This window comes from Stenotrophomonas sp. FBCC-B152, from assembly GCF_059134105.1.
In genome coordinates, this window is sequence record NZ_CP101442.1 from 3293820 (window position 1) to 3350737 (window position 56918).

Below are 56918 nucleotides of genomic sequence, written 5' to 3' on the forward strand. Positions count from 1 at the left end.
CTGGCCACCCACCTCAACGCCGGCGGCGAAGTGCGCTTCGGCTGGAAGCTGCCGGACGATTTCGGCAGCACCCCGCTGCGCCCGGCCGGTGAAAACACCGCGCCTACCCGCGGCGGCAAGCCCACCGGGTGGTCGTTCCACCTGTTCGCCACCTCCGATGCGGCCTGGGTGATCCGGGACATCACCCTGGACGGCAACACCTTCCGCAACAGCCACAGCGTGGACAAGCGCAACTGGGTGGCCCAGGGCGGTTACGGCCTGGCGGTGATGTACAACCGCTGGAAGTTCGCCCTCGCCCGCTACCACAGCACCCGCGAGTTCGACCTGCAGGACCAGTCGCCGATCTATGGGTCCTTCACGATCAGCAGATCGCTATAGCGATCTGCGGGTAGGTGCCCACCGTTGGTGGGCACACCGAAAAGAAAAAAGACCGGCGCGAGCCGGTCTTTTTTTTGCATTTCCAGAACGAACCAGGAAACCGTTATTCCGATTCCCACCACATCCAGAAGCTGTCCCACAGGCGCTTGAAGAAGCCGGCTTCTTCCACGGCGGCCACGGCCACCAGCGGGGCCTGTGCCACCACCTTGCCATCCAGGGTCACCTTCAGCGTGCCGACCTGCTGGCCGGCCGTGAACGGCGCTTCCAGGGTCTTGGGCACGTCGATGCTCGGCTTGAGGTCGTTGTAGCGACCGCGCGGCACGCTCACCAGCAGCGGCTGGGCCACGCCCAGCTGCAGCGTGTCGGCCTTGCCCTTCCACACCTTGTGTTCGGCCACGGCCTTGCCCGGCTCGTACATGCGGTGCGTTTCGAAGAAGCGGAAGCCCCAGTTGAGCAGCGCCAGGCTGTCGTCGGCGCGCTGCTTCTCGGAGGCACCGCCCAGCACCACGGCGATCAGGCGCTGGTCGCCGCGCTGGGCCGAGCTCATCAGGCAGTAGCCCGCTTCGGAGGTGTGCCCGGTCTTGATGCCGTCCACGCTCTGGTCGCGCCACAGCAGCAGGTTGCGGTTGGGCTGGGTGATGTTGCCCACGGTGAATTCCTTCACCTTGTTGTAGGCGTAGGTTTCCGGGTAGTCGCGCACGAACGCGCGGCCCAGCAGCGCCAGGTCGTAGGCGGTGGTGCGGTGGCCTTCGGCGCTCAGGCCGTGGGCGTTGACGAAGTGCGAGTCCTTCATGCCGATCTTGGCGGCGTAGCTGTTCATCAGCGAGGCGAAGGCTTCTTCGCTGCCGGCCACGTGTTCGGCCAGCGCGATGGCGGCGTCGTTGCCCGACTGGATCGCCATGCCCTTTTCCATGTCTTCCAGGCGCGCGGTCTGGTTGACCGGGAAGCCGCTGTAGCTGCCGTCGGTGCCGGCGCCACCTTCGCGCCAGGCGCGCTCGCTCATCATCACCTGGTCGTCGGTACGGACCTTGCCGTTCTTCACTTCGGCGGCGACCACGTAGGAGGTCATCACCTTGGTGATGCTGGCCGGCGCCAGCTGTTCATTGATGTTCTCGCCGGCCAGCACCTGGCCGGTGGCGTAATCCATCAGCACCCAGGCCTTGGCCACGCTGGGCTTGGGCGCCGGCGGGGTGGCCACGGTAACGGGGGCGGCGGCGGAAGGAGCGGGTGCCGGGGCCGGGGTCGGCAGGGGGGTCTGGGCGGAGACCATGCCCACGAACAGGGTCGTGGCCATGGCAGCAGCGGCAAAGCGGAATTTCATCGGACAGCAAGCTCCAGGAGGGCGCCAAGGGGATTACAGGGGACGGCCATTGTAGGCCCATGGGGTGCCCGGACGCTGAAGCGCCCGGCGGGACGCATTCACTCTTTCACGATCTGCGGCGACCCGAATCCCAGACCGACAATGCGGCCGGCAAGTTCCGAGGCGCTGGCATGGTCGGCCGCCGGCACGCGCAGGCGCCACAGGGTACGACCACCGCTGACGATGTCGCTGATGCTGGCGCCGACGATGCCGGCCGAGGACAGCTGGCCCAAGGCCTTGGTGGCGTTCTCGCGGCTGGCGAAGCTGGCCACCTGCAGCAGCACGTTGCCGACCTGCTGCTGCAGCGAGGGGCTGGGCGCGGCGGCGACCGGGACCGGCGCAACGGCGGGGCGCGCAGCGGCGACCACCGGCGCGGCCGCAGGCAGCGCGCTCACCGTGACCGGACCGGCCTCCAGCGTTGCCGCCTGGGTCGCGGCAGGGGCCGGCAGCGCCCCGATCAGTTTGTCCATGTCGCTGGCGCGGCGTACCGCGGCCGGCGGCGTTGCGGCGGCCACGGTCGCAGCCGCCTCCGCCGCACGGCGCTCGCGGCGAGAGGGCTTATCGGCCAGCAGGTTGTCTTCGCCCGGGGTCAGCGCACGCACTTCCACGTTGCCCGTGCCGCGCTGGGTGATGCCCAGGCGCACGGCGGCGGCGTAGCTGAGGTCGATCACCCGGCCATCGTGGAACGGGCCGCGGTCGTTGACCCGCACGATCACCGATTCGCCGTTGTCCAGGTTGGTGACCCGCGCGAAGCTCGGCAGCGGCAGGGTCTTGTGCGCGGCGGTGAAGGCGTACATGTCATACACCTCGCGGTTGGAGGTGAGCCGGCCATGGAACTTGGCACCGTAGTAGGACGCCGTGCCCTTCTCGGCATAGCCCTTGGGCCGGTCCAGCACCTGGTAACTCTTGCCCAGCACCACGTAAGGCGATTTGTTGCCGATCGCCGAGCGCGGCAGGTCCACCACGTCCGGTTCGGGAATGCAGGCCACGTTGGGGATGTAAGTGGGGGTGCTGTCGTTGACACCCGGCTTGTACAGGCCGCCGGCGCGGTAATTGCCGCGCGTACTGGGATCTTCGGACGCGGCCTTGTACGGCGAACCTTCCGGGCAATGCGCCGGACGCCCGCCCTTGCCCTGCCCCTGCACCAGCGTGCCGGCGGGTTTGCCGGTGGTGCCACCGGCGCTGGCCGGCTTCCTGGGCGCACTGCTGCAGGCGGCCAGCGCCAGGATCAGCAGGCCGGGAACCGCCCATCTGCAGCGCGCGCGCATGTTCATGCCGGCGGCAGCTCCTGGCCGGCGATGGCCTGCGACAGCTGGTACACGGCCATCGCGTACATCTTGGACAGGTTGTAGCGGGTGATCGCGTAGTAGTTCTGGAAGCCCAGCCAGTACTGCTTGCCGGTGCTGCCTTCCAGCGTGATCGGAGTGGCGGTCAGCCCGGCCGGGACCGCTGCGCTGGGCTGGTAGCCGCGCTGGGCCAGGTCGGACAGGGTCCAGGTCGGGGTCCAGTCGGTGGGGTCGAACGGCGCGCGGCCGGCGGCCAGCGTGGCCGGCACCGCCACCGGGCCGCCGCGCACCCAGCCGCCCTTCTTGACGAAGTAATTGGCGATCGACGAGAACACATCATCGTAGCTGGTGAACAGATCGCGGCGACCATCGCCGTTGCCGTCCACGGCGAAATCCAGGTAGCTGGACGACATGAACTGGCCCATGCCCATTGCGCCGGCATAGCTGCCCTTGATGGCCAGGATGTCCAGCTTCTCGTCACGGCTCAGCGCGAACAGGCGCGCCAGCTCATCGCGGAAGAACAGTTCGCGGCGCACTTCGCGTTCCAGCTTGGCCGGGTCGCCGCTGCGCGGGTAATTGAAGGCCAGCGTGTACAGCGCATCGAGCACGCGGTAACTGCCGGTGTTGGCGCCGTAGCTGGTTTCCACGCCGATGATCGCCACGATCACCTCGGCCGGCACCCCGGTACGTTCCTGCACGCGCATCAGTTCATCGCGGTGCTGGGCCAGGAATTTCCTGCCGCCGTCGATCCGCGCCTGGCTGATGAACATCGGCCGGTACTCGTTCCACGGCTTGACCCGTTCGGCCGGGCGCGACATGGCGGCAATGATCGGATCACGCACCTGCGCCTGGGCCAGCGTGGCCTCGATCTGCGCGGCGGGAATGCCATAGCGGGCGGCGGTATCGCGCACGAAGTTGGCGCGTGCCACCTCGAACGGCACCGGGGTCAGGTCAACCGGCGGCGCGGTGGCCGCGGCCCCTTCCGGCGCGGCTTCGGCAGGCCCCTTGTGGGCAACCCCCGGCTTGTTGGGCGCACCCGACGCCTGTGGCGGCGGTGACGGGGAGTGCGGCTGGGTCGCGCAGGCAACCAAACCGAGCGTAAGCATGCAAGCCAAAGTGCGTCGAATCATCGCCGCAGGTTAGCAGGTCAAAGATGAAATAAAACCCCTAACACCATGAATCCCAACGCTTTGCCCGCCATTCGCGAGTTTCGTTAAGACCGCGTGTAAAGGTCGTCCGGTTGCGCCCCCATCCCCATGGGCGCAACCGGGCCACCGACCAGGTCGATACTGGCACGACGCGCTACTCCCCAGCGCAACGCCGCACCCCCTGTACCCGTTAGGTCAACTACGTCCCGCAGCGCCTTGCGCGTCGCTTGGCTCGATGCGCAGCTGCTTGCGGGCCGCCATTGTGCAGGCCGTTTACGACAAGTCCATTGATCCTGATCAAGCGCATTCATATTTGTGCGCTACATCTCACTTTACCGACGGGTTGTTGACGCCCTCTGCACCTACGCCGCCGATTTCAGCACATTCGTCACGCTCCAATAACGAATCTGCGCAAGATCCCGTCCCGACTTGCCGATCTTTTGACGGTCAGCTGTAGCCGCCGTGCACCGGGTTGTGGCTGCGTGCGGCCATGACCAGCCCGAACCCGGCCAGCAGCGATACCGCCGAGGTGCCGCCGTAGCTGATCAGCGGCATCGGCACGCCCACCACCGGCAGCAGGCCGGAGATCATGCCGCCGTTGACCAGCACGTAGACGAAGAAGGCCAGGCCGGTGGCGCCGGCCAACAGGCGCGAATAGGAGTCGCGCGACTGCGAGGCGATCCACAGGCAGCGCCCGATCACCACCAGGTACAGGAACAGCACCAGCGCCACGCCGATCCAGCCGAATTCCTCGCTGAGCACGGAGAAGGCAAAGTCGGTGGTCTGTTCGGGAATGAAGTTCAGGTGCGACTGCGAGCCCTGCCCCCAGCCCTTGCCGTCGAAACCGCCCGAACCAATGGCGATCTTGGACTGGATGATGTTCCAGCCGGCACCCAGCGCATCCATCTCCGGGTCCAGGAACATCATGATGCGGTCCTTCTGGTACGGCCGCAGCAGCCAGATCCAGGCCACCGGCGCGGCAGCCGCCACGCCGCCCACCGCCACGCCCACCCACCACCACGGCAGGCCGGCCAGCAGCAGCACGAACGCACCGCTGGCGGCGATCAGCACGCCGGTACCGAAGTCCGGCTGCAGCATCACCAGCCCGGTGGGCACGCCGATGATCACCGCACTGACCATCACCGTGGAGAAACGCGGCGGCAACGGCATGCGGTGCAGGTACCAGGCCACCATCATCGGCAGGCTGACCTTGAGCAGCTCGGCCGGCTGCAGGTAGAACAGTTTCAGGTCCAGCCACTGGCGGCCGTACTTGCCGGTGCCGAGCACGAACACGGCCAGCAGCGGAATCATCGACACCGCGTAGATCAGCGGGGTGGCCGAGCGGATGCGCAGGATCGGCATGCGCGAAATCGCCCACATCGCGCCCAGCCCGACCACGAAGCGCGCGCCCTGGGCGAACACCAGCGAATCGCCGCCGGCGCTCTTGAGCACGGCAAGGCCGATCAGCATCAGCGCGCCCAACGCCAGGCACAGCACCCAGTCCAGGGTGCTGCAGAAGCGCACCACCATGTCGCTGGCCCAGCGCAGGAAATCCTTCATCGGCTGCGCTCCGGCGGGGCGGGGGCTTGGGCGGCCGGCGCCAGCGGCGCGCCGGGTGCAGGTGCGGGCGCGGGAACCGGTTCGGGCAGGCCGACCAGCACCGGCAGCGATTCCAGCACGGCGGCAGCGGCATCGCCGGCCTCGCGTGCGGCGCTGTCGCCTTCGAATGCGGTGATGCCGATCGCGGTGGTGCCGCGCAGGCTGTCCAGCGGCTCCATCCCTTCAGGCATCTTGCCCAGCAGCCACGCGTCGAACAGCTTACGCGCGATCGGTGCGGCCGCCGAACCGCCGTAACCGCCGCCTTCGACGGCAATGGCCAGCACGATCACCGGGTTCTCGGCCGGGGCAAAGCCCACGAACAGCGAGCGGTGGCGCAGGTGCATCGGCAGGCTCTTGGGGTTCACCGCCGCGGTGCCGCGCCGGCTGATCACCTGCGCGGTGCCGGTCTTGCCGGCAATGGTGTACGGCGCGCCGGCGGCCGCGCGCGCGCCGCTGCCGCCCGGGCGCATGGTGCCCATCATGCCTTCGCGCACGGCCTGCAGGTTGCCCGGGCTGGGGCTGACCGGCTTGCTCGTGCCGGCCGGCGTGGCTACCCAGTCCGCGTCGAAGCTCGCGCGCTGCTGCATCACCAGGTGCGGGGTGCGCAGCTGGCCGTCGGCAATGCCGCCCACGCCGTGCACCAGCTGCAGCGGGGTGACCTTCCAGTCGCCCTGGCCGATGCTGACGTTGACGGTATCGCCGGGATACCAGCGTTCCTTGCGCGCCTTGTACTTGTTCTGCGGCGAGGGCAGGATGCCGCCGATCTCGCCGGTGAGGTCGATGCCGGTGGGTTCGCCGAAGCCGTAGTAACCCATGTAGTGGTCGAAGCGCTCGATGCCCAGGTCCAGCGCCAGCTTGTAGTAATAGGTGTTGACCGACTGGGTGATCGACTTGCGCAGGTCGGTCCAGCCATGGCCGCCACGGTTGGCGTCACCCCAGCCACGCGAGGTGCCCGGCAGGTAGAACATGCCGGTGGAGAGGATCTTGTCCTCGGGCTTTCGCACGCCGCTGTCCAGGCCGGCCAGGCCGATCAGCGGCTTGATCGTCGAACCCGGCGCCACGCCACCCAGCACCAGGCGGTTGAACTGCGGGCGCGAGGGGTTGTCATTGAGGGCCTTGAAGTCGGCATGCGAGATGCCGTTGACGAACAGATTCGGGTCGTACGACGGCAGGCTGACCATGGCCAGGATCTCGCCGGTGCGCGGATCCATCGCCACGGCGGCGCCGTCGAAATCGCCGAAGGCCGCCACCATGGCGCGCTGCAGGTCGGCATCGATGGACAGGCGCAGGTCGTTGCCGGACTGCGCGGGGACCCGGCCGATGGTGCGGATGGCCCGGCCCTGCACGTTGGTTTCAACCTGTTCGTAGCCGACCTTGCCGCGCAGCTGCTGCTCGTAATAGCGCTCCAGCCCGGACTTGCCGATATGGGTCAGCGCCGCATTGCCCTCGCCCAGCGTTTCCAGGTCCTTGTCATCGACCCGGCCAACGTAGCCGATGATGTGCGCGAACAGGTCGCCGTACGGGTAGCGGCGGGTCAGGTAGGGTTCCAGCTCCACGCCGGGATAGCGCCAGCGGTCCACCGCGAAACGCGCCATTTCCTCGTCGGTGACGCGCAGCTTGAGCGTCACCGGCAGGAAGCTGCGGCGCGCCTTGCGCGACTTGTTGAAGGTTTCCAGGTCTTCCGGGGTGATGCTCAGGATCTTCGCCAACCCGGCCAGGGTGGCATCCATGTCCTTGACCTTGTCCGGGGTGATGTCCAGCCGGAACGCGGGCACGTTCTCGGCCAGCAGCCGCCCGTTGCGGTCATAGATCATGCCGCGCCCGGGAACCACCGGCCGCGGCTTGATGCGGTTGGCTTCCGAGCGCGTGGCGTAGGTGTCGTGGTCCAGCACCTGCAGCTTGAAGTACCAGCCGCCCAGCCCGACCAGGCAGACCAGCACGCCGAGGAAGCCCAGCGCGGCGCGGCGCCGGAACTGTTCGGCTTCGGCGCGCGGATTCTTGGCCTGGCGGCGCACGTACATGTCAGCGCCCGCGACGTCCGAAGCGGACGGCGTCGAGCAGCACGAACACCAGCGGCCACAGCCCCATGCCCAGCAGCGGCGCCCACCAGTACGACCACGGCAGGGTCGGCTCGCCCACGGCGATGTGGACCACGGCGCTGACGATGCGGTCGTTGAACAGCAGCCCGCCGATGGCCAGCACCTGCTGGGACATCGGGAAGAAGCGGATGCGCGCACGGAAGCGCTGCAGGATGAAGGTGAGCATCACCAGCCGCAGCGCCTGTTCGCCCAGCACGCCGCCGTAGAGCAGGTCGGCGATCACGCCGCAGCTGAAGGCCACGCCCAGCCCGACCCGGTCCGGCGCTTCGATCACCCAGTACGCCAGCACCAGCGCCAGCCAGTACGGGCGCAGCGGCTGCAGCAGCGCCGGCAACGGCAGCAGGCCGAGCAGCAGTGCCAGCACGATGCTGACCGGGAGCACCCAGGGTTTGTCGCGCAGGCGGCTCATGGGGTGGGCCCCGTCGGGGATGGCTGGGGTGCGGGTTGGGTCGGTTGCGGTTGGGTCTGCGTGGGCCGACCAACGGTGGGCGCTACCTGTGCCGAATCAACCGGTGTCGCCGGCGCCGAAGGCGCGGGAGCCACCGCGGGTCCGCCGGCGGCTTCGGACAGTTGCAGGTTCGGCGGCACCCGGATTGCTGCGCCTGGGCGCAGCAACAGGACGTCGCGGCCGCGGTCGAGCTGGGCGGCGGGCTTGAGTTCGCCGACCAGGAAGGCATGGGTGTCGTCGGGGCGCAGGGCGGTGATCCTGCCTACCGGGAAGCCGGCCGGGAAACGGCCGCCCAGGCCGGAGGTGACGATCTCGTCGCCCACTTCCACCCCCGCGCTGAGCGGGATGTCGCGCAGTTCCAGGGTATCGCCGCGCCCGTAGACGATCAGGCGCACGCCGTTGCGGGCCACGGTGACCGGCACCGCGTGGTCCGGGTCGGTCAGCAGCAGTACGGTGGCATTGCTGCCGGTGGTGGCGATCACCTGCCCCATCAGGCCGCCGGCGTCGATCACCGCCTGCCCCATGTGCACGCCATCGCGGGTACCGGCGGCCAGCACCAGGCGCTGCCGGACCGGGTCCAGGTCGATGTCCAGGATCGGCGCCAGCTGCACGTCCAGCCCGCTGCGCTCGGCCACGTTGAGCAGTTCGCGCAGCTGCGCGTTGTCCAGCGCGGCGGTCTGCAGCCGGGTCAGGCGCGCGTTGGCGATCAGCAGCTGGTTGCGCAGCTCGCGGTTTTCATCGACCAGCTGGCCGTGGCTGGCCGCATTGTCCTTGACCTGGGTGCCGAGGCGGCCCGGCAGGCCGGCCAGCGCCCACACCGGCTGCACCAGCACGTTGGCCTGGGCGCGCGCGCGCGCCAGCCAGCCGGCCTGGTCGTCGAGCACGATCAGGGTGATGGCCAGGGCCAGGTAGGCGAGCAGCCGCAGTGGGCTGCTGGCATCACCCTGGCGGGAGGCTACGGGAGGACCGGCGTAGGGCGGCACGACTGGCTTCGACTGGACAAGATGGAAAGGGGGCGCGGTGCCGCCGGGTACGGCTTACTCCGGCGCAAAGAACTCGTTGCCGTGCATGTCCACCAGTTCCAGCGCACGACCGCCACCGCGGGCCACGCAGGTGAGCGGGTCGTCGGCCACCTGCACGTGCAGGCCGGTTTCCTCGGAGATCAGGCGGTCCAGGTCGCGCAGCAGGGCGCCGCCACCGGTGAGCACGATGCCGCGCTCGGCGACGTCGGCGCACAGTTCCGGGGGGGTCTGCTCCAGGGCCAGCTTGACCGCGCTGACGATGCCCGACAGCGGCTCATGCAGGGCTTCGAGCACTTCGTTGGAGTTGATCTTGATCATCTTCGGCACGCCCTCGGCGAGGTTCCTGCCGGAGATTTCCATCTCGATGACCTCGGCCTGCGGGTAGGCGCAGCCCAGCTCGACCTTGATCCGCTCGGCGGTGGCTTCACCGATCAGCATGCCGTGGTTGCGGCGCACGTAGTTGGTGATCGACTCGTCGAAGCGGTCGCCGCCGATGCGCACCGAGGCCGAATAGACGATGCCGTTCAGCGAGATCACGGCCACTTCGGTGGTGCCGCCGCCGATGTCGATGACCATCGAGCCACGGGCTTCGGTGACCGGCATGCCGGCGCCGATCGCGGCGGCCATCGGCTCTTCGATCAGGAACACGTCGCGGGCACCGGCTTCTTCGGCCGATTCCTTGATGGCGCGGCGCTCGACCTGGGTCGAACCGGCCGGCACGCAGACCAGCACGCGCGGGCTCGGGCGCAGGAAGCGCGACTTGTGCACCTTCTTGATGAAGTGCTTGAGCATCGCCTCGGTGTAGGTGAAGTCGGCGATGACGCCATCCTTCATCGGGCGGATGGTGGTGATGTGGCCCGGGGTACGGCCCAGCATCTGCTTGGCTTCGGCGCCGACGGCGGCCACCGAGCGGGTGCCACCGATGGCACGGTCCTGGCGTACGGCCACGACCGACGGTTCGTTCAGCACGATCCCCTGCCCGCGCACGTAGATGAGGGTATTGGCCGTGCCCAGGTCGATGGACAGGTCATTGGAGAACATGCCACGCAGTTTCTTGAACATCTGGGAGTTGATCCTGAGGGGTGTCGCGCCCAACGCGGGATGGCGAAAAATTGGGCAGAATTCGAGGTCGACAAGCCTAGCAATCCCCCTGTGCGCGAGCAAGGAGAAATGTCCGTCAAAGCCAGCCTTGGCGGCCATTCAGCCCAATCCGGACAGCCGGGGTTCTGGCCCTGCGGCGCCGCACCCGTTAACCTTTGCGCCATTGGGCGCCTCAGGGCGCCGTTTCGTTGCCCGCCTGCCGGGCCTCAGACCCCTTCCGCATAGGCCTTAATCGATGTCCGCTTTGATCTGTGGTTCTCTTGCCTTCGACACCATCATGGTGTTCCCGGACCAGTTCAAGAATCACATCCTGCCGGACAAGGTGCACATCCTGAACGTGTCGTTCCTGGTGCCGCGCATGCGCCGCGAGTTCGGCGGCTGCGCCGGCAACATCGCCTACAACCTGCACCTGCTGGGCGGCGAGCCGATCCCGATGGGCACGGTGGGCTCGGACTTCGGCCCGTACCGCGAGTATTTCCAGGGCCTGGGCATCGACCTGAGCCGGATCAAGGTGATCGACGAGCTGTTCACCCCGCAGGCGTTCATCACCACCGACCACGACAACAACCAGATCACCGCCTTCCACCCGGGCGCGATGATGCGGTCCTACGAGAACCATGTGAAGGACGTGCCGGGGGTGACCCTGGGCCTGGTCGGCCCGGACGGCCGCGAGGGCATGATCCAGAACTCGCAGGAGTTCTTCGAGGCCGGCGTGCCGTTCATCTTCGACCCGGGCCAGGCCATGCCGCTGTTCAACGGCCCGGAGCTGCGTACCTTCATCGAACAGGCCGACTACGTGGTGGTCAACGACTACGAGTCCAACCTGCTGCAGGAGCGCACCGGCTGGGACGAAAAGGAGATCGTGAGCCGGGTCAAGGCCTACATCACCACCCGCGGCCCCAAGGGCGCGGTCATCCACACCCCGGAAAAGACCTACGACATCCCGCCGGCGCACGAGCGCCGCGTGGTCGACCCGACCGGCTGTGGCGACGCCTTCCGCGCCGGCCTGATCTACGGCATCGAGAAGGGCTACGACTGGCTGACCATCGGCCGCATGGGCAACCTGATGGGCGCGCTGAAGGTGGAGCACCCGGGTACGCAGAACCAGCGCTTCACCTTCGACGAATTCAACGAGCAATTCAAACAGCAGTTCGGTTACGCACTTTCGGCGTAACCGAAGCTGCTGTTTCAATTGCTCGCCCACCATTCGCGATGCGAATGGTGGGCCCCGACGCATGTCTCCTATCCCCGCGCCTGTCGGCGCGCCCCCTTAACAGAAGGGGGCTGTTCCTCCAGAGGGATTGCGCCCGTTAGTTCCACCAGTTGGGCATGCGGCTGGCGTCTACGCCGCCGGTTTCGAATACTGCGGTGCGGGTGCCGCCGGCCTTGACCGGGAATTCGATGGTGATGGTCTTGGCCTTGCGGGCCAGTTTCCAGAGCGCCTTCTGGTCGGTGATGAACATGGCGATGGCCTCGTCGGTCTTCGGGCGCCAGGCCGCCATGGAGATCGGCTTGCCGTCGTCCACCGTCACCTTCACCGTGCACTGCGGGCAGCGGAAATCACCGGCCTGCAGCACCAGGTAGGCGTGGCGCTTCCACTCGGGGTGGTCGCGGAAGATCAGCTGCACCGGCTTGGGGCCGCTGCCGTCCACGTCCACCCGCTCCTTGCTGTAGATCGAGGCCGAGACCTGGTTGCCCTTGCTGCCCACCGGCACCTGGTTGTACTGCCATAGGCCCTGCATGCGGCGCAGTTCTCGCGCGGTTTCGGCCTTGGCCTTGACCTCGGCGTAGCCGGGCTCGATCCGCGCGGCCACGTCGGTGTCCTTGTACTGGTCCAGCAGCGAACCGCCATGGATGCGTGCACGCTCCCAATCCTGCGCGGCCACGGCCATGTCGTACTGCTTGGCCACGCCTTCGGCCTTTTCTTCCTGCTGCGCCTTGGCGGCAGCGGTCGCGGCTTCCTGCGCCTTGCGCTCTTCTTCCGGGTTGCTGCAGGCAGCCAGGGCGAGCGCACAGGTGGCGGCAAGGATCAGTCGTTTCATTACGGGCTCCAGGTGTCAGCGAGGACGCCAGCGGGCGTCACCTGCCTACTTTAACAATGAAAAACGGCGGGGTTTCCCCCGCCGTTCCTGATCAACGCAGTGCTGGCGATTACTTGCCGGCGCTTGCCTTGTCCAGCATGTCCTGCACCGATGCGGTGGTGATCGGGTGGTAGCTGGGCTTGGCCTTTTCGAAGGCCGCCTTGGCGAACGCCAGGCCTTCCGGGGTCTTCACCAGTTCGGCGTAGATCGGCAGGATCAGCTTGCGGCGGCCAACGCGTTCGATGAAGGCGCCGGCGGCCTCATTGGCCTCCAGGTAACCACTGCGGATCGCCAGCGGGTACCAGCGCATCGCGATTTCGCCATTGGCGGTGCCGGTGAACGTGTACGCCTGGTCCAGCGCGGCCAGCTTGTCCACGGGCAGGGTCTTGCCCATGCCGTCGATGAAGTGCACCCACTCCTGGGTGCCCCACTCGCTGGTGATCTGCGCGCTCGGCAGCTTGCCGCTGCCCTGCCACGCAATGCGTGCGGTATCGACGATGGAGAAGTTGCGCGAACGTGCCTTGGTGGCGAACGCCGGAATGCCCGGCTCGTCCAGCCATGCCTTCAGTTCGGCGTCGGTGACCGCGCCGGGCTTCTTGGACAGCAGGTTCTTCTTCAGGTACTCGACGAACTGGTCGGTGTTGGCGCTCTGGAACGCATGGTCATCGAACCAGCCACGCAGGAACGGATCGAACACCTCGCGGCCGAAGCGCTGTTCCAGGAACTGCAGGAACCACGAGCCCTTGACGTAGGCCACGTTGCTCAGCGCCTCGTCCGGGTCGCGCTCGGTCAGCGGCGGCAGGGCCAGGGCCTGGTCGGCCGGGCTCATGTCCTTGACCTCGGCCAGCAGGTCGTTCTGGTCGATCTCGCGCTCCATCTCGGCCATTTCCTGGCCATACAGCGCTTCGGTGATGCGGCCCTGCACGTAGGTGGTGAAGCCTTCGTTGAGCCAGATGTCCTTCCAGCTGGAGTTGGTCACCAGGTTCCCCGACCAGCTGTGCGCAAGCTCATGGGCCACCAGCGAGACCAGCGACTTGTCGCCCACGATCACGGTCGGGGTGGCGAAGGTCAGGCGCGGGTTTTCCATGCCGCCGAACGGGAACGACGGCGGCAGCACCAGCATGTCGTAGCGGCCCCAGCGGTATTCGCCATAGAGCTTCTCGGCCGCACCGATCATCTTCTCGGTGTCTTCGAACTCCTTGGCGGCCTTGCCGACCATGGTCGGTTCGGCCCAGACGCCGGAACGGCCGGAAATCGGCTCGAACACCAGGTCGCCGGCGGCGATGGCCAGCAGGTAGGACGGGATCGGCTGCGGCATCTTGAAGGTGTAATCACCGTCACGCGCGGCCTTGGGGTCGTTGTCGGCGCTCATCAGCACCATCACGTCCGGGCGCGAGGCCACGTGCGCGCTGTAGGTGAAGCGCACGCTCGGCGTGTCCTGCAGCGGCACCCACGAACGCGCGTGGATGGCCTGGGACTGGCTGAACATGAAGGGCAGCTGCTTGCCTTCGGTCATCGACGGCTCCAGCCACTGCAGGCCCGAGGCGGTCGGCGCGGTGTGGTAGGTCACCAGCACCTTGCCCGGCTGTTCCGGGGCTTCGATGGTCAGCTTGCTGCCGAACACCTTGTCGGCCGGCGCCAGCACGAACTGCAGCGGCGCGGTGGTGCCGTCGGCGGCGACGGCTTCCACCTTCTCGATGGTCAGTTCGCGGGTGTCCAGCACCAGCTGCTTGGCCGCCTTGTCCTTCCACTCCAGGGTGTAGGTGGCGGTGCCGCCGATCTGCTTGCTGTCGAAATCCAGCTTCAGGTCCAGGCCCAGGTCCTTGATGACGACCTTGTCCGGTTCGGCGTAGGAACTTTCATCGTGGCTGCGGTTGACGGCTTTCACGGCAGTGTCGGCGCTCGGCTGGGCGGCGGGGGCCGCGGTCGGGGCGGCGGGCTCTTTGGAGCAGCCGGCGGCAAGCGCGACGGCCAGGGGAATCAGCAGGAACGGGGATCGCATGAATCGGGACCGATCAGGGTGAAACCGCCAGTTTACCCCTCTCCACGGCCCGTTCCCCATTCAGTCTGTTTCACACAGCAGGCGGGCACCGCCCGCCGCCTTGGCCCGGTACATGGCGGAATCGGCGCGCCGGTACAGTTCGCGCAGGTCCTCCCCCGGCCGGTAGCCTGCGCCACCCGCGCTGGCGCTCAGCGGCGGGTCGGCCGCGTCGCCCGGCACGGCCAGCCGCTCCAGCCACTCGCGCAGCCGCCGGCAGGCGACCTCGTGGCTGTCGTGCACCGCCAGCAGGAACTCATCCCCGCCCCAGCGCCCGATCCAGTCGCCGGGCTGCAGCCACTGCCGCGCCGACACCACCAGCCGCACCAGCACCTGGTCGCCGGCCAGGTGGCCGTGCGCGTCGTTGATGGGCTTGAGGTTGTCCAGGTCGACCACGAAGAGGGTCAGCGGCTGCCGCCGCGCCTGCGCCTGGCGGGCCGAATCGGCCAGTGCCTGTTCGCAGCCACGCCGGTTCAGCGCCTGGGTGAGCGGGTCCATCAACACGCTGCGGCGCAGGTCGCGCAGGCCGGCATCCACCCCGTGCAGGCTGCGGTTGATCCCGCGCAGCAGGCGCCCGATTTCATCGTGGCCCAGGTCCGGCAGGTGCGGCAGACGCTGTTCGTCGTAATACGCCTCCAGCGCCTCGGCGGCCTGGCGCAGCGGCGCCATCAGCCGGTACAGCGCCATCATCGCCATGCCGGTACCGACCAGGGTGGCGCCCAGCACCACGCCCACCACGGCCCACATGGTCTCCTGCTGGTAGCGGCCACTGAAGGCCATCCACAGCAGCAGCACCAGCAGCGGCACATGCACGCCGATGAACACGACCGTCATCAGCTTGGCGCTGAACGAACGGGGAAACACGCGGGCCAGGCCGCGGTAGAGACGCATGGCAGGCCCTCTCTGACAGCCTGCCTTCAGTGTGGCCGAGCTCCCTCAGCGGGAACCGGACCGGTGTCTCAAACCTTGTAGCCGGAGTGGATCGAGACGATGCCGCCGGTCAGGTTCTTGTAATGGCAGCGCGCGAAACCGGCCTCGCCCATCATGGTCTTGAGCTGCTCCTGCGGCGGGTGCTTGCGGATGCTCTCGGCCAGGTACTGGTAGCTGTCGCCGTCACGGGCGAACAGCTGGCCCAGCTTGGGCAGGATCTTGAACGAGTGGAAATCGTAGATCGGCTTGAACCAGTCGGCGGTGACTTCGGAGAACTCCAGCACCCGCGCCTGGCCGCCCACCTTGAGCACGCGGTACATCTCGCGCAGGGCGGCGTCCTTGTCGGTCACGTTGCGCAGGCCGAAGGCGATGGTGACCAGGTCGAAGCTGGCATCCGGGAACGGCAGCGCCTCGGCGTTGCACTGGACGAAATCCAGGCCGGCCACCAGGCCGCGGTTGGTCAAGCGGTCGCGGCCCACGGTGAGCATGCCGGCATTGATGTCGCCGACCACCACCTGGCCATCGTCGCCCACGCGCTCCTTGAGCAGCGCGGCGATGTCGCCGGTACCGCCGGCCAGGTCGAGCACGCTGTCACCCGGCTTCACCTGCGCGGTGGCTACGTAGTAGCGCTTCCACGCCCGGTGGATGCCCAGGCTCATCAGGTCGTTCATCAGGTCGTAGTTGCGCGCGACCGAGGTGAACACTTCGCCCACCAGCTTCTGCTTGTCCTTGGCGGCGACATCGCGGAAGCCGAAATGGGTGGTGCCAGTCTTGTAGGGGGATTCGCTCATGGCCCCGATTATCGCACCGCTGGCCGGCCGGCGGCACCTTATGATGGCCCCTTCAGTTGAACGGACCGCCCATGATCACCACCCCCGACTACGCCGCCCTGCTTGAAACCGCCATCGCCGAAGCCCGCCAGGGCCTGGCCGAGGGCGGCATCCCCATTGGCGCGGCGCTGTACCACAACGACGGCCGCCTGCTCGGCTGCGGCCACAACCGCCGGGTCCAGGAAGGCGACCCGTCCGTGCACGGTGAGACCGATGCGTTCCGCAAGGCCGGCCGCCAGCGCCGCTACCAGGACACCATCATGGTCACCACCCTGGCCCCCTGCTGGTACTGCAGCGGGCTGGTGCGCCAGTTCAACATCGGCACGGTGGTGGTGGGTGAATCGGTCACCTTCCAGGGCGGCATCGACTGGCTGCGCGAAAACGGCGTGCAGGTGATCGACATGCAGAGCCAGGAATGCATCGACCTGCTGGGCGGATTCATCTCGGCCCATCCCGAGGTCTGGAACGAAGACATCGGCGAGTAATAAGCGCCGGTTCCTGCGCAGCCACGCAGCAGGACAGGCTAAATGCGCCGCACCGTCCGCGGGCGGCGCAGCGCAGTCATGAATGCTTCAGTTCAGTCGGGCCGCGCGCACGCCCACTGCACATCGCCATGACGCGGCATGCACCGGGTTTTACGCACTATCAGGTTGCCTTTCCATTCCTTCCTTTCGAATCGAAGCAACCATGTCCTCCGTCCCGCTTTCCATCCCCGCCGTGATCAATGTCGAGGCCGAGGTCAACCACTGGCGCCAGAAGCATGAGGACGGCGATCTGCCATCAGCGTCGTTCGGGCACTACATCCCTTGGATCAAGTTCGCCTGCGATTCGCTGATCACCCACCCCAAGGCAACCGACGAAGAGCGCGAGCAGGCCTTCCAGACCCACTATGCGGGCCAGATCATGGCGAAGCTGAGTCCGGACGAAGCACGGAAGTTCGTCGAACAGGTGTGGGAACACGTCTACCTGATGAGCCAGCATGACGAGAATGCACGTCCCCGCCTGAGCGCCCGCGCCTGAGCGACGGCTGCACGGCGCCTACACGGGGCGCCTGCCATTGATGGGTCCCGTTCCCGTGTTCCGCTTCCCATGAAACTTCGCAGCGTGTTCAACCTCGTCGCCAAGAAGGCGTCCTATGCGGCGGGTACGCCGTGCACCTTCCTCGGTGCGGTCAGCATCGTGCTGATCTGGGCCCTGAGCGGGCCCGTATTCAAGTTCAACGACACCTGGCAGCTGGTGATCAACACCGGCACCACCATCATCACCTTCCTGATGGTGTTCCTGATCCAGCACAGCCAGAACGCCGACACCGCCGCGATCCAGATCAAGCTCGACGAGCTGATCCGGGTGACGGCGGAGGCCAACAACGAGCTGCTGGACCTGGAAGAGCTGGACGAGGAGCGGCTGGAGGAGATCCGCCGCACTTACGAGCAGATGGCGCGCGATGCGACAAAAGCCTTGGACAAAGTACGGTCGGAAAAGCCGAACGGCTGACGCCGCGCGTATCGTTCCGGCACCGCGTGGACACGCATGGCGTGTCCCTACGTAGCGACACGCCATGCGTGTCCCACGTATCCCATCACCGCGCGGCAACGTCCCCGCGTTCATACCACCCACCACCCAGCACCTTGTACAGGGCCACCTGGTTGGACAACCGGTTCAACTGCGTGGTCACCAGCGACTGCCGTGCGGTGTACGCCGTGCGCCGCGCATCCAGCAGGGTCAGGAAGCTGTCCAGCCCCGCGTCATAACGCGCCTGCGACAGCGTCCGCGCCTGCTCGGCCGCGGCCACCAGCGCCTGCTGCGAAGACAGCTGCGCATCCAGGCTGTCGTTGAGCGCTAGTGCATCGGCGGCCTCGCGGAAGCCGGACTGGATCGCCTTCTCATACTGCGCCAGCGCGATATCGCGGTTGGCATTGGCCACGCCCAGCCCGGCGCGCAGCTTGCCACCCTGGAAGATCGGCAGGTTCAGCGTGGGCATGAAGCTCCACGCGCGGGTGCCCGAGTCGAACAACCCCGACAGTTCCGACGAGGTGGACCCGACGCTGCCGGTGAGGCTGATCGACGGGAAGAACGCCGCGCGCGCCGCACCGATGTTGGCGTTGGCCGCCAGCAGGGTGTGCTCGGCCGCCATCACGTCCGGGCGGCGCAGCAGCACCTCACCCGGCACACCCGCCGGCAGCGCACGCACGGCGGCCACGTCGGTGGCTTCGCTGTCGGGCAGCAAGGCCTCGTCGATCGGGCCACCGGCCAGCAGCGCCAGCGCGTTGCGGTCCTGTGCGACCTGGCCCTGGTAGCGGGCCACGTCGGTGCGCGCGGTTTCCACCAGCGTACGGGTCTGGCTCAGCTCCAGCGCCGAGGCGCCACCAAGCTGGTGCCGCGCCTCGCTCAGGCGCAGCGAATCCTCGTAGGTGGCCAGGGTGGCCTGGGCGATCTTCAGCTGCTCGCTGTCGGCGCCCAGGGTCAGCCACGCATTGGCTACTTCGGCCACCAGCGACAGCTGCGCGTTGCGGCGGTTGGCCGCCTCGGCGAAGTACTGCTGCAGCGCCGCCTGGCTGAGGTTGCGCACGCGGCCGAACAGGTCCAGCTCGAACTCGACCACGCCCAGGTTGGCGCTGAACTGTTCGGTGACCGGCACATCGCCGCCGCTGCGGGTCATCTGCCCCTGCACGCCGACGGCGGGAACCCGGTCTGCGCGCTGGATGCGGTACTGCGCACGCGCCTTGTCCACGTTGAGGATGGCCACGCGCAGGTCGCGGTTGTTGTCCAGCGACTGGGCGATGAGCGACTGCAGGCGCTCGTCGACGAAGTAGTCGCGCCAGCCGATGTCGGCCACCTCCACTGCCGCAGCGGTGGAGGTGGTGGCCGGCCACTGCGCCGGGATCGCCGGGGCGACCTCGGTGCTGCGCGGCTCGAGCATGGCGCAGCCGGAGAGGGCGGCGGCCATGGCCAGGGCAAGCAGAGCCTTATTCATGGGTATCACCTTCGTTGGCGTTCGTCCCGGCCAACGGTCGGGACCCACCGTTTTTGGCGCCGCGGTTGAACAGCTTCTGCACGACAACAAAGAACAACGGGATGAAGAACAGGCCCAGCACGGTGCCGACGATCATGCCGCCCAGCACGCCGGTGCCGATCGCACGCTGCGCACCCGAACCGGCGCCTGAGGCGATGGCCAGCGGCAGCACGCCCAGGCCGAATGCCAACGAGGTCATGATGATCGGCCGCAGGCGGTCGCGTACCGCGTGCATGGTGGCTTCCAGCACGCCCACGCCCTTCTCCATGTTTTCCTTGGCGAACTCCACGATCAGGATCGCGTTCTTGCTGGTCAGGCCCACCGTGGTCAGCATCGCCACCTGGAAGTAGATGTCCCGCTCCATGCCACGCATGGTGTTGGCCAGCACCGCACCGAGGATGCCCAGCGGCGCCACCAGCAGTACCGAGGTCGGCACGCTCCAGCTTTCATACAGTGCGGCCAGGCACAGGAACACGATCAGCAGCGACAGCGTGTACAGCAGCGGCGTCTGCGAACCCGCCTGGCGTTCCTGGTAGGACAGCGCGGTCCATTCGATCTCGAAGCCCGGCGGCAGGTCCTTGGCGATGCGTTCGATTTCGGCCATGGCGTCACCCGAGGCCACGCCCGGTGCGGGCTCGCCCTGGATCTCCATCGCCGACACGCCGTTGTAGCGCTCCAGGCGCGGCGAACCGTAGTCCCAGCGCTTGGAGGCGAAGGCACTGAACGGCACCATCTCACCGGCGTTGTTCTTCACCGACCACAGGTTGAAATCGTCCGGGTTCATGCGGAACTGCGCATCGGACTGCACGTAGACGCGCTTGACCCGGCCCCGGTCGATGAAGTCATCGATGTAGCTGCTGCCCCACGCGGCCGCCAGGGTGCTGTTGATCGAGCTGGTCGACAGGCCCAGCGCATTGGCCTTTTCCACGTCCACGTCGATGCGCAGCTGCGGGGTGTCTTCCTGGCCGTTCGGGCGCACGTTGGCCAGCAGCTTGCTCTGCCCGGCGCCGCCGAGCAGCTGGTTGCGCGCGTTGAGCAGGGCCTCGTGGCCCTGGCCGCTGTTGTCCTTCAGGAAGAAGGTGTAGCCCGAGCCGATGCCCAGCTCCGGCATGGCCGGCGGCGGGAAGGCGAAGATGAAGGCATCCTTGATCTGGCCCAGTGCGGCCATCGCGCGCCCGGTGATCGGGCCCACGCCCTGGTCGGCATCGCGCTCCTTCCAGTCCTTGAGCTTGATGAAGGACATGCCCGCGTTCTGGCCCATGCCGGCGAAGCTGAATCCCTGCACCGAGAACACCGATTCGACCGCTTCGGTTTCGTTCTTCAGGAAGTGGTCTTCCAGCTTGTACATCGCCTCCAACGTGCGCTCCTGGGTAGCGCCGACCGGGGTCTGCACCAGCGCCATCAGGATGCCCTGGTCTTCATTGGGCAGGAACGAGCTGGGCAGGCGCGCGAACAGCACGCCCATGGCCACGGCCAGCGCCACGAAGATGGCCATGAAGCGCCACGGGCGGGCCAGGATGCCCTTGACCCCGCGCTGGTAGGTTTCGCTGGAACGGTCGAAGCCGCGGTTGAAGCCGCCGAAGAAGCGGCCGGCCAGGCCCTTGTGGGCCACGTGGTGCTCGCCCTTCTTCAGCGGCTTGAGCATGGTGGCGCACAGCGCCGGGGTGAGCACGATGGCGACCAGTACCGACAACGCCATCGCGGACACGATCGTGGCCGAGAACTGCCGGTAGATGACGCCGGTGGAGCCGCTCATGAAGGCCATCGGCACGAACACCGCCGACAGCACCAGGCCGATGCCGACCAGCGCGCCGGTGATCTGGCTCATCGACTTGCGGGTGGCCTCCAGCGGCGACAACCCTTCTTCGGACATGATGCGTTCGACGTTCTCCACCACCACGATGGCATCGTCCACCAGCAGGCCGATCGCCAGCACCATGGCGAACATGGTGAGCATGTTGATCGAGAAGCCCAGCGCGGCCAGGATGCCGAACGTGCCCAGCAGCACCACCGGTACGGCGATGGTGGGGATCAGGGTGGCGCGGAAGTTCTGCAGGAACAGGTACATCACCACGAACACCAGCACGATGGCTTCGATCAGGGTCTTGATGACGCCCTTGATCGAGACCTGCACGAACGGCGTGGTGTCATACGGCACCACCGATTCCAGCCCGGCCGGGAAGTTTTCCTTCAGGTCGTCCAGCGCGGCACGCACGCCGTTGGCGGTATCCAGCGCGTTGGCGCCGGTGGCCAGGGTGATGGCGATACCGGTGGAGGGCTTGCCGTTGTAGCGGGTCACGAAGTCGTAGGTTTCCGCACCGAGTTCGACCCGGGCGACATCGCCCAGGCGCAGCTCGCTGCCATCGGTGCCGCCGCGGACCAGGATGTTGCGGAACTGTTCCGGGGTCTGCAGGCGGTCCTGGGCGTTGATGGTGGCGTTGAGCTGCTGGCCCTTCACCGACGGCGCGCCGCCGAGCTGGCCGATGGCCACCTGGGCGTTCTGTGCGGTGATCGCCGCAGTTACTTCTTCCACCGACAGCTTGTAGGTGTGCAGCTTGTTGGGGTCCAGCCAGATGCGCATGGCGTACTTGCCACCGAACACCTGGATGTTGCCCACGCCCGGCACGCGGCTGAGCGGATCGACGACATTGGAGCCGACGTAGTCGGAAATGTCGTTGGCATCCATGCTCGAGTCATTCGAGACGAAGCCGATCACCTGCAGGAAGCCGCTGCTGGACTTGGCGACGTTGATGCCCTGGCGCTGCACTTCCTGCGGCAGCAGCGGCATGGCCAGCTGCAGCTTGTTCTGCACCTGGACCTGGGCGATGTCCGGGTCAGTGCCGCTTTCGAAGGTCAGGGTGATGGTGGCCTGGCCGTTGGCCGAGCTGTTGGAGGAGAAGTAGATCAGGCCATCGATGCCCTTCATGTTCTGCTCGATGATCTGGGTCACCGAGTCCTCGACCACCTTGGCCGATGCACCCGGGTAGGTGGCGCTGATCTCGACGGCGGGCGGTGCCACTTCCGGGTACATCGACACCGGCAGCTTGAGCACCGCCAGCGCACCGGCGAGCATGATGATGATCGCAATCACCCACGCGAAGATGGGGCGATCAATGAAATAACGAGCCATGGAATTCTCCGCTTACTGCTTGGCGGCCGCGGCCGCCGGCGCTGCCGGCTTGGCCGGCGCGGCGCCCATCTCGGTGGCCTGCACGGGCATGCCCGGCTGGATCTTCTGCAGGCCTTCAACGATGACCTTGTCGCCGGGCTTGAGGCCGTCTTCGACCAGCCACTTGCTGCCCAGCGCGCGGCTGACCTTGACCGGACGTACTTCGACCTTGTTGTCCTTGCCGACCACCATGGCGCTGGTGTCGCCCTTGGCGTCGCGGGCGATGCCCTGCATGGGCACCAGCAGCGCGTTGTCACGCACGCCACTGCCCACGACCGCACGCACGTACATGCCGGGCATCAGCACCTGGTCGGGATTGGCGACCTTGACCCGCAGCGCGTAGCTGCCGGTGGTGGGGTCGACGCTGACTTCGGAGAATTCCAGGGTGCCCTTGTGGTCGAACTCGGTACCGTCGTCGAGCAGCACGGTCACCGGCAGGCTCTGGTTGTCCTGCAGGCGGCCGCTGGCCAGTTCGCGGCGCAGCTGCAGCAGTTCGCTGGCCGACTGGGTCAGGTCGACGTAGATCGGGTCGAGCTGCTGCACGGTGGCCAGTGCGTCGGCCTGGCCGGCGCTGACCAGCGCGCCCTGGGTGACGCTGGACTTGCCGATGCGGCCGCTGATCGGTGCGGTGATGCGGGCAAAGCCCAAGGTGACGTTGGCGGCGTCCAAGGCGGCCTTGGCGGCGCCGACATCGGCTTCGGCCTGCTTCTGCGCGGCGACGGCGTTTTCCAGGTCCTGCTGGCTGACCGCATCGACCTTGGCCAGCTCGGTGATGCGCTTGGCGCTGAGGCGGGCGGCGTTGGCGGTGGCTTCGGCGCGGGCCAGCTGGGCGCGGGCGCTGTTGGCCTCGGCGCGGTAGCTGGCGTCATCCACCTGGTACAGCGGCTGGCCGGCGTTGACCAGGCCGCCTTCGGTGAACAGCCGCTTGGCGACGATGCCACTGACCTGCGGGCGCACTTCGGCGACCAGGAAAGCATTGGTACGGCCGGGCAGCTCGCGGGTGAGGCCAACCTGTTCGGCCTTCAGGGTGGCCACGGTGACCTGCCCCGGCCCGCCCTGCGGACCCTCCTCACCTCCCCCGCCACAGGCGGACACGGTCAGGGCGATCGCGAGGGACAGCGCGAGAAGACGGTACGGGGTACGGGACATGGGGAGGCTCGCAGCAGGAACGGGAAAGGGGGCGGCCGGGCCCGCGCGGGTACGCGCACGCCTCACCGGATAGCAGTGGGGCGTAAATATACATACATGCATGTTTGTTTGTAAACGGGTACAATTCAGGCCGGTTTCATCCAGCACGTGCACACAGCGCCATGGCCAGAAAAACCAAAGAAGCGGCGCAGGCCACCCGGGAAGGCATCCTGGATGCGGCCCAGAGCTGTTTCCACGAATTCGGGGTCGCCAACACCAGTCTGGCGATGATCGGCGAGCGCGCGGGCTATACCCGCGGCGCGGTGTATTGGCATTTCAAGAACAAGACCGAAGTGCTGACGGCGATGATCGATCGCGAGCGGGTACCGTTCATCGAGCGGTTGCGGCGGACGACTTCGTCACGGCGCAACACGCCGGTGCTGGACCTGCGCTCGGCGTTGCTGGTCTCGTTCCAGGAACTGGCCACGGACGAGCGGCTGCGCAACATGATGGAGATCATGCTGCGCAACGATCTTTCGGTGGAAAGCCAGGCCATGCAGCAGCTGCAGCTGGAGGCGTCGCGTGAGGAGCTGGCCATTTTCGCGGCCGCCTTCCAGCGCGCGGCCTCGCTGGGCCAGTTGCGCCCGGGGGTGGACGTGGACACGGTGGCACGCATCGTCAGCACCAGCCTGACCGGCGTGATGTACAGCGCGATGCTGGAACCGGAATTGTTCGAGCTTCAGCGCGATGGCCAGCAGACGATGGACGCGATCTTCGGCGCCTTCGTGATGCCGGGTGTGTTTACCCCGGGTGCGCCGCCTACTGCGTTGCCGACTGACGACGAGGTTTGATTCGGCGGCGCGGCTTGAAAGCTTGAAAGCAGCGTCTTGATTGATCCGTGCTGGGGAGGCCGACGGGCAGCCCCCTACGGGACACGCCGTAAATACATCCATGTAGGCTTGGCAAAAACATCCATGTTTTTGACAGTCCCTACGGGGGCTGCCCGCCGGCCTCCCCTTCATGCATTGCGCGGGCGGCTGGGAAGAGCAGCCACGCAGGGCGGGGCTCTACGCGAGCGACACGGGGCGGGTAGGGTCGGTTCGCAAACGACTGCCGTGAACGCTGCAACGTTCGGTTACGCATGACCTCGATCGCAGAAGGCCGTTACCGCCTGATCAACGCAAACAAAAAAGGCGGCACCGAAGTGCCGCCGTTTCTGATTCAACGTCCAATCTGTTACAGGATGTAGCGGCTCAGGTCCGGATCCTTGACCAGCTCGCCCAGGTGCTTGTCGACGTAGGCGGCATCGATGGCCAGGGTTTCGCCATCGCGGTCCGGTGCTTCGTAGCTCAGCGAATCCAGCAGGCGCTCCAGCACGGTGTGCAGGCGGCGGGCGCCGATGTTTTCCTGGCGCTCGTTGACCTGGAACGCGATTTCGGCGAGGCGATCCACGGCTTCATCGGTGAAGTTCACGGTCACGCCTTCGGTGGCCAGCAGCGCTTCGTACTGCTTGGTCAGCGCGGCCTTGGGTTCGGTCAGGATGCGCACGAAGTCCTGCTTGCTCAGGGCGCCCAGTTCCACGCGGATCGGGAAGCGGCCCTGCAGTTCGGGGATCAGGTCGCTCGGCTTGGCCAGGTGGAACGCGCCGGAGGCGATGAACAGGATGTGGTCGGTCTTGACCGTGCCGTACTTGGTGGACACGTTGGAGCCTTCCACCAGCGGCAGCAGGTCGCGCTGCACGCCTTCGCGGGAGACATCGCCACCGCCGACGTTGTCACCGCGCTTGGCGACCTTGTCGATTTCGTCGATGAAGACGATGCCGTGCTGTTCGCAGGCCTCGATCGCGGCGCTGCGGATGTCGTCTTCGTTGACCAGCTTGCCGGCTTCCTCTTCCACCAGCAGCGGGCGCGCGGCCTTGATGGTGACGGTGCGCTTCTGCGCCTTGCCGCCCCCCAGGCTGGAGAACATCTGGCGCAGCTGCTGGCCCATTTCTTCCATGCCCGGCGGGGTCATGATGTCCACGCCGATATTGGCAGCCACTTCCAGTTCGATCTCGCGTTCGTCCAGCTCGCCGTTGCGCAGCATGCGACGGAACTTGATGCGGGTTTCGTTGTCCTGTGCGGACGGTTCGTTGCGGGCCGCTTCCGGGTCGAAGCCGATGCCGCCGGCACGGCGCGGCAGCAGTGCGTCGAGGATGCGGTCTTCGGCGCGCTCTTCGGCCTGGTTGCGCACGCGCACCTTGGCCATTTCGCGGTACAGCTTGACGGCGGTATCGGCCAGGTCGCGGATGATCTGCTCGACATCCTTGCCGACGTAACCGACTTCGGTGAAGCGGGTGGCTTCCACCTTGACGAACGGGGCCTTGGCCAGGGTGGCCAGGCGGCGCGCGATTTCGGTCTTGCCGACGCCGGTCGGGCCGATCATCAGGATGTTCTTGGGCATGACTTCATCGCGCAGCTCGGCCGGCAGCTGCATGCGCCGCCAGCGGTTGCGCAGGGCGATGGCCACGGCGCGCTTGGCATCGTGCTGGCCGACGATGTGGCGGTCCAGCTCCTGCACGATTTCGCGCGGGGTCATGGTGGCGGAAGACGATTCGTTGTTGTGCGGCATGGGTGCGCTCACAAAAAATTCTGGAGGAATGGTGGGGCTGACCGGATGCGGATCAAACACGTAACGGCGACGTAGAGCCACGCCCTGCGTGGCTGGACGGGTAACGCTGCCACGCAGGGCGTGGCACTACGAGGTTTGACCCGCAGGGTCAAAGCTCCTCGACCACCACGTTGCGGTTGGTGTAGATGCAGATGTCGCCGGCGATGTTGATCGATTCGGTGGCGATGGTGCGGGCATCCAGTTCGGTGTGCGCCAACAGTGCACGCGCGGCGGACAAGGCGTAGGAACCGCCGGAGCCGATCGCGATGATGCCGTCTTCCGGTTCGATCACGTCACCGGTGCCGCTGATGATCAGCGAGGTGTCCTTGTCGGCCACAGCGAGCAGCGCTTCGAGCTTGCCCAGGCGGCGTTCGGTACGCCAATCCTTGGCCAGCTCCACGGCGGCACGCTGCAGCTGGCCATGCTTTTCCAGCTTGGCTTCAAACAGCTCGAACAGGGTGAAGGCGTCGGCGGCGGCACCGGCGAATCCGGCCAGGACCTGGCCCTCGCGGCCCAAACGGCGCACCTTGCGCGCATTGCCCTTCATGACGGTGTGGCCGAGGGTGACCTGGCCATCGCCGGCGACGGCGACATGGCCGTTGCGGCGCACCGAAATGATGGTGGTGGCGTGAAACACGTTGGGATTCTGACTGGGGTCCATGGAGCCTCCGGGGTGACAAGAACAGAGGTGGGGCCACCTGCCGGTCCTTCAAGCCGCCCTGCCCTGCGCCCGGGTGACGCAGTGGCCCGGTTCAGCTTTCGTTGTCGCCCGTGCGCCGCTTTGCCCGTGGATGCGCGGCGTCGTAGACCTTGGCCAGGTGCTGGAAATCCAGGTGGGTGTAGATCTGGGTGGTGGCGATATCGGCATGGCCCAGCAGTTCCTGCACGCCGCGCAGGTCACCGGAGGATTCCAGGATATGGCTGGCGAAACTGTGCCGCAGCATGTGCGGGTGCACGTGCTTGAACAGGCCCTGGCGCTGGGCCAGCTGGCGGATCCGGATCTGCACGGCGCGCTGGGTGATCGGCCCGCCCTTGCGCCCGGGGAAGACCGGCTGCCCATCGCCGCCGCCATTCTCCGCACGCCATCCCAGCAACGCCTCGCGCGCGTGCGAGCCGAACGGCACGCGGCGCTGGCGATTGCCCTTGCCGAGCACGTTGACCAGGCCGGTGGCGAAGTCGAGGTCGCGCCAGATCAACGCGCACAGTTCACTCAGGCGCAGGCCGGAGGAATAGAACAGTTCGAGCAGCGCGCGGTCGCGCAGGCCGAGTGGTGCGTCGGTAGGCAGTTCCACCAGGCGCACGGCTTCGTCGGCATCAAGCACCTGCGGCAGTTTGCGCGGTGCCTTCGGGGCCTTCAGGCCGGCAGCGGGACTGACTGCGATGCGGTGATGCTTGAGCAGCCACGCGTAGAAGCTGCGGCAGGCCGACAGCCTGCGCTGCAGTGATTTTGGCGCCAGCCCGCGGCGATGTTCGGCTGCGATGAACTGGCGCAGCTGCGCGCCATCGATTCCTTCGGCGCTGCCCTCCTGCTCGGTCGCCCAGGCATCGAGGGCGGCCAGGTCACGCCGGTAGGCATCCAGCGTGTGCGCCGACGCGCGGCGCTCCACCTGCAGGTACCCGAGGAAATCCTGGACGGCGTTCATGCGGGTTCGCGCCGGCGCGGTCTCAGGCCGGGTCGAAGCGCTTGAGTGCCACGACCAGCGCTTCGCCCATCATGCGCAGGAACAGCGTGCCCATGCCCGGGTAGAAACGGTTGCCATCATGGCTGCCCACCGCGATCAGGCCCACGCCCGGCAGCGGCAGCAATGCGCTGGACTGCACTTCATCCACGCGCCCGCCGTACAACACGGTGTTCTTTTCCGGCTGCAGGCGGCCGCAGATCGGCTCGCCATCCTTCAGGCAATCGCGGAACGACGCCAGCAGCGGGCTGCCCTCTTCGATCACCTGCAGCCATGGCGCCTGCTCCAGGCCCTGCACCGGGTGCAGCACCACCAGCCGCACCAGGTCACCGGCGAAGTCTTCTTCCAGCGAGGCGGCCATGGCGCGCAGGGTATCGGCAGCGCTGTCCTGCTTCATCAGTGCCAGCGTCAGCTGGTGGGTGCGCACAGCCAGGCGTTCGTTGACCTGTGCGTTGGCGGCCAGGTCAGCCAGCCGGCGCGACAGCTCGCGGTTCTTGTCGCGCAGCACTTCCAGCTGGTAGCTGGCCAGCGACGCAGTGGGGCCATCGTCGCGCGGCACCACCAGGGTCAGCGCCAGGTCCGGGAACTGTTTCAGGAACGCCGGGTGCCGGCGCAGCCACGCGGCGACTTCATGCGCGCCGATCTTCTCGATGGTGTCGCTCATGCGTTCCACTCCCCTTCGAAGACGAATGCGGCCGGGCCGGACATCACCACCTGGGCGTCGTCGGCCGGCCAGCGCAGGCGCAGGTCGCCACCCGGCAGCGACACCGTGGCATCGCGCTGCAGGCGGCCGCGCTGCATCATCACCACGGCGGCGGCGCAGGCGCCACTGCCGCAGGCCAGCGTTTCGCCGACGCCACGTTCGAACACGCGCAGGCGTGCATGCTGCGGATCGATCACCTGCACGAAGCCGACATTGACCGACTGCGGGAAGGTCGCGTGCTGCTGCAGCAGCGGGCCCAGCCGTTCGACCGGTGCGGCGTCGACCAGCCCGACTTCGATCACGGCATGCGGGTTGCCCATGGAAACTGCGCCGAAGCGCACGGTATCGCCCTGCAGCGGCAGCAGGTATTCCTCGCGCGCACGGGCAAAGCCCAGCAGCGGCACCTGGTCCGGTTCGAAGCGCGGCACGCCCATGGCCACCGCGTAGTGGTCGGCGCCGATACGTTCAATGGCATGGGTGGCCAGCGGGCTGTCGATGTTGAAGCGCTCGCCCTGCGCCGCGCCATCGCGTACCAGCCAGGCCGCGACGCAGCGCGCGCCGTTGCCGCACTGTTCGGACTGCGAACCGTCCGAATTCCAGATGCGGTAGGCCGCAACCGAGCCTTCCGCGCGCGGCGGTTCGATGGTCAGGATCTGGTCACAGCCCACGCCGGTATGGCGGTTGGCCAGCTGGGCCGCCAGCGCCGGGGTGGGTGCCGGGGTACCGTCGCGCAGGTCGAGCACGACGAAGTCGTTACCCGCGCCGTGCATCTTGCTGAAGCGCAGCGCGGTGGAGGCGGCCTTACTCATTCCCGTCGTCGGACTTGAGCTGCGGGTCGACCGGATCGGGCACGACCGGCGGATCGTCGGTGGCGTTGGTCTCTTCCGGCGTGGCCTCGGCATCGGCGGCCGGCTCGACCACCTGCTCTTCGACCGGCACCGGCTTCTGCGGCATGACCAGCGGGCCCTTGTTGCCACAGGCCGAAAGGAACAGCAGCGCCAGCGCTGCCAACGGAATCAGGATGCGATTGCGATGGGGGATGCTCATTGGCCGAGTATAGCGGGGGTGGGGCCTCATGGCGCGGTATCGACGCCCAGCTGGTCCAGCACGAACGCGTACGATTCGGCCAGCTCCAGGTAACGCTGGAAGCGGCCGGACTTGCCGCCGTGGCCGGCCTCCATGTTCGTGCGGAACACGATCGGCGCGGTGCCGGTGTTGTCGTCGCGCAGGCGCGCCACCCACTTGGCCGGCTCCCAGTACTGCACCTGCGAGTCCCACAGCCCGGTGCCGACGAACAGCGACGGGTAGGCCTGGCGCTGCACGTTGTCATACGGGGAGTACCCCAGCATGTAGTCGTAGTACTCGCGGTTCTCCGGGTTGCCCCACTCGTCGTACTCGTTGGTGGTCAGCGGGATGCTGGCATCGAGCATGGTGGTCACCACGTCCACGAACGGCACCTGTGCCACCATCACCCGGTAATCCTGCGGGGCCTGGTTGGCCACCGCGCCCATCAGCAGGCCGCCGGCGCTGCCACCGGAGGCGGCCACCCGGTCCTTGGCGGCATAGCCCTGCTGGACCAGTGCGCGGGTGACATCGACGAAATCGTTGAAGGTGTTCTGCTTCTTCAGCAGCTTGCCGTCCTCATACCAGGCACGGCCCATTTCCTCGCCGCCGCGGATGTGCGCGATGGCATACACCACGCCGCGATCGAGCAGGCTGACCACGGTCTGGTTGAAGCCCGGATCCATCGACATGCCGTAGCTGCCGTAGGCGTACTGGTACAGCGCGCCGGTACCGTCCTTCCTGAAGCCGTTGCGGTAGACCAGCGACACCGGCACCCTGGCGCCGTCACGCGCGGTCACCCACACCCGCTCGGTGGTGTACTCCGCCGGGTCGTAGCCGATCACCGGCTGCTGCTTGAGCTGGCGGCGTTCGCCGGTGATGGTGTTGAGTTCGTAGGTGGTGGTCGGGGTGGTCAGCGAGGTATAGGCGTAGCGCAGCCACGGCGTATCCGCTTCGGGATTGGCGGCCAGGCCCATCGAGTAGGCCGGCTCGTCGGCCTTGACGTAGTCCTGGCGCCCATCGGCGAACAGCAGGCGCACCCGCTCCAGCGCGTTGGAGCGCTCGGCTATCGCGGTGAAGCCGTCGAACAGCTCGAAGCCTTCCACCAGCACGTTGTCATCGTGTTTGACCCAGTCGGTCCACTGGCTGCGTGCGGTGGCATCGGTGGGCGCGGTGACGATCTTGAAGTTCTTCGCGCCGGCATCGTTGGTGCGGATCACCCAGCGCCCACCGAAATGGTCGGCGTCGTATTCGACATCGCGCGCACGCGGTGCGAGCACGGTGAACTGCTGCGGGTTGGCGGCCGGTGCGTAGCGGCTTTCCGAGCTGACCGTGCTGTGCAGGTCGATGGTGATGAAGCGGTCGTCGCGGGTGCGGCCAACGCCCATGTAGAAGCTGTCGTCCTCTTCTTCGTACACCAGCACGTCGCTGCTGGTCGGGGTACCCAGCACGTGCTTCTTCACCCGCACGGTAAGCAGGGTTTCCGGATCGTTCTCGACATAGAACAGCGTGCGGTTGTCGTCGGCCCAGACCACGTTGGCGGAGACGTTCTCGATGCGGTCAGGCAGGATGTCGCCGGTACGCAGGTCCTTGAAGCGGATCACGTACTGGCGGCGGCCCACGTCGTCCTCGGCCCAGGCCAGCAGGTGGTTGTCCTGGCTGACGTCGGCATCGCCCACGTCGAAGTAGCCCTTGCCTTCGGCCATCGTGTTGAGGTCGAGCAGGATTTCTTCCGGCGCCTCCATGCTGCCCTTGCGGCGCGCCTGGATCGGGTAGTCCTTGCCGGTTTCGTAGCGGCTGTAATACCAGTAGCCGCGCTCGCGCGCGGGCACGCTGGCATCGTCCTGCTTGATGCGGCCGACGATTTCCTTGTACAGGCTGTCCTGCAAGGGCTTGAGCGGCGCCATGACCTGGTCGGTATAGGCGTTTTCCGCATTCAGATACGAAAGCATGGCCGGCGCTTCGCGCTTGTCGTCACGCAGCCAGTAGTAATCGTCATTGCGGGTGGCACCGAACGGGGTGGTGACCGCGTGCGGATGCTTCTCGGCGTCGGGTGGGGTCAGCGCGGGGGCGGCATGCACGGAAGCGGTCATCAGGGTGGCAACCAGGAAAGGGACAGGGGATTTCACGAGATAGGGCTCCTTGCCAGTGAATGCAATGGCAGCCAGTCTGGCGGCGCAGCGGCACCCACGGCAAGCACGCAGGCCCTCGCCTATCATGGCGTGCATGAGCACCCGCACCCCCACGGCCGGCTACAGCCGCCGCAGCCAGGAAATCGAACCCTTCCACGTGATGTCCCTGCTGGCCCGCGCACAGGCGTTGGAACAGGCCGGCCATGATGTGATCCACCTGGAGATCGGCGAGCCGGATTTCACCACGGCCGCGCCCATCGTGCAGGCCGGCCAGGTCGCGCTGGCCGCCGGGCATACCCGCTATACCGCCGCGCGCGGGTTGCCTGCCCTGCGTAAGGCCATCGCCGGTTTCTACGGCACCCGCTACAACCTGGACCTGGACCCGGAGCGGATCCTGGTCACCCCGGGCGGCTCCGGCGCGCTGCTGCTGGCCAGCAGCCTGCTGGTCGATCCGGACCGCCATTGGCTGCTGGCCGACCCGGGCTACCCGTGCAACCGCCATTTCCTGCGGTTGGTGGAAGGCGCGGCGCAGCTGGTGCCGGTGGGCCCCCAGACCGCCTACCAACTCACCCCGTCACTGGTGGATTCCCACTGGAACGCCGCCAGCGTCGGCGCCCTGGTGGCCTCGCCGGCCAACCCGACCGGCACGGTGTTGTCGGCGGCGGAGCTGGCTGAGCTGTCGCAGGCGCTGAAGGCGCGTGGCGGCCACCTGGTGGTGGATGAGATCTACCACGGCCTCACCTACGGCATGGATGCGTCCAGCGTGCTGCAGGTGGACGACGAGGCGTTCGTGCTCAACAGTTTCTCCAAGTACTTCGGCATGACCGGCTGGCGGCTGGGCTGGCTGGTGGCGCCCCCACAGGCCGTACCGGACCTGGAGAAGCTGGCCCAGAACCTGTACATCAGCGCGTCCAGCATCGCCCAGCACGCCGCGCTGGCCTGCTTCGAGCCGGACACCATCGCCATCTTCGAGCAGCGCCGCCACGCCTTCCAGGCGCGTCGCGATTACCTGCTGCCCGCCCTGCGCGCCTTGGGTTTCCGCATTGAAGTCGAGCCCGAAGGTGCGTTCTATCTCTACTGCGACGTCAGCGACTTCACCGATGACGCGCAGGCGTTCTGCGCGCACTTCCTGGAAACCGAGCACGTGGCGTTCACCCCGGGCCTGGATTTCGGTCATTACCGCGCCAACCAGCACGTGCGGCTGGCGTACACGCAGGAAATTCCGCGACTGGAAGAAGCGGTGGCGCGGATCGCACGCGGCCTGGACACGTGGAAGCGCACCGACCAACGGTCGGCGCCTACCGCCCGGTAAAAAAACGCCGCGCATCAAGCGCGGCGTTCAAAAGGGGTGGAGCCAACCAGACGCCCCACCACCCGGAGGCTATTTCAGGCGTTCCCACAGGAAGCTGTAGGCCAGCGCCGACATGTGCGCTGCCTGCGCATTGTTCGCCGCGCCGCCGTGGCCACCTTCGATGTTCTCGTAGTAGGTCACGTCCTTGCCCGCCTCGATCATCTTCGCCGCCATCTTGCGGGCATGGCCCGGGTGGACGCGGTCGTCACGGGTCGAGGTGGTGAACAGCACCGGAGGATACGTCTTCTTCGGGTCGAACAGGTGGTACGGCGAGAAGGTCTGAATGTACGCCCAGTCGGCGGTGTCGGGGTTGCCGTATTCGGCCATCCACGAGGCACCGGCCAGCAGGTGGCTGTAGCGCTTCATGTCCAGCAGCGGCACCTGCACCACCACGGCCCCGAACAGCTCCGGGTACTGGGTGAGCATGTTGCCGGTGAGCAGGCCACCGTTGCTGCCGCCCTGCACGCCCAGGTGCTTCGGCGAGGTGATCTTGCGGCTCACCAGGTCACGGGCGACCGCGGCCATGTCCTCATAGGCCTTGTGCCGGTTCTGCTTCAGCGCGGCCTGGTGCCAGCGCGGGCCGTACTCGCCACCGCCGCGGATGTTGGCCACCACGTACACGCCGCCCTTTTCCAGCCAGGCGCGGCCCATGCCGCCGGAGTACGACGGGGTCAGCGAAATCTCGAAGCCGCCGTAGCCGTACAGCAGGGTCGGGTTGGAGCCGTCCAGCTTCATGTCCTTGGCATGCACCACGAAGTACGGCACGCGGGTGCCGTCCTTGCTGGTGGCGAAGTGCTGCTCGATCACCTTGCCTTCGGCATCGAAGAACGCCGGCATGGTCTTGAGCACTTCCGGCTGCTTGCCGATCTCGGCCAGGGCCAGGGTGGTCGGGGTCAGGTAATCGGTGACGGTCATCCACACCGCATCGCTTTCATCGGCATCCACCGCGCCTACCGCCACGGTACCGAACGAGGGCGCGCCGGTGAACTCGCTCTTCTTCCAGCCGTCGGCCGACGGGGTCAGCACCTGCAGGCGGCTCTTGACGTCATCAAGCACGTTGAGCACCAGATGGTTCTTCGTCCAGCTTGAGCCGGCCAGCGAGGTGGTCTCGGTGGGGGCGAACAGCACCTCGAAGTCGCGCTTGCCGGCGATGAAGTCGTCCAACTTGGTGATCAGCAGCGAACCGGCGGCATAGGTCTTGCCACCCACCGTCCACGGATCGCGCAGTTCCAGGGTCAGCCACTGCCTGCGCAGGCCCTTCTCGGCCGAGTTCGGCGCATCGATCCTGGTCAGCGTGCCGTCGTCGGCGCGCAGGTAGATCTCGTTGTTGTAGAAGGCCAGCGTGCGGCTGACCAGGTTGCGCTCATAGCCGGGCGTATCGTCGTGCATCGCCGCGATGTACATGTCATCGGGCTTGCCTTCGTAGACCACGCTGGCCGCCGACAGCGGCGTGCCGCGCTTCCACAGCTTGGCCACCCGCGGGTAGCCGGAGGTGGTCATGCTGTCCTTGCCGAAATCGGTGTAGACGAACACGGTGTCGCGGTCGATCCAGCCCAACCCGCCCTTGGATTCGGGACGGAAGAAGCCGTCCTTGATCCAGCTCTTGTTGGACAGGTCGAATTCGCGGGTCACGTCGGCATCGGCACCACCGCGCGACAGCGCGATCAGGCAGCGGGTGTACTCCGGGCGCAGGCATTCGGCGCCGTGCCACACCCAGTTCTCGCCTTCGGCCTTGTTCAGCGCGTCCAGGTCGAGCACGGTCTCCCACTTCGGGGCCGGCTTGCGGTACTCATCCAGCGTGGTGCGCCGCCACAGGCCGCGCTCATGCTGCTTGTCCTTCCAGAAGTTGTAGTAGTACTCGCCGATCTTCTGCACGCCGGGAATCTTGGCGTCCGAATCGAGCACCTCGCGGATGCTGGCTTCCATCTGCTTGAAGGCCGGGGTCTGGGCCAGGCGGCCTTCGGACTTGGCGTTCTGCTGCTTGACCCAGTCCAGCGATTTGTCGCCGGTGACATCTTCCAGCCAGGCGTAGGGATCGGCAGGGGTCTCAGCGGCCATCGCGGTTCCAGCGGCACCAGCAGAGAACAGGCCTGCCATCAGGCAGGCAGAGGCGAGTCGTGACATTGCGGCTCCAGGCGGTCATATCCCCCGGACGCTATCACACGGCCTGCCCCGCTCCCCCCTGTCGAAGGTCAGGGCGCGCGGTCCGGCGCGGCTGCAGCCGGGTGCGACGTTTGGCCTGGGGCCCGCGTCGGCGCTGGGCCTGGCGCAATAGACCCAGCGGCAGCTGGAACCTGTACAGGCTCCACCAGGCCAGGCACGGCATGCCCACCAGCCACAGCGGCAGCCAGCCCAGCCACTGGCTGTCGCCGCGCGCGGCCGGCCACACCAGGACCAAGGCGAGGCCGGCCAACGCGACCTGCCGGACCCAGCGCAGCACCTGCGGGTGAGGCGCTTGGTCCAGGCGTGCGGTGGACCGTGAAGGGGTGGAATGACGCGAAGACGACAAGGGCATGACACGACTCCGTGCGAAAGTGATGCACTACCTTGCCGGGCGCCCATCTCACAGGCTGCGACCTTCCGCGCTTCCGCCATTGACGTTCTTCGTCGTCCCACCCACCATGCCCCTGCACGCCACTGGAGCCTTCCGCCGCATGTCTTCGAACCGTCCGCTTTGCGTTGCCCTGCTGCTGTCGTCGCTGTCGCTGTTGGCCGCCTGCTCCTTTGGCGACAGCAAGCCGACCCCGCCGCCGGTGGCCAGTACCGCGACCAGCGCGCCGATCGACCTGCAGAAGTTCATGGGCACCTGGTATGTGATCGGCCGTGTGCCGAACCCGGTCGAGCGCGGCCACGTAGCCAGCGTCAACCAGTACACGCTGCGCGGCGACCAGAAGGTCTCCATCACCTATCGTTTCCGCGACGGCTTCTCCGAGCCGCAGCAGGAACTGACCGTACGCGCCTCGGTGGACGAGGAGAGCGGCAACCACAACTGGCGCACCTGGTTCTACAAAGTGGTGCCGACCCATACCCGCGTACTGGAAGTGGCGCCGGACTATTCCTGGGCGATGCTGGGTTACCCGGGCCGCGAGATGGCGTGGATCTTCGCGCGCAAGCCGGACATGGACAAAGAGCTGTACAAGGAACTGGCCACGCGCCTGCGCGACCAGTACGGGGTCAACACCGACAAGCTCAAGCGCGTGCCGCAGCACCCCGAGCAGGTGGACCGCCTGGGCTACGAGGTTCCGAACGTAAGGTAACGACGCCGGCCAGCGGTCCGGGGGCGTCGTCTATTCGCCTTACTTGCGCGAATACCGCCCCACCAGCCAATCGCCCAGCATCTGCAGCAGCTGGACCAGCACCAGCAGCAGCACCACGGTGACCAGGGCAACGTCGGTGTGGGAGCGCTGGTAGCCGTCGCGGAACGCCAGGTCGCCCAGGCCACCCGAGCCGATCGCACCGCCCATGGCAGTGAAGCCGATCAGCGCGATCACGGTGACGGTGGCACCGGCGATCAGGCCCGGCCGTGCTTCAGGCAGCAGCACCCGGCTGACCAGCTGCCAGGTGGTGGCGCCCATCGCCTGGCTGGCTTCGATCACGCCGCGGTCCACTTCGCGCAGCGCGGTTTCCACCAGGCGCGCGTAGAACGGCGCCGCGCCGATCACCAGCGGCACGATCGCACCGCGCACGCCGAGCGAGGTGCCCATCATCCACAGCGTGATCGGAATCAGCACGATCATCAGGATGATGAAGGGCACCGAGCGCAGCAGGTTGACCAGCAGCGCCAGCCCGCCGTACAGCACCGGCTTGCGGTGCAGCTGCGGCGAACCGGTCAGGAACAGCAGCACGCCCAGCGGCAGGCCGATGGCCAGGGTAAGCGGCAGCGAGCCGGCCAGCATCAGCAGGGTGTCGATGGTTGCCTGGCCGATATCGGCCCATTTGGCCGCGTCTAGATGGCGGAAGAAGCCGCCCGCAGTCGCGATGATCATCGGCGCAGCTCCTCCAGGTGGACGCCGGCGGCAACGAAGCCGGCCTGCGCGGCCTGCACGTCGCCGCCCACCAGCGACACCGTCAGCTGGCCATATGGGGTGTCTTTGATGCGGTCGATGCGACCGGACAGGATGTTGTAGTCCACCCCCGTCTCGCGGGCGATGCGGCCCAGCACCGGCTCATAGGTATCGGTGCCGAGGAAGGTCAGGCGCACGATGCGCCCGGCCACGGCGTCGAAATCCTTGTGCAGCTCGCCTTCGTCGACCTGCTCGGATTCGTTGACGAAGCGGCGCGTGGTCGGGTGCTGCGGGTGCAGGAACACCTCGGTGACCGGCCCGGTTTCCACCAGGTGGCCGGCGTCGAGCACGGCCACGCGGTCGCAGACGCGGCGGATCACATCCATCTCGTGGGTGATCAGCACGATGGTCAGGCCCAGCTCGCGGTTGATCCGGCCCAGCAGCTTGAGCACCGAGGCGGTGGTCTGCGGGTCCAGCGCACTGGTGGCCTCGTCGCACAGCAGGATCTGTGGCCGCGTCGCCAGCGCGCGCGCGATGCCGACGCGCTGCTTCTGGCCGCCGGACAGCTGCGCCGGGTACTTGTTGGCGTGCGCTTCCAGGCCCACGGTATGCAGCAGTTCGCTCACCCGGGCGTCGATGTCCGCACGCGGAGTGCCGGCCAACTCCAGCGGGAACGCCACGTTGGCCGCCACGGTGCGCGACGACAGCAGGTTGAAGTGCTGGAAGATCATGCCGATCTTCCGCCGCAGCGCGCGCAGGCCATCGCTGTCCAGCGCGGTGACGTCCTCGCCGTTGATCAGCAGGCGCCCACCGGTGGGTTCCTCGAGCCGGTTGATCAGCCGGATCAGGGTCGATTTGCCCGCGCCGGAATGGCCGATGATGCCGAACACTTCGCCGGCCTCGATGGTCAGGTCCAGCGGCTGCAGCGCGGCGATCGCGCGGCCGCCGACGGCATAGGATTTGTGCAGGCGCTGGAACTCGATCACTTCGCGGTCAACCGGGGCATCGACGGGAGGGGGCGTGCAGCCTACCAGCGCGGGACGGCCCTGGCCCGCGCGGCAGATTGGAATCATATTCCGTTTGATTATAAGGAAGCGTCATCGCCCGCCCGGCGGGCCTCAGGGGTGGTCCAGCGGCTGCGGCGCACGGACCTGGCGAACCCGCTCGCGGTGCAGCAGGTACAGGCCCGAGGCCACGATGATGGCCGCACCCAGCCAGGTGAACCGGTCCGGCAGCACGCCCCAGAACGCCAGGTCCCAGCCGATCACCCAGACCAGCCCGGTGTATTCCAGCGGGGCGATCAACGAAGCTTCGCCGAGCTGGAAGGCGCGGGTCAGGGCTACCTGGCCCCCGGCCCCGGCCAGGCCCATCCCGGCGATCAGCGCGGCGTGGCCCAGCTGCAGCGGTTGCCAGTCCGGGATGGCCAGCAGGCCCGCGCCCAGCGCCAGGATCACCAGGAACCACACCACCATGGACTGCGGGGTATCGGTGCGGGTCAGCATGCTGACCGTGATCGCGGCCACCGCATAGGCCGTGGCCGCCAGCAGCACCATCAGCCCAGGCACGGAGATGAAGCCGTCCACGCCGGGGCGCAGCACCACCAGCACCCCGACCAGGCCGATGCCGATGGCGATCCAGCGGCGCGGCCCGACATGCTCACCCAGCAGCGGCACCGACAGCGCCGCGATCAGCAGCGGGGCGACAAAGTAGATGGTGTAGGCGGTGGACAGCGGCAGGCTGCGCAGCGCGAACACGAAACAGCCGATCATCGCCATGCCCAGCAGGCCGCGCAGCAGGTGCAGGCCCCAGCGCACCGGGATGAGCGAGCGCGGTCCGGCGGTGGCCAGCACCCAGACCAGCACGAACGGCAGCGAGGCCGCGCCGCGCAGGGAGGTGACCTGCAGGGTCGGGTAGCTGGAGGAGAGCTGCTTCATGCCCGCATCCATCAGCGAGAAGCAGGCCACGGCCATCAGCATCCAGGCCACGGCACGGGAGGGGGAGCGTTGGGTGTTCATGGCCCATTATCGCCGCCCCTGCCGGGACGTCCATGCGCGGTTGGTTAGAATGGGGGCTTCACCTGCAGGAGAATCCCCATGCCCTCGTTTGACGTCGTTTCCGAAGTCGACATCCACGAACTGACCAACGCGGTCGACCAGGCCAACCGCGAGCTGTCCACCCGCTTCGACTTCAAGGGCGTGGATGCCAAATTCGTGCTGGAAGACAGCGTGATCAGCCAGTCCGCCCCGAGCGACTTCCAGCTGCAGCAGATGACCGACATCCTGCGCCAGCGCCTGACCGCGCGGAAGATCGACGCCGCCTGCCTGGAATTTGGCGACATCGAAACCAACCTCGCCGGCGCCCGCCAGAAGATCACCGTGAAACAGGGCATCGAGCAGAAGGTGGCCAAGAAGATCGCGGCAGCAATCAAGGAAGCCAAGCTCAAGGTCGAAAGCCAGATCAACGGCGACAAGCTGCGCGTGACCGGCAAGAAGCGCGACGACCTGCAGGACGTGATGGCCCTGCTGAAAAAGGGAACGTTCGAGGTCCCGCTCCAGTTCGACAATTTCCGCGACTGATCCAGCGCGCCGGGTGCCGGGCCCTGCCCGGCCCTGGCCTGATCACGCCCGCCCTGGGCAGCCGCCGTACAATGCGCTGCCCAGCCCGCGATACCGCCCGCCATGAATGACCTGCCCCTGCCCGCCGACACCGCGCCTGACGGCAGCGATCCCATCGCCGAAACCCGGCGCTGGCTGGAGCAGATCGTGATCGGCCTGAACCTGTGCCCGTTCGCCAAGGCGGTGTACGTCAAGGACCAGGTGCGGTTCGTGCTGAGCGACGCGACCACCGTCGAAGCGCTGGTGGAAGAACTCGCCGAAGAGCTGGTGCTGCTGCGCGACACCCCGGCCGAGCAGATCGACACCACGCTGATCGTGCACCCGGACGTGCTGACCGATTTCCTGGACTACAACGACTTCCTCGACAACGCCGATGCCGCGATCGAGGCGCTGGACCTGCAGGGCATCCTGCAGGTGGCCAGCTTCCACCCGCAGTACCAGTTCGCCGGGGTCGCGCCGGATGACGTGAGCAACTACACCAACCGCGCGCCCTATCCGACCCTGCACCTGCTGCGCGAAGACAGCGTGGAACGCGCCGTGGCCGCGTTCCCGGATCCGGACGTGATCGTCGAACGCAACATTGAAACCCTCGACAAGCTGGGCATTGAAGGCTGGACCCGCCTGCTCGGCCGCAAGGACACCCCCCGGTGCCACTGACCCCAGCCATCACCGCCTGGCCCGCGCAGCCGCTGCGGGACCGCGTGGTGATCGTCACCGGCGGTGCGCAGGGCGTGGGCCGTGGCATTGCGCAGGCGGTGCTGGGTGCGGGCGGCAGCGTGATGATCGCCGACCTGGACGCCGACGCCGGCCGCGCCTGCCTGAAGGAATGGGCACTGCCCGAGCGCGCCGCGTTCCAGCGCGCGGATGTGGCCAGCGAACGCAGCGTGCAGGCGCTGGTCAAGGCCACGCTGAAGCGTTTCGGTCGGATTGATGGATTGGTCAACAACGCCGGCATCGCCAGCGCGCACGGCACCCCGCTGGCGGAGATGACGCTGGCCGAATGGCAGCGCCGCCTGTCCAGCCTGCACGGGGCGTTCCTGTGCAGCAAGCACGCCCTGCCGGCGCTGCGCGCGCAGGCCGGCGGTTCGATCATCAACATCGCCTCCACCCGCGCCTGGCAGTCCGAGCCGTACAGCGAAGCTTATGCCGCGGCGAAGGGCGGACTGGTGGCGTTTACCCACGCACTGGCGATCAGCAGCGGTCCCGATGTGCGGGTCAACAGCATCAGCCCCGGCTGGATCACCACCGATGCCTGGCAGGCCCCGGCAAGGCGGCGCACGCCGAAGCTGTCGCGCCGCGACCATGCCCAGCATGCGGTGGGCCGGGTCGGCCAGCCCGAAGATATCGGTGCACTGGCCGTGTTCCTGCTCTCGGACCTGTCCGGGTTCATCACCGGACAGGACCATGTGGTGGATGGCGGCATGAGCCGCACGATGATCTACACCGAATGATTCAGCGCCGTGCCGACCAACGGTCGGCACCTACCGAGGGTGGCACACTCCGTACTTGCCACCGTGGTGCCGAACCGGTAGGTACCGACCGTTGGTCGGTACCCGGGATCAACCGGCCATACCGTTATGGCGCAACAACGCATCCACGTTCGGTGCGCGCCCACGGAACGCTTCGAAGTTCTCCGCCGCACTGCGGCTGCCGCCGCGCGACAACACTTCATCGCGGAAGCGCCTGCCGGTTTCCGCGACCTGGTCCGGCGCTTCTTCGAACGCGGCATAGGCATCGGCACTGAGCACCTCGGCCCACTTGTAGCTGTAATACCCCGCCGCATACCCCCCGGCGAAGATGTGGCTGAACTGGTGCGGGAAGCGATTCCATTCCGGCGGGCGGTTGACCGCCACTTCGTCGCGGACACGTTCCAGCAGCTGCAGCACGCTGTCCTGGACCGGATCGAAACTGCTGTGCAGCTGCATGTCGAACAGCGCGAACTCCAGCTGGCGCACGGTGAACATGCCGCTCTGGAAGTTGCGCGCGGCCAGCATGCGGTCGAACAGCGCGCGCGGCAGCGGCTCGCCGCTGTCCACATGCGCGGTCATTGCCTGCACCCGGTCCCACTCCCAACAGAAGTTCTCCATGAACTGGCTGGGCAGTTCCACTGCATCCCACTCCACGCCGTTGATGCCGGCCACGCCCAGTTCGCCGATACGGGTCAGCAGCTGGTGCAGGCCATGGCCCATTTCATGGAACAGCGTGGTCACCTCGTCGTGGCTGAAGGTCGAGGCCTTGCCCTCGGCGCCCTTGCCGAAGTTGCACACCAGGTACACCAGCGGCGTCTGCACGCCGTGCGCGGTATCACGGCGGTTGCGGCAGTCGTCCATCCACGCGCCGCCGCGCTTGCCCTCGCGCGCGTACAGGTCCAGGTAGAACTGCCCGACCAATGCGCCCTGCGCATCCACCAGGCGGAAGAAGCGCACATCCGGGTGCCACACCGGCGCCTGGTCGGGCTGCACCTGCAGGCCATACAGGCCGCGGATGACGCTGAACAGACCCTCCAGCACCTTCGGCTCGGTGAAGTACTGCTTCACTTCCTGCTCGGAATAGCTGTAGCGCGCCTGCTTGAGCTTTTCAGAGGCAAAGGCGAGGTCCCATGCCTCCAGCGCGGGCAGGCCCAGTTCATCGCGTGCGAAGGCGTCCAGCTCGGCGCGGTCGCGCTGCGCGTAAGGCTTGGCGCGTGCGGCCAGGTCGCGCAGGAAGCCCAGCACCTGCGGTGCGTCCTCGGCCATCTTGGTTTCGATGGAGTATTCGGCGTAGCTGGCAAACCCCAGCAGCGAGGCCAGCTCGGCACGCAGCGCCAGGATGCGGTCGATGTGCGCGCTGTTGTCCAGCTTGGCATCGCCGAACTCGGAGGCACGCAACGCGTTGGCGCGGTACAGCGCTTCGCGCAGCGGGCGATATTCGGCGTAGGTCTGCACCGGCAGGTAGCACGGCATCTGCAGGGTCAGCTTCCAGCCCGGCAGGCCATCCTTCTCCGCCGCGGCGCGGGCAGCGGCCACCACATCCTCGGGCAGACCGGCCAGTTCGCTGCGGTCTTCCACGTGCAGCGACCACGCATCGGTGGCATCCAGCACGTTCTGCGAGAAGGTCGCCGACAGCGCCGAAAGCTCCTCGCGGATTGCGCTGTAACGTGCTTTGCCGGCCTCGTCCAGTTCGGCGCCGCCCAGGCGGAAATCACGCAGCGCGTTGTCCAGCACCTTGCGCCGGGCCGGGTCGTACTGGGCCGCTTCGGGCGTGGCCGCCAGCGCGCGGTACTGCTCGAACAGCGCCAGGTTCTGGCCGAGCGCGCTGCCGAAGCGGGTCACCTTCGGCAGGTTGCTGTTGTAGGCCTCGCGCAGCGCCGGGGTGTTCACCACCGCCTGCAGGTGGCCAACCTGGCCCCATGCACGCCACAGGCGTTCGGTGGCATCGTCCAGCGGCTCGACGAAGCTGGCCCAGCTGACCGGCTGCACGGTTTCGGCGGCTTTCACCGCCGCCTCGGCCTGCGCCAGCAAGGTGTCGATGGCCGGACCGATGTGCTCGGGCTGGATCGCATCGAAACGGGGCAGGCCGGAAAAATCGAGCAGGGGATTGGCGGGGGTCACAGGGGTCTCCAGACAGCGGGGCCGGCACGCCGGCGTTTCCCACGATATGGCACCGGACCCGGCGCTGCACAAGCCCCGGCGGCCACCGGTTCGTGGCCGTTCACCGGTTGGTGTCGCTCAGTACAGCGCTTCAAGCGCGGCGTTGGGCAGCTCCGGCAGGCCCTGCCCAGCTACGGCCGCGGCGATCACCGCATCGGCCTGCTCCACGTCGATGCCCTGCCGCGGGTACCAGTCCGGGTTGTAATAGCTGTGCGCATAACGCTCGCCGCTGTCGCACAGGATCGTCACGATCGAACCGCTGCGCCCGGCCGCGCGCATGCGCTCGGCGGCATGCAGCACGCCGATGAAATTGGTGCCGGTGGAGCCGCCGACGCGGCGCCCCAGCTGGCGGCTGACATGGCGCATGGCGGCCAGGCTGAGCGCGTCGGGCACCTTGACCATGGCATCCACGCTGGTCGGGATGAAGCTCGATTCCACCCGGGGCCGGCCAATGCCCTCCACACGGGAGCCACCGCTGCAGGTGAGGTCACGCCACGGTTCACCGGCCAGGGCCGCGCGGTAGCCGTCGAAGAACACCGACACTTCCGGGTCCGCACACAGGATGCGGGTGTCGTGGCGCCGGTAGCTGACGTAGCGGCCCAGCGTGGCGGCGGTGCCGCCCGTGCCAGGGCTGCACACGATCCATTCCGGCACCGGGTGCGGCTCTTCGGCCATCTGCTTGAAGATGGATTCGGCGATGTTGTTGTTCGCACGCCAGTCGGTGGCGCGCTCGGCGTAGGTGAACTGGTCCATGAAGTGGCCGCCGGTTTCGCGGGCCAGCTTTTCCGAATCGCAGTTCAGGTCGCAGGCGCGCTCCACCAGGTGGCAGCGGCCGCCATGGAATTCGATGGCGGCGATCTTTTCCGGCGAGGTGGTGGCCGGCATCACCGCAATGAACGGCAGGCCCAGCAGGCGCGCGAAGTAGGCTTCGGACACCGCAGTGGAGCCGCTGGACGCTTCGATCACCGGGCGCCCTTCGCGCAACCAGCCGTTGGCCAGCGCGTACAGGAACAGCGAGCGCGCCAGGCGGTGCTTCAGGCTGCCGGTGGGATGGCTGGATTCATCCTTGAAGTACAGCTCGATGCCCGGGTGGCCCGGCAGGTCCATCGGAATGAGGTGGGTATCGGCCGAACGGTTGAAATCGGCTTCGATCTTGCGGATGGCGGCGGCCACCCATTCACGCTGCGACATGTCGACGATGGGCCAGGAAGATGCAGCATTCTACGTCCCCTTGCCGCCGCCCCGCTAAAATGAACGGCCAGCCGCGTTGCGCGGCCTCCCACAGGATCCCCCATGAGCCTTGCCTCCCTGCAGTCCCAGCCGGGCGTTGCCGCCCAGCCGCCGGCCGAAACCACCGGCTTCGTGTTCAACCACACCATGCTGCGCGTCAAGGACGCCGCTGCCTCGCTGGACTTCTACACCCGCGTGCTGGGCTTCCGCCTGCTCGACCAGCGTGATTTCCCCGAAGCCCGGTTCAGCCTGTACTTCCTGGCCCTGCTGCCGGCCGGCACGCAGATCCCGGAAGGCGACGATGCGCGCCGACTGTGGCTGGCCGGGCTTCCCGGCGTGCTGGAGCTGACCCACAACCACGGCACCGAAACCCAGGACGGCCCGGTCTACCACGACGGCAACCAGGACCCGCGCGGCTTCGGCCACATCTGCGTCTCCGTGCCGGACATCCACGCGGCCTGCAAGCGCTTCGATGACCTGCAGGTGCCCTACCAGAAGCGCCTGGAAGACGGCCGCATGAAGCACCTGGCCTTCATCAAGGACCCGGACGGCTACTGGGTGGAGATCATCTCCAACACCCCGATCGGCTGAGGCCCCGGCTTCAACAATGTGCACGCCCTGCCAACGCGGGCGTGCACCGCCGGTGGTATACCTGCGTTCCTTTCCACCCGAAGGAAACCGCATGGAAACCATGGAACTGCACCGCGGCCGGCTGATCGACCACCTGCAACTGATCGTGCGCGACCTGCCGGCCAGCCGCCGCTTCTACCAGGCGGTGTTCGACACCATCGGCATTCCCATCGCCGGCGAGGGCGATACGTATTTCTGGGCCGATGAGCTGTTCATTTCCACCGCCGACAGCGAAGCGGCCGCCGGTGAACTGACCGGCCGCCACCACCTGGCCTTCCAGGCCCGCGACCGCGCCACCGTCGATGCCTTCCACAAGGCGGCGTTGGCCGCAGGCGGCAAGGACAACGGCGCCCCCGGCGAACGCCCCTACCACCCTGGCTACTACGCCGCCTTCGCGATCGATCCGGACGGCAACAACATCGAGGTCGTCTACCACGGCCCGGCGAGCTACAGCGCCGACTCAGTGAAAGTCACGTTCTGACAACGGTCGTTACCGCGACGCGCCCGCGTAGAGCCACCCCATGGGTGGCTGCACGCCAAGCCGTCGCCCTGAACGCTTCAGCCAACGCCAACCCCCAGTCTCACAGCGTGAGACTGCCCACTCCTACCGTTTCCGCATGGAGACAATACGCAAACTGGCGATCCTGGCCGATGCCGCCAAGTACGACGCGTCCTGCGCCTCCAGTGGCGCGGGACGCCGCGATTCGCGCAGCTCGGGCGGCATCGGCAGCACCGAAGGCGCCGGCATCTGCCACAGCTACACGCCCGACGGGCGCTGCGTATCGCTGCTGAAGATCCTGCTCACCAACTTCTGCATCTACGACTGCGCGTACTGCGTGAACCGGGTTTCCAGCAACGTGCCGCGCGCGCGCTTCAACGTGGCCGAAGTGGTCGCGCTGACCATGGATTTCTACAAGCGCAACTACATCGAAGGGCTGTTCCTCTCCAGCGGCATCATCCGCAATGCCGACTACACCATGGAGCAGATGGTGGAAGTGGCGCGGCAGCTGCGCGAAGAGCATCGGTTCTCCGGCTACATCCATCTCAAGACCATTCCCGAAGCTTCGCCCGAACTGTTGGCGGCGGCGGGACGCTACGCCGACCGCCTGTCGATCAACATCGAGCTGCCCACCGAGGAAGGCCTGAACAGCTTCGCGCCGGAGAAATCGCTGTCTTCCATCCGCGGCGCGATGGGTGAACTGCGCTGGCGCATCGAAGAAGCCAAGGAGGCCAAGGCCGCCAGCGAGTCCAAGCCCACCACGGTAGCGGCACCGGCACCAACCGCCCCGGCCAAGCGCGCGAGCCGCGCCCGTGCGCCCCGCTTCGCCCCTGCCGGGCAGAGCACACAGATGATCGTCGGCGCAGACGGCGCCAGCGACCAGCAGATCCTCGGCGCCGCCGACAATCTGTACGGCAACTACCGCATGCGCCGGGTGTACTACTCCGCTTTCAGCCCGATCCCAGATGCGAGCCGCCTGCTGCCGGTGCAGGCACCGCCGCTGGCGCGCGAACATCGGCTGTACCAGGCCGACTGGCTGCTGCGTTTTTACGGCTATGGCGTGGAGGAAATCACAGACACCACGCAGAATGGCATGCTCGACCTGGACATCGATCCGAAGCTGGCCTGGGCGATACGCCACCCCGAGCGCTTCCCGGTGGACCTCAACGTGGCATCCAAGGAGATGCTGCTGCGCGTGCCTGGGTTGGGCGTGCACAACGTCAAGCGCGTGCTGATGGCGCGCCGCCACGGTCGCCTGCGCGTGGCCGACGTGGCCCGCCTGCGCGCGCCGATGAGCAAGCTGCTGCCGTTCGTGCAGCTGGCTGACCATCACCCGCGCCGCGCCCTGGATGACCCCTCCGCCCTGCGTGCACGGCTGGCACCGCCACCGCGCCAGGCCTCGCTGTTCCCCGACGCCGCCGCATGAGCCGCTGGAGTGTGCGGGTCGACCCGGCATGGTCGGTGCAGGCATGGCGTGATGCCGCGCGATTGGGGCTGCAGCATCAGGTTGCGCCCGAACACCTTGATTGGCTGCAGGACGCGGACGCTTCGCTGCTGGACGCGCCTGCGCTGTCCAGCCTGCCAGCCACGGAAAGCGACGGCACGACCATCCCGGTGCCGAAATCCTTCGTCGAACTGGCGGCCACCTGCCTGTGCCACAGCGATCCACAGCGACACGCCCTGCTGTACCGCATGCTCTGGCGCATCGTGCACGGCGAGCGCGGCCTGCTGACCAACCCCGCCGACCCGGACGTGCTGCGTGCAATGGCGCTGGGCCAGGCGGTGCGCCGCGACAGCCACAAGATGAAGGCCTTCGTACGCTTCCGCGAGGTACCCGGCGAGGACAATGCGTTCATCGCGTGGTTCGAACCCGACCACCACATCGTGGACCGGGTCGCGCCGTTTTTCGCGCGCCGCTTCGCCGGCATGCGCTGGGCGATCCTCACTCCAACCCGCAGCGTGCGCTGGGACGGACAGGCGCTGGCGTTCGGCCCCGGCAGCAAGCAGGCCGATGCGCCGGTGGAGGATGCGCGCGAAGAACTGTGGCGCACCTACTACGCCAACATCTTCAACCCTGCCCGCCTGAACACCCGGATGATGCAGCAGGAGATGCCAACCCGGTACTGGAAGCACCTGCCGGAGGCGAGCCTGCTGCCCACGCTTGTGCGCGATGCCGGCGACCGCGTGCAGGAAATGCATGACCGTGAAGCGCAGGCACCACAACGTCGGATACCGGAGCAGAACATTCCCCTGCGCGGCCCGGCAACCGCGAACGGCGATTCCCTCGACGAGCTGCGCACTGCGGCCGCCGGTTGCCGCCGTTGCCCACTCTGGGTGCCGGCCACGCAGACGGTGTTCGGCGAAGGCCCGCGCGATGCGCAGGTGATGCTGGTCGGTGAGCAACCCGGCGATTCAGAGGACCTGAGCGGGCACCCCTTCGTCGGCCCGGCCGGGCAGCTGTTGAACCGGGCGCTGCAGGAACTGGGCATTGATCGCAGCACGCTGTACCTGACCAACGCGGTGAAGCACTTCCGCTATGAGCGGCGTGGCAAGAAGCGCATCCATTCCAAACCGCAGGTCACCCATATCAATGCGTGCCGGCCCTGGCTGCTGGCGGAGATCGAGCACATAAGCCCGAAGGTGATCGTCTGCCTCGGCGCCAGTGCGGCACGCGCCGTGTTTGGCCCCGGCTTCAACCTGGGCCGTGATCGCGGCCGCTGGCATACGCTGGAAGACGGCACGCGCGGCTTTGCGACGGTGCATCCTTCCTGGGTGTTGCGGCAGCCTGCGGGTGTAGCGCAGGAAGAAGCGTATCGGCTGCTGCTGGGTGACCTGGAAAGGCTGTCGATCCACGCTGGAAACGGCAGCACTGAGTAAAGCGAACATCTCCTCTTGCCATTCACGACAACATGTTTGCCACGCAGTCCTGCGACAAGATGATCACCTGGAAACGTTTTTCCCACGCAATTTTCCACCTCCTGTCGTATCAACCCACCGCACCACACACTTGCCAGTGCCAAGCACGAAGCGGGGAAGCTATGCTCCGTCCATGGTCACTCCAACCTCCAAGAAGAAGCCTGCAGCCAAGGGATTGACCGGCCGGCCCCCTACCCTGCCGTTGACTGCCGCACAGCTTCTTAGCGAAAGCCACGAGCAGCGGATCCATTGGATATACGACATGACGCCGGAGGAATCCGTCGAGATCATGCGCAAAGCAGGGTTGCTTACGCCCTCCGGCAAGTTGAAGCGCTGCTACAGATGAGCCACGGCCACCTTCAGATCGGATATCACGGCTGCGATATCGCGGTCCGGGATGGCCTTGTATCGGGACAGCTGAAACCCAAGCCAAGCAACAACCAATACAACTGGCTCGGGTCGGGCTTCTATCTATTTGAAGCGGATAAGGAACGGGCGCTGGCATTCGCCGAAGCTGCGGCGAGCGAGCCTTTGCGCAGACTGACTGCGAGGCCAATTGCCTCGCCTGCGGTTGTCGGATGCATCTTCAGCATCCAACGCTGCCTGGATATGACCACCAGCACTGGCCGTCGGGAGTTCGAGAACGCGCACCTGTATTTTCAGGCGACCCATCTTCGCAGTGGTCAACGAACCCCGTTGAACGTGCCCGTCAGTCCTCTTGACGAGGAGTTTCTTCTTCGTGGACTGGATCGAGCGGTTTTCGAGTTCATTCACTCAAAGCTCTTCCAGGTCTACGGATTTGAGTACTTTCAAGCGGTACGGGGTGCTTTCCGCCAAGGTCCAGAGATCGCACCCAGGTCGGGATTTCACAGGGACAGTCACGTACAGATCGCGCTCAGGGACTTCAGCTGCATCAAAGGTTGGTTTCTGCCGGCCGACGCCGAACTTCTCGGTCAAGCGGAGCTCGTCAAAGCCCAGGCGGCGCTCAACTCAGCGCGTGAAGCCAATCCAAAGTCCCGTCGCCGCGTGGAAGCGGACTAGACGTCCGCCCCACTCCACCGCCTGTTTCAGTGCGCGGCCATGTAGATGTCCTGAAGAACCGCCTTCTCCAGCTCCAGCTCGCTGAGCAGGTTCTTGACGATGTCACCCAGGCTCAGGATGCCCACCAGCTTGCTGCCTTCGGTCACCATCAGGTGGCGGTGGCGCGAGTAGGTCATCAGCGCCATGGCCTGCTTCAGGGTCGCCTCGGGGGCGATGCCTTCCAGGCCGGCCGAGGGAAGCGTGGCAATGACCCGGCGGCCTGCCTGCGGGCCGTCGTCGGCCAAGCTGCGCACGATGTCTTTCTCGGAGATGATTCTGACCGGTGCATCATCCTTCATCAACACCAGCGCGGCGATCTTGTGCGCGCTCATCTTGTGGGCGGCAGCGCCGATCGTGTCTTCGACGTCGATGGTGACAACGGAGTCTTTCTTGGATTGCAGAAGTTCGCGGACGTTCATTCTTTTTCCTGTTGCAGACTGGGTGAAGCCACACGCCTTGCGTGGTGGGACCGATTGACGCAGCCAGCGGCTGACACCCCGAGAATCGCATTTCGACTAGAACCGACGCTGAATGTCGCGGGCGGACTCGACTAAAGTTTTCCCGACGCCAGAAACGGCAAAGGGCGGCCCCGGGTGGGCCGCCCCACGGTCCCCATGTTTTGGTTAGAAGCGCCTAATGATTGAATGCTCCCGGCCTCCAGCGTCTCGGATCCAAGGTCAAAGCTTCACGGTCACGCCCACCTGGAAGCCACGCCCGGGCAGCGGTGCGATGTACTTCAGCGGTGAGTTGTGCGGCCGGGCGTCCTCATCGAGCAGATTGGATCCGTTGACGAAGACCTCCACGCCCTGCACCACTGCACTGCGCATGGCGAAGGCATAACTGACCTGGGCGTCCAGCAGGTTGAAGGCATCCAGCGGTATCTCCTGGCTCACGTTCTTGCCCAGATACTTCTGCTTGTCGTAGTAGGTACTGGACACCCTCGCCTTCCAGCCACCGCTCTCCCAGGCAACGTTGGCGCCGAAGCGGTTGGTCGGCATGTTGGGCAGGTACTCGCCGTCGTTGTGTGCGCGCAGGGAATCCGGGTTGTCGGCCCTGTTCTTCACCAGATCGGAAAACGCCGAGAGCGCGAGCTTGCCGTAGCTGCCCAGATCGAATGACTGCGATACATTGACTTCGAAGCCCTTGACGGTGGTGTCCGTCTGCTTCCAGTACTTGAGCGGCAGGCGATTGCCGGTCTGCAGGCCGGAATACCCCTGGTACAGGAAGTTCTCGATCTTCATGCGGTAGGCGGTGGCGGTGATGTCGAAGCCGCCGTTGTTGAACAGCAGGGTGAATTCGGCATTGCGGGCGCGCTCTGGCTTGAGGTCCTGGTCGCCTTCCTCCTGGGTCATCACCGAGTAGTGCCGGTTGCTGGCGTACAGCTCGTTGACGTCGGGCGCGCGCGCCGAGGACGAGTAGCGGGCCTTGGCGCCAAACAGGCGGCCCAGCTGCACGTAGCCACCCGCGTTGTAGCTGTTGAGCGTGAACGCACGGTCTTCCAGCGGGGCGTTCGGCGAGTTCCTGGAGGTGGTGAAGGCACCTGGTTGGACCGTGTGCTCGACGCGCTCGTGGCGGAAGCCGGCGTCAAATGATGCCCAACTGAAGTCCAGGGTTTCCTTGATGAAGGCTGCCAGGCCCTCGGTGTCCACGTCTGGAAGGTAGCGCTGCGATCCACTGCCGCGGATGGTCCGGTTGCGGTGGCTGGCACCGAACAGACCGCTCAGGGGGCCCACCGGCTGGTGGGCCAGCAGCAGTTCTGCCTGGAAGGTCTCGAAGTCGTACGCATTGGCTTTCGAACTGCCCAGGTACTCTCCGGAGGTGTTGCTCAGCTGCGAGAGCTTGAGCTCGGCAGTTTCAAGGAAGGGGACCGGGTCGCGCAGGATGCCTTCCAGCGTGTAGCGGTCCTGCGTGAGCTTCACGCCGACCGGTCGGCTCTGGCTGAGGTCGGTGCCGAAGGACAGGTTGTCCATCGAGAAGCCCGGCACGCCGTACTCGCTGTCTTTCGAGTCCATGCTGGCCGCCACGTAGCCACGGTCGAAGAAGTAGGTCGAGCCCACTGCCAGGTGCGTGTTGCGGGAGTAGCTGTTGCCCAGCGTGCCGCGATAGTTGGGGGTGACGTCGCGGTTGATCCGGTTCTGAACGTAGGACGGCGTGCCTTCCTGGTACAGCGGGTTGGCCGGATTGACGTAGGTCCTGCCCATCCACACCGAGGTGGGCCGGTTGGTGTAATACGAGAACTCGCCGTCGGCCCAATCCGGGTTTTCGGTCATGAACTGGTCGATGTACGGCTGCGAGGCCTTGTTGTAGACCTGTTGTACCCGTGCTTCCTTCTGGCAGGCATCGGCCAGCGCGCTGTTGACCCCGCCTGCGGCCGGGAACAACTGGCTGTTGCACACATCGGCCTTGCTGTCGCCCGGGATATCGTAATGCGAGATGCGCTGGACAGACATCTGCACGTTGGTGGACACGTTGCGTTCGTTGTTGAAGTTCATGCGGAAGCCCTGCGCATCGACATCGTTGAACCCCTGCCGCAGCACCAGCTCCATTTCCTGGTCTTTGCTTTCCATCTCACGCGAAACCAGGCCCGAATCGATGTCGACGCTGCCGCCGAGCGCGTTGCCGCCGTAGCGCACCGTGTCGGAGGACTTGTTGACGGTCACGCGCCTGACGAAGAGCGGGTCGAAGGGCACGTTGATGTCGCCACTCAAGGCATTCATGCCAAGGATGGACTGGCCGTCCTCCAGCACCTGCACGCGGTTGCCGCCCAGGCTGCGGATCACCGGCGCGCCGGCATTCGGCCCGAAGGCGCTGCTCTGCACGCCCGACACATGCTCGAGCATGTTGCCAAGCGTACGGTTCTGGGCCTGGATGTTTTCCACCACGACCACGGTATCCACCCGCGACGGGCGGTCGGCTTCGACGGTGACCTCTGGAAGCGTGGTCTCGTCCGCTGCGTAGGCGCTATGGATGGTGAGTAGAACGGCAACTGCTAGAACGTGGCGACGCATACATCCCCCTTCAAATGAGGCGCGATGTTATAACGTTACATTCAAGCTGGCAACGGCGTGGCCGGCATGCGGAGGAAAAGAAAAAGGGCGACCCCTCAGGGTCGCCCTTCTTTCAGAAGCGTAACGACCAACGGTCGTTAGCTACCGGCAATGGACCTTGGTCGCTTGCTATTCCACCGTCACGCTCTTGGCCAGGTTGCGCGGCTTGTCCACGTCGGTGCCGCGCGCCAATGCAGTGTGGTACGCCAGCAGCTGCACCGGGATGGTGTGCACCACCGGGCTGAGCACGCCGGCGTGGCGCGGGGTGCGGATGACATGCACGCCTTCGGATTCGACGAAGTTGCTGTCCTGGTCGGCGAACACGAACAGCTCGCCGCCGCGGGCGCGCACTTCCTGCATGTTGGATTTGACCTTCTCCAGCAGGCTGTCGTTGGGCGCGATCACCACCACCGGCATGTCTTCATCCACCAGCGCCAGCGGGCCGTGCTTGAGCTCGCCGGCCGGGTAGGCCTCGGCGTGGATGTAGGTGATTTCCTTGAGCTTGAGCGCGCCTTCCAGCGCGATCGGGTAATGCAGGCCACGGCCCAGGAACAGGGCGCTGCTCTTGCGCGCGAAACGCTCGGCCCACGCGGCGATCTGCGGCTCCATGTTCAGCGCGTGCTGCACGCTGCCCGGCAGGAAGCGCAGCTGCTCCAGGTAGTCCGCTTCCTGCGCCGCATCCACCCGGCCGTGCAGCTTGCCCAGCACCACGGTCAGCTGGAACAGCGCGGCCAGCTGGGTGGTGAACGCCTTCGTGGAGGCCACGCCGATCTCGGCACCGGCACGGGTGTAGCAGACCAGTTCGCTGGCGCGCGGGATGGCGCTTTCGGGCACGTTGCAGATCGACAGCGTGTGCAGGTGGCCCAATGACTTGGCGTACTTCAGCGCCTCCATCGTGTCCAGGGTTTCACCGGACTGGGAGATGGTGACGATCAGGTGCTTGGGGTTCGCATAGGCGGCGCGGTAGCGGTACTCGCTGGCGATTTCCACGCTGCACGGCAGGCCGGCGATGGATTCGATCCAGTAGCGCGCGGTCAGGCCGGAGTAGTAGCTGGTGCCGCAGGCGAGGATCTGCACGCCTTCGATGCCGGCCAGCACGGCTTCTGCATTCTTGCCGAACAGTTCGGCCGGGAAGCCGCCGGCGTCGATGGCCGCTTCGATGGTGTCGCCCAGCGCGCGCGGCTGCTCGTGGATTTCCTTCTGCATGAAGTGGCGGTACGGGCCCAGCTCCAGCGAGGCCAGCGACACATCCGACTGGTGCACGCCACGGTCCACCGGCAGGTTGTGCTCGTCGAACACCTGCACGCCATCGCGGCGGATGTCGGCGGTGTCACCCTCTTCCAGGAAGATCACGTTGCGGGTGGAGGAGATGATGGCCGAGACGTCGGAGGCGACGAAGTTCTCGCCCTGGCCCAGGCCCACCAGCAGCGGGCAGCCCATGCGTGCGCAGACGAAGTGGTCCGGCTCGGCACGGCTCATCACCGCCAGCGCATAGGCACCGGTGAGTTCCTTGACCGTGCGCTGCAGCGCCGAGAGCAGGCTGTCGCCGCCCTTGAGGTGATGGTGCATCAGGTGGGCGATGACTTCGGTGTCGGTCTGCGACTCGAACACGTAGCCGAGCGCGCGCAGCTTCTCGCGCTGCTCCTCGTGGTTCTCGATGATGCCGTTGTGCACCAGCGCCACGCCGTGGCTGATGTGCGGGTGGGCATTGGCCTCGGTCACGCCGCCATGGGTAGCCCAACGGGTGTGGCCGATGCCGAGGGTGGCATCGAAGCCTTCAGCGGCCGCGGCCTTCTCCATTTCCGCCACGCGGCCGGTGCGGCGCACGCGGCGTACGTCGGGCTGGGATTGGGTCTGGTCCAGCACCGCGATGCCGGATGAATCGTAGCCGCGGTATTCCAGGCGCTTCAGACCTTCGATCAGTACCGGTACCACATCGCGATCCGCGATCGCCCCCACAATCCCGCACATAGATTCAGATCCCTGCTTTCGATGGCCCATTCTAGCGTGGGTGTCCGGACGCCCTGGCCGCTGTCCGCTTAACAAAAGTGTCCGTTCCGGTGTCCGCGGACACCCGGACATTCACGCCGGCTTCGCAACTCATTGTTTTCAAAGGCCCGAATGTTGGCACGCGGTGTGCTTTGCATACAGCAACTACCGCAACCCAACCGCGAACGAGCCCGATGATCCGCGACACTTCCGCACAGGACCAGACCCTCTCCACCCCGGGCACGGCCGCGCCGTGGAAGCGCTGGCTGTGGCCGGGCATCGCCGCGCTGGTGGTGCTGCTGGCCATCGTCTTCGCCGCCCGCGCCTGGCTCGGTGCCAGCCGCTCCTTCGACAGCGCGCGGGTGCGCATCGCCGAGGTCAAGCAGGGCGACCTGGTCCGCGACCTGGCCGCCGATGGCCGGGTGATCGCCGCCAACAGCCCGATCCTGTACGCGATCTCGGCCGGCACGGTGGACCTGAAGGTGGTGGCCGGCGACGTGGTGAAAAAGGGCCAGGAACTGGCGGTGATCGACAGCCCCGAGCTGCGCAGCAAGCTGGCCCAGGAGCGCACCACCCTGGCCGGGCTGGAAGCCGAAGCCAGCCGCGCCGTGCTCGATGCCACCCTGGCCCGGGCCAAGGCCAGCAAGGAAACCGACCAGGCCAGCATCGAACGCCAGGCCGCCGAGCGCGACCTGCAGCGCTACCAGCGCGGCTATGACGGCGGCGCGGTGCCGCAGATCGACCTGGCCAAGGCCAACGACAGCCTGAAGAAGGCCGACATCTCGCTGGCCAACGCCCAGACCGACGCCCGCCTGCAGGGCCAGGGCGCCGACCTGGACGCCCGCAACAAGCGCCTGCTGGCCGACCGCCAGCGCGCGGTGGTGGAGGAAGTGCAGCGCCAGGTGGACGCACTGACCCTGCGTGCGCCGTTCGATGGCCAGGTGGGCCAGGTGCAGGCCACCCAGCACACCCAGGTGGCGGCCAACGCGCCGATCCTGGGCGTGGTCGACCTGTCGCGCTTCGAAATCGAAATCAAGGTGCCGGAGAGCTTTGCCCGCGACCTGTCGATCGGCATTCCGGCCCAGCTCACCAGCGGCAACGGCCAGCCGTTCCCGGGCGAGATCAGCGCGGTGTCGCCCGAAGTGGTGGCCGGCGAAGTGAATGCCCGCATCCGTTTCACCGACAAGCAGCCGCAGGGCCTGCGCCAGAGCCAGCGCATGCAGTCGCGCATCGTGCTCGATACCCGCCGCAACGTCATCAAGGTCGAGCGTGGTCCGTTCGTGGAACAGGGCAACGGCCAGGCCTACGTCATGGATGGCGATACCGCGATCCGCCGTCCGGTGCAGCTGGGTGTCAGCAGCCTGGGCGAAGTGGAAGTCCTGTCCGGCCTGCGTCCCGGCGACCGCGTGGTCGTCTCCGGCGCCGAACTGTTCGGCGATGCCGAATCCGTCTCCATCAACTGATCACCCTCACCTCTCCAACCAAGGAAACAGCCATGCTCGAGATGCGCTCGGTCGCCAAAGTATTCCGCACCGAACAGGTGGAAACCCATGCCCTGCGTTCGCTGGACCTGCACGTGCGCGAGGGTGAGTTCGTTGCAGTGACCGGCCCGTCCGGTTCGGGCAAGACCACCTTCCTCAATATCGCCGGCCTGCTGGAGACCTTCACCAGCGGCACCTACATGCTCGATGGGCAGGACGTGAGCAAGCTGGGCGACGACGCCCGCAGCCGCCTGCGCAACCAGAAGATCGGTTTCATCTTCCAGGGCTTCAACCTGATCTCCGACCTCAACCTGTTCGACAACGTCGATGTGCCGCTGCGTTACCGCGGCATGCCGGCCAGCGAACGCAAGCAGCGCATCGAACGTGCGCTGGGCCAGGTGGGCCTGGGCTCGCGCATGAAGCACTACCCCTCCGAACTGTCCGGCGGCCAGCAGCAGCGCGCCGCCATCGCCCGCGCCCTGGCCGGCAGCCCGCGCCTGCTGCTGGCCGACGAACCGACCGGCAACCTGGACAGCCAGATGGCCCGTGGGGTGATGGAACTGCTGGAAGAGATCAACGCCGCCGGCACCAC

Annotated in this window: 50 protein-coding genes (2 of these 50 cut by a window edge); 18 read left to right on the forward strand and 32 right to left on the reverse strand. The window is 66.7% G+C overall.

Translation table 11 applies throughout. From position 1 onward, the window contains the following. Window positions 1-378, forward strand: the 3' end of a protein-coding gene (locus NMB40_RS15110; protein ID WP_448143583.1) for a lipid A deacylase LpxR family protein. The gene continues 684 nt to the left of window position 1, outside the view; 378 of the gene's 1062 nt are visible here — the last part of the coding sequence; its start codon lies off the left edge, out of view; its stop codon occupies window positions 376-378. Between the two features lie 103 nt (window positions 379-481). Here NMB40_RS15110 and NMB40_RS15115 read toward each other — a convergent pair whose 3' ends face one another. The 8 genes from NMB40_RS15115 to NMB40_RS15150 all read right to left on the reverse strand — a co-directional run bounded on the left by NMB40_RS15115 (window position 482) and on the right by NMB40_RS15150 (window position 10402). Continuing rightward, the gene (locus tag NMB40_RS15115) at window positions 482-1699 is read right to left on the reverse strand and encodes a D-alanyl-D-alanine carboxypeptidase family protein (protein WP_494358945.1); all 1218 of its coding nucleotides are present in this window, start codon (window positions 1697-1699) and stop codon (window positions 482-484) included. 98 nt (window positions 1700-1797) lie between these two features. Next, window positions 1798-3012 carry a septal ring lytic transglycosylase RlpA family protein gene (locus NMB40_RS15120; protein WP_494358946.1) on the reverse strand — a complete coding sequence of 405 codons (1215 nt, stop codon included), beginning with the start codon at window positions 3010-3012 and terminating at the stop codon, window positions 1798-1800. Beyond that, entirely contained in the window at window positions 3009-4154 is a 1146-nt protein-coding gene (gene mltB, locus NMB40_RS15125) for a lytic murein transglycosylase B (RefSeq protein WP_494358947.1), read from the reverse strand. Before mltB ends, NMB40_RS15120 begins: the two co-directional genes overlap by 4 nt. Window positions 4155-4619: 465 nt before the next feature. Further along, window positions 4620-5732 (reverse strand): rod shape-determining protein RodA, encoded by a 1113-nt coding sequence (gene rodA / locus NMB40_RS15130; RefSeq protein ID WP_282247215.1) that lies wholly within the window; start codon window positions 5730-5732, stop codon window positions 4620-4622. Continuing rightward, the gene (mrdA, locus tag NMB40_RS15135) at window positions 5729-7792 is read right to left on the reverse strand and encodes a penicillin-binding protein 2 (RefSeq protein ID WP_494358948.1); all 2064 of its coding nucleotides are present in this window, start codon (window positions 7790-7792) and stop codon (window positions 5729-5731) included. The genes rodA and mrdA overlap by 4 nt, the downstream gene beginning before the upstream one ends. A gap of 1 nt (window position 7793) precedes the next feature. Beyond that, window positions 7794-8279, reverse strand: a complete 486-nt coding sequence (gene mreD, locus NMB40_RS15140) for a rod shape-determining protein MreD (RefSeq protein ID WP_282247217.1) — start codon at window positions 8277-8279, stop codon at window positions 7794-7796. Beyond that, on the reverse strand, window positions 8276-9301 hold the full coding sequence (gene mreC / locus NMB40_RS15145) for a rod shape-determining protein MreC (RefSeq protein ID WP_494358949.1): 1026 nt from the start codon (window positions 9299-9301) through the stop codon (window positions 8276-8278). The genes mreD and mreC overlap by 4 nt, the downstream gene beginning before the upstream one ends. Before the next feature lie 54 nt (window positions 9302-9355). After that, window positions 9356-10402: a rod shape-determining protein gene (locus NMB40_RS15150; RefSeq protein WP_038686189.1), complete on the reverse strand. Its 1047-nt coding sequence runs from the start codon at window positions 10400-10402 to the stop codon at window positions 9356-9358. A gap of 274 nt (window positions 10403-10676) precedes the next feature. On the opposite strand from NMB40_RS15150, the gene NMB40_RS15155 reads away from it, so the two are divergent. Beyond that, window positions 10677-11615 carry a carbohydrate kinase family protein gene (locus NMB40_RS15155; RefSeq protein WP_399640672.1) on the forward strand — a complete coding sequence of 313 codons (939 nt, stop codon included), beginning with the start codon at window positions 10677-10679 and terminating at the stop codon, window positions 11613-11615. A 136-nt stretch (window positions 11616-11751) separates the two neighbouring features. Here NMB40_RS15155 and NMB40_RS15160 read toward each other — a convergent pair whose 3' ends face one another. From NMB40_RS15160 to ubiE, 4 genes are all read right to left on the reverse strand, one after another. Further along, the gene (locus NMB40_RS15160; RefSeq protein ID WP_392918387.1) at window positions 11752-12483 is read right to left on the reverse strand and encodes a hypothetical protein; all 732 of its coding nucleotides are present in this window, start codon (window positions 12481-12483) and stop codon (window positions 11752-11754) included. A gap of 109 nt (window positions 12484-12592) precedes the next feature. Next, entirely contained in the window at window positions 12593-14524 is a 1932-nt protein-coding gene (locus NMB40_RS15165) for a M1 family metallopeptidase (RefSeq protein WP_494358950.1), read from the reverse strand. Between the two features lie 60 nt (window positions 14525-14584). Continuing rightward, entirely contained in the window at window positions 14585-15451 is an 867-nt protein-coding gene (locus NMB40_RS15170) for a GGDEF domain-containing protein (RefSeq protein WP_494358951.1), read from the reverse strand. Between the two features lie 68 nt (window positions 15452-15519). Then, a complete protein-coding gene (gene ubiE / locus NMB40_RS15175) occupies window positions 15520-16281 on the reverse strand; it encodes a bifunctional demethylmenaquinone methyltransferase/2-methoxy-6-polyprenyl-1,4-benzoquinol methylase UbiE (protein ID WP_068854053.1) in 762 nt (253 codons plus the stop codon). A gap of 71 nt (window positions 16282-16352) precedes the next feature. Here ubiE and NMB40_RS15180 point away from each other — a divergent pair, with 71 nt between their 5' ends. The 3 genes from NMB40_RS15180 (at window position 16353) to NMB40_RS15190 (ending at window position 17814) form a co-directional block, all read left to right on the forward strand. Then, a complete protein-coding gene (locus NMB40_RS15180) occupies window positions 16353-16805 on the forward strand; it encodes a nucleoside deaminase (RefSeq protein ID WP_068854054.1) in 453 nt (150 codons plus the stop codon). A gap of 202 nt (window positions 16806-17007) precedes the next feature. Beyond that, on the forward strand, window positions 17008-17340 hold the full coding sequence (locus NMB40_RS15185) for a hypothetical protein (RefSeq protein WP_494358952.1): 333 nt from the start codon (window positions 17008-17010) through the stop codon (window positions 17338-17340). Between the two features lie 69 nt (window positions 17341-17409). Further along, complete coding sequence (locus tag NMB40_RS15190) at window positions 17410-17814, forward strand: low affinity iron permease family protein (RefSeq protein ID WP_494358953.1); 405 nt, start codon at window positions 17410-17412, stop codon at window positions 17812-17814. An 85-nt stretch (window positions 17815-17899) separates the two neighbouring features. Here the strand turns inward: NMB40_RS15190 and NMB40_RS15195 are convergent, their stop codons facing one another. Genes NMB40_RS15195 through smeD form a run of 3 tightly spaced genes read right to left on the reverse strand, consistent with a single transcriptional unit; the run spans window position 17900 to window position 23651 of the window. Then, window positions 17900-19294, reverse strand: a complete 1395-nt coding sequence (locus NMB40_RS15195; RefSeq protein ID WP_494358954.1) for an efflux transporter outer membrane subunit — start codon at window positions 19292-19294, stop codon at window positions 17900-17902. Then, on the reverse strand, window positions 19287-22463 hold the full coding sequence (gene smeE / locus NMB40_RS15200; RefSeq protein ID WP_494358955.1) for a multidrug efflux RND transporter permease subunit SmeE: 3177 nt from the start codon (window positions 22461-22463) through the stop codon (window positions 19287-19289). The genes NMB40_RS15195 and smeE overlap by 8 nt, the downstream gene beginning before the upstream one ends. A 12-nt stretch (window positions 22464-22475) precedes the next feature. Next, a complete protein-coding gene (gene smeD, locus NMB40_RS15205) occupies window positions 22476-23651 on the reverse strand; it encodes a multidrug efflux RND transporter periplasmic adaptor subunit SmeD (protein WP_494358956.1) in 1176 nt (391 codons plus the stop codon). 161 nt (window positions 23652-23812) lie between these two features. On the opposite strand from smeD, the gene NMB40_RS15210 reads away from it, so the two are divergent. Continuing rightward, complete coding sequence (locus NMB40_RS15210) at window positions 23813-24481, forward strand: TetR family transcriptional regulator (RefSeq protein WP_494358957.1); 669 nt, start codon at window positions 23813-23815, stop codon at window positions 24479-24481. A 385-nt stretch (window positions 24482-24866) separates the two neighbouring features. Here the strand turns inward: NMB40_RS15210 and hslU are convergent, their stop codons facing one another. The 7 genes from hslU to NMB40_RS15245 form a co-directional block, all read right to left on the reverse strand. Further along, window positions 24867-26240: an ATP-dependent protease ATPase subunit HslU gene (hslU, locus tag NMB40_RS15215; protein ID WP_448144018.1), complete on the reverse strand. Its 1374-nt coding sequence runs from the start codon at window positions 26238-26240 to the stop codon at window positions 24867-24869. 148 nt (window positions 26241-26388) lie between these two features. Continuing rightward, window positions 26389-26940 (reverse strand): ATP-dependent protease subunit HslV, encoded by a 552-nt coding sequence (hslV, locus tag NMB40_RS15220; protein ID WP_017356659.1) that lies wholly within the window; start codon window positions 26938-26940, stop codon window positions 26389-26391. Between the two features lie 91 nt (window positions 26941-27031). Further along, complete coding sequence (gene xerC / locus NMB40_RS15225; RefSeq protein WP_494358958.1) at window positions 27032-27922, reverse strand: tyrosine recombinase XerC; 891 nt, start codon at window positions 27920-27922, stop codon at window positions 27032-27034. A 22-nt stretch (window positions 27923-27944) separates the two neighbouring features. Beyond that, window positions 27945-28622, reverse strand: a complete 678-nt coding sequence (locus NMB40_RS15230) for a DUF484 family protein (protein ID WP_282246685.1) — start codon at window positions 28620-28622, stop codon at window positions 27945-27947. Further along, the gene (gene dapF, locus NMB40_RS15235) at window positions 28619-29470 is read right to left on the reverse strand and encodes a diaminopimelate epimerase (protein WP_093533983.1); all 852 of its coding nucleotides are present in this window, start codon (window positions 29468-29470) and stop codon (window positions 28619-28621) included. The genes NMB40_RS15230 and dapF overlap by 4 nt, the downstream gene beginning before the upstream one ends. Next, complete coding sequence (gene lptM, locus NMB40_RS15240) at window positions 29463-29708, reverse strand: LPS translocon maturation chaperone LptM (protein WP_448143596.1); 246 nt, start codon at window positions 29706-29708, stop codon at window positions 29463-29465. Before lptM ends, dapF begins: the two co-directional genes overlap by 8 nt. Before the next feature lie 26 nt (window positions 29709-29734). Then, window positions 29735-31816 carry a S9 family peptidase gene (locus NMB40_RS15245; protein WP_494361087.1) on the reverse strand — a complete coding sequence of 694 codons (2082 nt, stop codon included), beginning with the start codon at window positions 31814-31816 and terminating at the stop codon, window positions 29735-29737. 133 nt (window positions 31817-31949) lie between these two features. Here NMB40_RS15245 and NMB40_RS15250 point away from each other — a divergent pair, with 133 nt between their 5' ends. Next, entirely contained in the window at window positions 31950-33167 is a 1218-nt protein-coding gene (locus NMB40_RS15250; protein ID WP_494358959.1) for a pyridoxal phosphate-dependent aminotransferase, read from the forward strand. Window positions 33168-33236: 69 nt separating this feature from the next. Here NMB40_RS15250 and NMB40_RS15255 read toward each other — a convergent pair whose 3' ends face one another. Beyond that, on the reverse strand, window positions 33237-35330 hold the full coding sequence (locus NMB40_RS15255; protein ID WP_494358960.1) for a prolyl oligopeptidase family serine peptidase: 2094 nt from the start codon (window positions 35328-35330) through the stop codon (window positions 33237-33239). 34 nt (window positions 35331-35364) lie between these two features. Continuing rightward, window positions 35365-35721, reverse strand: coding sequence for a hypothetical protein (locus tag NMB40_RS15260; RefSeq protein WP_494358961.1), 357 nt, complete (start codon window positions 35719-35721; stop codon window positions 35365-35367). A gap of 139 nt (window positions 35722-35860) precedes the next feature. On the opposite strand from NMB40_RS15260, the gene NMB40_RS15265 reads away from it, so the two are divergent. Beyond that, on the forward strand, window positions 35861-36463 hold the full coding sequence (locus tag NMB40_RS15265; RefSeq protein WP_494358962.1) for a lipocalin family protein: 603 nt from the start codon (window positions 35861-35863) through the stop codon (window positions 36461-36463). A gap of 39 nt (window positions 36464-36502) precedes the next feature. On the opposite strand, the gene NMB40_RS15270 is transcribed toward NMB40_RS15265, so the two are convergent. The 3 genes from NMB40_RS15270 to NMB40_RS15280 all read right to left on the reverse strand — a co-directional run bounded on the left by NMB40_RS15270 (window position 36503) and on the right by NMB40_RS15280 (window position 39225). Beyond that, entirely contained in the window at window positions 36503-37192 is a 690-nt protein-coding gene (locus tag NMB40_RS15270) for a methionine ABC transporter permease (protein WP_282246675.1), read from the reverse strand. After that, the gene (locus tag NMB40_RS15275) at window positions 37189-38196 is read right to left on the reverse strand and encodes a methionine ABC transporter ATP-binding protein (RefSeq protein WP_409187491.1); all 1008 of its coding nucleotides are present in this window, start codon (window positions 38194-38196) and stop codon (window positions 37189-37191) included. Before NMB40_RS15275 ends, NMB40_RS15270 begins: the two co-directional genes overlap by 4 nt. 132 nt (window positions 38197-38328) lie before the next feature. Beyond that, a complete protein-coding gene (locus NMB40_RS15280; protein ID WP_494358963.1) occupies window positions 38329-39225 on the reverse strand; it encodes a DMT family transporter in 897 nt (298 codons plus the stop codon). Window positions 39226-39303: 78 nt separating this feature from the next. Between NMB40_RS15280 and NMB40_RS15285 the strand changes: the two genes are divergently transcribed. The 3 genes from NMB40_RS15285 to NMB40_RS15295 all read left to right on the forward strand — a co-directional run bounded on the left by NMB40_RS15285 (window position 39304) and on the right by NMB40_RS15295 (window position 41276). Further along, complete coding sequence (locus tag NMB40_RS15285; RefSeq protein WP_494358964.1) at window positions 39304-39786, forward strand: YajQ family cyclic di-GMP-binding protein; 483 nt, start codon at window positions 39304-39306, stop codon at window positions 39784-39786. 102 nt (window positions 39787-39888) lie between these two features. After that, complete coding sequence (locus tag NMB40_RS15290) at window positions 39889-40482, forward strand: DUF1415 domain-containing protein (protein WP_282246672.1); 594 nt, start codon at window positions 39889-39891, stop codon at window positions 40480-40482. Further along, a complete protein-coding gene (locus tag NMB40_RS15295; RefSeq protein WP_494358965.1) occupies window positions 40473-41276 on the forward strand; it encodes a glucose 1-dehydrogenase in 804 nt (267 codons plus the stop codon). The genes NMB40_RS15290 and NMB40_RS15295 overlap by 10 nt, the downstream gene beginning before the upstream one ends. Before the next feature lie 108 nt (window positions 41277-41384). On the opposite strand, the gene NMB40_RS15300 is transcribed toward NMB40_RS15295, so the two are convergent. Further along, complete coding sequence (locus NMB40_RS15300; RefSeq protein WP_494358966.1) at window positions 41385-43415, reverse strand: M3 family metallopeptidase; 2031 nt, start codon at window positions 43413-43415, stop codon at window positions 41385-41387. A gap of 117 nt (window positions 43416-43532) precedes the next feature. Beyond that, complete coding sequence (locus tag NMB40_RS15305; RefSeq protein WP_282246670.1) at window positions 43533-44645, reverse strand: PLP-dependent cysteine synthase family protein; 1113 nt, start codon at window positions 44643-44645, stop codon at window positions 43533-43535. A 102-nt stretch (window positions 44646-44747) separates the two neighbouring features. On the opposite strand from NMB40_RS15305, the gene gloA reads away from it, so the two are divergent. The 5 genes from gloA (at window position 44748) to NMB40_RS15330 (ending at window position 49770) form a co-directional block, all read left to right on the forward strand. Beyond that, entirely contained in the window at window positions 44748-45275 is a 528-nt protein-coding gene (gene gloA, locus NMB40_RS15310; protein ID WP_494358967.1) for a lactoylglutathione lyase, read from the forward strand. Between the two features lie 91 nt (window positions 45276-45366). Beyond that, window positions 45367-45795: a VOC family protein gene (locus tag NMB40_RS15315; protein ID WP_193069514.1), complete on the forward strand. Its 429-nt coding sequence runs from the start codon at window positions 45367-45369 to the stop codon at window positions 45793-45795. Window positions 45796-45931: 136 nt separating this feature from the next. Continuing rightward, on the forward strand, window positions 45932-47239 hold the full coding sequence (locus NMB40_RS15320; RefSeq protein WP_494358968.1) for a putative DNA modification/repair radical SAM protein: 1308 nt from the start codon (window positions 45932-45934) through the stop codon (window positions 47237-47239). After that, entirely contained in the window at window positions 47236-48690 is a 1455-nt protein-coding gene (locus tag NMB40_RS15325; protein ID WP_494358969.1) for a UdgX family uracil-DNA binding protein, read from the forward strand. Before NMB40_RS15320 ends, NMB40_RS15325 begins: the two co-directional genes overlap by 4 nt. 381 nt (window positions 48691-49071) lie before the next feature. Beyond that, entirely contained in the window at window positions 49072-49770 is a 699-nt protein-coding gene (locus NMB40_RS15330; RefSeq protein ID WP_494358970.1) for a hypothetical protein, read from the forward strand. A 26-nt stretch (window positions 49771-49796) separates the two neighbouring features. Here NMB40_RS15330 and NMB40_RS15335 read toward each other — a convergent pair whose 3' ends face one another. From NMB40_RS15335 to glmS, 3 genes are all read right to left on the reverse strand, one after another. Beyond that, window positions 49797-50228: a CBS domain-containing protein gene (locus NMB40_RS15335; protein ID WP_494358971.1), complete on the reverse strand. Its 432-nt coding sequence runs from the start codon at window positions 50226-50228 to the stop codon at window positions 49797-49799. A gap of 258 nt (window positions 50229-50486) precedes the next feature. Further along, entirely contained in the window at window positions 50487-52817 is a 2331-nt protein-coding gene (locus NMB40_RS15340) for a TonB-dependent receptor (protein WP_494358972.1), read from the reverse strand. Window positions 52818-52985: 168 nt separating this feature from the next. After that, a complete protein-coding gene (gene glmS / locus NMB40_RS15345; RefSeq protein ID WP_494358973.1) occupies window positions 52986-54827 on the reverse strand; it encodes a glutamine--fructose-6-phosphate transaminase (isomerizing) in 1842 nt (613 codons plus the stop codon). A gap of 212 nt (window positions 54828-55039) precedes the next feature. Between glmS and NMB40_RS15350 the strand changes: the two genes are divergently transcribed. After that, complete coding sequence (locus tag NMB40_RS15350; protein WP_494358974.1) at window positions 55040-56308, forward strand: efflux RND transporter periplasmic adaptor subunit; 1269 nt, start codon at window positions 55040-55042, stop codon at window positions 56306-56308. A 32-nt stretch (window positions 56309-56340) separates the two neighbouring features. Further along, window positions 56341-56918: the 5' portion of an ABC transporter ATP-binding protein gene (locus NMB40_RS15355; RefSeq protein ID WP_068854090.1), read on the forward strand. Its footprint extends 142 nt past the window's final position; the window shows 578 of its 720 coding nt (coding positions 1-578); its start codon is at window positions 56341-56343; the stop codon falls past the right edge of the window.

Coding starts and splice junctions, on each gene's coding strand:
- NMB40_RS15335 (WP_494358971.1), bottom strand. CDS start 50,228: ATGAACGTCCGCGAACTTCTGCAATCCAAGAAAGACTCCGTTGTCACC.
- NMB40_RS15255 (WP_494358960.1), bottom strand. CDS start 35,330: ATGTCACGACTCGCCTCTGCCTGCCTGATGGCAGGCCTGTTCTCTGCT.
- NMB40_RS15190 (WP_494358953.1), top strand. CDS start 17,410: ATGAAACTTCGCAGCGTGTTCAACCTCGTCGCCAAGAAGGCGTCCTAT.
- smeD (WP_494358956.1), bottom strand. CDS start 23,651: ATGTCCCGTACCCCGTACCGTCTTCTCGCGCTGTCCCTCGCGATCGCC.
- NMB40_RS15305 (WP_282246670.1), bottom strand. CDS start 44,645: ATGTCGCAGCGTGAATGGGTGGCCGCCGCCATCCGCAAGATCGAAGCC.
- dapF (WP_093533983.1), bottom strand. CDS start 29,470: ATGAGTAAGGCCGCCTCCACCGCGCTGCGCTTCAGCAAGATGCACGGC.
- NMB40_RS15160 (WP_392918387.1), bottom strand. CDS start 12,483: ATGAAACGACTGATCCTTGCCGCCACCTGTGCGCTCGCCCTGGCTGCC.
- NMB40_RS15120 (WP_494358946.1), bottom strand. CDS start 3,012: ATGAACATGCGCGCGCGCTGCAGATGGGCGGTTCCCGGCCTGCTGATC.
- NMB40_RS15150 (WP_038686189.1), bottom strand. CDS start 10,402: ATGTTCAAGAAACTGCGTGGCATGTTCTCCAATGACCTGTCCATCGAC.
- NMB40_RS15315 (WP_193069514.1), top strand. CDS start 45,367: ATGGAAACCATGGAACTGCACCGCGGCCGGCTGATCGACCACCTGCAA.
- glmS (WP_494358973.1), bottom strand. CDS start 54,827: ATGTGCGGGATTGTGGGGGCGATCGCGGATCGCGATGTGGTACCGGTA.
- hslV (WP_017356659.1), bottom strand. CDS start 26,940: ATGGACCCCAGTCAGAATCCCAACGTGTTTCACGCCACCACCATCATT.
- NMB40_RS15210 (WP_494358957.1), top strand. CDS start 23,813: ATGGCCAGAAAAACCAAAGAAGCGGCGCAGGCCACCCGGGAAGGCATC.
- NMB40_RS15165 (WP_494358950.1), bottom strand. CDS start 14,524: ATGCGATCCCCGTTCCTGCTGATTCCCCTGGCCGTCGCGCTTGCCGCC.
- NMB40_RS15325 (WP_494358969.1), top strand. CDS start 47,236: ATGAGCCGCTGGAGTGTGCGGGTCGACCCGGCATGGTCGGTGCAGGCA.
- mltB (WP_494358947.1), bottom strand. CDS start 4,154: ATGATTCGACGCACTTTGGCTTGCATGCTTACGCTCGGTTTGGTTGCC.
- NMB40_RS15350 (WP_494358974.1), top strand. CDS start 55,040: ATGATCCGCGACACTTCCGCACAGGACCAGACCCTCTCCACCCCGGGC.
- lptM (WP_448143596.1), bottom strand. CDS start 29,708: ATGAGCATCCCCCATCGCAATCGCATCCTGATTCCGTTGGCAGCGCTG.
- hslU (WP_448144018.1), bottom strand. CDS start 26,240: ATGCCGCACAACAACGAATCGTCTTCCGCCACCATGACCCCGCGCGAA.
- smeE (WP_494358955.1), bottom strand. CDS start 22,463: ATGGCTCGTTATTTCATTGATCGCCCCATCTTCGCGTGGGTGATTGCG.
- xerC (WP_494358958.1), bottom strand. CDS start 27,922: ATGAACGCCGTCCAGGATTTCCTCGGGTACCTGCAGGTGGAGCGCCGC.
- NMB40_RS15270 (WP_282246675.1), bottom strand. CDS start 37,192: ATGATCATCGCGACTGCGGGCGGCTTCTTCCGCCATCTAGACGCGGCC.
- NMB40_RS15195 (WP_494358954.1), bottom strand. CDS start 19,294: ATGAATAAGGCTCTGCTTGCCCTGGCCATGGCCGCCGCCCTCTCCGGC.
- NMB40_RS15290 (WP_282246672.1), top strand. CDS start 39,889: ATGAATGACCTGCCCCTGCCCGCCGACACCGCGCCTGACGGCAGCGAT.
- NMB40_RS15185 (WP_494358952.1), top strand. CDS start 17,008: ATGTCCTCCGTCCCGCTTTCCATCCCCGCCGTGATCAATGTCGAGGCC.
- NMB40_RS15115 (WP_494358945.1), bottom strand. CDS start 1,699: ATGAAATTCCGCTTTGCCGCTGCTGCCATGGCCACGACCCTGTTCGTG.
- mrdA (WP_494358948.1), bottom strand. CDS start 7,792: ATGTACGTGCGCCGCCAGGCCAAGAATCCGCGCGCCGAAGCCGAACAG.
- NMB40_RS15250 (WP_494358959.1), top strand. CDS start 31,950: ATGAGCACCCGCACCCCCACGGCCGGCTACAGCCGCCGCAGCCAGGAA.
- mreD (WP_282247217.1), bottom strand. CDS start 8,279: ATGAGCCGCCTGCGCGACAAACCCTGGGTGCTCCCGGTCAGCATCGTG.
- NMB40_RS15245 (WP_494361087.1), bottom strand. CDS start 31,816: ATGACCGCTTCCGTGCATGCCGCCCCCGCGCTGACCCCACCCGACGCC.
- NMB40_RS15285 (WP_494358964.1), top strand. CDS start 39,304: ATGCCCTCGTTTGACGTCGTTTCCGAAGTCGACATCCACGAACTGACC.
- NMB40_RS15260 (WP_494358961.1), bottom strand. CDS start 35,721: ATGCCCTTGTCGTCTTCGCGTCATTCCACCCCTTCACGGTCCACCGCA.
- NMB40_RS15265 (WP_494358962.1), top strand. CDS start 35,861: ATGTCTTCGAACCGTCCGCTTTGCGTTGCCCTGCTGCTGTCGTCGCTG.
- NMB40_RS15155 (WP_399640672.1), top strand. CDS start 10,677: ATGTCCGCTTTGATCTGTGGTTCTCTTGCCTTCGACACCATCATGGTG.
- NMB40_RS15280 (WP_494358963.1), bottom strand. CDS start 39,225: ATGAACACCCAACGCTCCCCCTCCCGTGCCGTGGCCTGGATGCTGATG.
- NMB40_RS15320 (WP_494358968.1), top strand. CDS start 45,932: ATGGAGACAATACGCAAACTGGCGATCCTGGCCGATGCCGCCAAGTAC.
- gloA (WP_494358967.1), top strand. CDS start 44,748: ATGAGCCTTGCCTCCCTGCAGTCCCAGCCGGGCGTTGCCGCCCAGCCG.
- NMB40_RS15330 (WP_494358970.1), top strand. CDS start 49,072: ATGAGCCACGGCCACCTTCAGATCGGATATCACGGCTGCGATATCGCG.
- NMB40_RS15230 (WP_282246685.1), bottom strand. CDS start 28,622: ATGAGCGACACCATCGAGAAGATCGGCGCGCATGAAGTCGCCGCGTGG.
- NMB40_RS15180 (WP_068854054.1), top strand. CDS start 16,353: ATGATCACCACCCCCGACTACGCCGCCCTGCTTGAAACCGCCATCGCC.
- NMB40_RS15340 (WP_494358972.1), bottom strand. CDS start 52,817: ATGCGTCGCCACGTTCTAGCAGTTGCCGTTCTACTCACCATCCATAGC.
- NMB40_RS15170 (WP_494358951.1), bottom strand. CDS start 15,451: ATGCGTCTCTACCGCGGCCTGGCCCGCGTGTTTCCCCGTTCGTTCAGC.
- rodA (WP_282247215.1), bottom strand. CDS start 5,732: ATGAAGGATTTCCTGCGCTGGGCCAGCGACATGGTGGTGCGCTTCTGC.
- ubiE (WP_068854053.1), bottom strand. CDS start 16,281: ATGAGCGAATCCCCCTACAAGACTGGCACCACCCATTTCGGCTTCCGC.